Source organism: Alcaligenes sp. CHO6, assembly GCF_037120595.1.
GTDB lineage: Bacteria > Pseudomonadota > Gammaproteobacteria > Burkholderiales > Burkholderiaceae_B > Alcaligenes > Alcaligenes ammonioxydans.
On the sequence record NZ_JBANCI010000004.1, the window covers coordinates 229,893 to 287,563 of the forward strand.

Sequence of the window (57,671 nt, forward strand, 5' to 3'; positions counted from 1 at the left end):
GTCTATCATAGCGGTGGATAGCCTGTTCGGATGAGAAAGAGGCAATGCGCCCTCAGGCTCCTGGCGATTCAAGAAACGCCGATCAAGAAAGGCTCGGACTTAACGACTAAAGGACATCCGGCCAAGAGAGGCTCGGACTCATCGAGTCTTAATCCGTCTTTCGAACCGCAGCATTCAGTTCCTGCAATCGCGCCCAAAGCTCCTGAAAATCCAGATCCTGCGTGATCAATACCATGCGCCCTTGCTGATCCGGCCAAGGCCAGTGAGGCACGGTCTGCCAAGGGTAGGACTGATGCTGCACGGCATGAATTACCTGTGGCTGGTCCATGCCTTGTACGGGCAGAACCGCCTTCAGGCGGAGGAGACGAGGGCCCGCCCATTGGCACAGATTCGACAGCCAGGATTGCAGCGTGTCGGCAGGCAAAGGCTGGGGGAACAGAGCGCTTAACGAATAGATGGAGTCTCCATGGCGGGAGGTATCCGGCATACTGACCGCCGACGTTCCTGGACGCTCTCCCTGCGGGTGAGCAGACTCAGAACTGTTGCTGTTGCCAGCCAGGGTGCCCGTGCCGTGGCCATGGCTATGGCTATGGCTATGGCTATGGCTATGGCTATGGCTATGGCTATGCACATGATCGTGATCGTGATCGTGATCGTGATCGTGATCGTGATCGTGATCGTGATCGTGATCGCCAGTATCTTGCCCCAGCACCTCAAAAGCCTCCAGGCTCCAGGCCCGTCCTTGTCCGACTTGCTCACCCAAGCCCAACAGGCTGGGAGCAACAGGCTGCCCGGCCCTCAGGATCTGCTGTTGCGCCAAAGGATTCAAGCCACGTACATATTCACGCAGCGCCGTTTCAGTCCCTGCATCCACCCGGTCACGCTTGCTAAACAGCAGCAGGTCGGCCACGGCCACCTGTCGCTGTGCCTCGGCATGGCGCGCCAGCGTTTCCAGTCCATGCTCCAAATCCACCACCGTCGCCACACCCGCCAGGCTGTACTTGCCCGCCAATTGTGGATCACTTAACAAGGTGTGCAAGATGGGTGCGGGATTGGCCAGCCCGGTCGTCTCAATCAGCACCCGTCGAAACTGCCGCTGACCTGCCCGCGAAAAACGCCAGGTAATGTCGCGCAAGGTCTGCACCAGATCACGCCGTATGGTGCAGCACAGGCAACCGCTGCCCATGGCCTCGATCACGTTTTCCTGGCTGTGCGCCACCAGATGATGGTCCAGCGCCGTCTGCCCAAACTCATTGATGATGACCAGGGTGTCGGCCATCTGTGCTTCTTGCAAAGCACGATTGATCAGAGTCGTTTTCCCGCTGCCCAGAAAACCGGTCAACAGTGTGACGGGGATAGGGCCTTGTGCAGATTTGGGCATCGCATTCATCCGGCTAAGGGCCCGCCGTCGGGCCACCCGCCATTATACGAAGCCCAACACTGTTCCTTCTAGCGTAGAAACCGGGCCTCAATCTGACGCATATGGGCATCACCTTGCAAACCAATAATGGTTTTGACGGAAGGCAAGCCGGCATCCACATTCTGAATGCCACCATCCTGGCGAATCTGGGCAAATACAGCTTGCATGGCCCCTACGGCCGCACGAATCGCATGATTGCCGTAAATCACCACGCCCACCTTGCCCAGTCGCGCAATGTCCGCCTCGGTCAGTTGAGGGTAGGCCGTTGGCACCAGCACCAGCGGCACCTTGCCGGTCCAGGCCTGCACAAAGGACAGAATCTGGTCTGGCGTGGCTTGTTTGGAGTGAATCAAAATGGCATCTGCACCCGCCTGCTCGTAAGCCAGCCCCCGCTTCAGGGCCTCTTCCTGCCCCAGGCCAGCAATCAGGGCCTCGACCCGCGCAATGATCAGAAAGTCAGGGTCACGGCGAGCAGCGCACGCCGCTTCAATCTTGCCCTGAAACTCGTCAATGCGTGCTAGTTCCTGACGCCCATCCGCCCGCAGGCTGGTGTCTTTAGGAAAGGTTTTATCCTCCATCACAATGGCACTGGCTCCCGCCGCTTCGTACAGCGGGATGACGTAGCTGACATTTACCGCATTGCCAAAGCCGGTATCAATATCGGCAATCAAAGGGATGTCCACGGTCGAGGCGATCGCCCGCATCATCTCCAGGTGGGTGCCCATCGACAGGATATTGGCGTCGGGCACGGCATAACTGGCTGACAACTCAAAACCGCTACCCCAAATTGCCCCGAAACCGGCATCCTGAGCCAGGCGGGCAGACAGGGGATTATGTGCGGCCATTGCCGTCATCAAACGCCCTTGGGAGAACGCTTCTTTCAACACCTGGTTTTTTTTGCTATTCACACTATTTCTCCGTAAGGAATCAGCTCAGTCGCGCAATGGCCTGGGCAATGCGGCTCATCGCCTCCTCCAGCTCCTGATCGCTGGAGGCATAAGACACCCGAAAGTGACCCGGTAGTTCAAACGCCGAACCGGGCACCACGGCCACCCCTGCACTGCGCAGGAAATACATGCACAGGTCCTTGTCGGTACTGATCAACTGGCCCGACGGGTCCCGCAGGCCCAATACGCCTTGGCAGCTAGGGAAGACATAAAACGCCCCCATGGGCAGATCGCATTCAATGCCCGGCATGACATTGAGCGCGGCTACCACATTGTCACGGCGGCGGCGGAACGCTTCCACAAACTCGGGCAAAAATTCCATGGGGCCATCCAGTGCGGCCACGGCCGCTGCCTGGCTGATGGAGCTGGTATGGGACGTCGCTTGCGACTGCACCAGATTCATGGCCTTGATCAGAGGCAGCGGACCGGCGGCGAATCCTACCCGCCAGCCGGTCATTGCATAGGCCTTGGAGACGCCATTGATGGTCAAGGTGCGCGCCGCCATGTTCGGCGACAAGGCAGCAGGCGTCGCGAAGGGTTCGTCGCTATAGCGGATTTTTTCGTATACATCATCGGCCATCACCCAGACATGCGGGTGGCGCAACAGCACTTGCTCCAGCGCTTCCAGTTCCTGCCGTGAATACACGGCACCACTGGGATTGGAGGGAGAATTGAGCATCAGCCATTTGGTACGGGGGGTGATGGCACGTTCAAGCTGGTCGGCTTGCAGCTTGAAGCCGGCTTGTGCACTGCAACGCACAATGACTGGCTGGCCACCTGCCAACAAGACCATTTCAGGGTAAGACACCCAGGCAGGGGTAGGGATAATGACCTCATCCCCGTCCTGCACGGTGGCCTGCAAGGCGTTATACAAGGCTTGTTTGGCCCCGCAACCCACCTGGATCTGATCCGGGCTGAAATGCAGGCCATTGTCACACTCGAACTTGCGCACCACGGCCTCCCGCAAGGCCAGGGTGCCGGCTACTTCGGTATAGCGGGACTCATTGCGATCAATCGCTTCTTTGGCCGCCTGACGCACATGCTCGGGGGTTGCAAAGTCCGGCTCGCCCTGACTGAGGGTAATCACAGACTGCCCCTGTTGCCGCATTTGATTGGCCAGACGCGTCATCTCTTTGGTGGCCGATGCCTTGGCTCCCAACACGCGCTGGGCCAGCGCGATCTCTTCCTGACATTGCACAAAGCTCATTGTGTCCATCCTACTTTTACTTTGAAAACGAAACGGGTCAGCAGCAGCGGCAGAAATATCGCCATCAACAGCACCAGGCTATAGGCACTGGCCTGAGCCAAACGCCCACTGTCCACCAATTGAAAAACCTCGATAGGCAGGGTGCTCATCCCGCCAAAATACAGAACCACCGTGGCGGATAACTCCGACAAGGTCGTGATCCACATCAGCACCGTGGCCGCAATGACGGCAGGCCATACCACCGGCAGAACGACCTTTGCAAAGGTGGGCATCGGGGCCACGCCCAAACTGATAGAGGCCTCCTCGATAGAATTGCGCAAGTTATGCAAAGGCCCCATGGCCGCCCGCACACTGGTGGGCACCCGGCGTAAAAAGTAGGCCAGCGCCATAATCACCCAACTGCCCGTCAGCACCAGCCAGCCGCTGTTAAACACATTGATCAAAGCAATGCCCAGCACCGTGCCGGCAATCGTCAAGGGCAGCATGACCAGCACATCCAGGCCCGCACTCAAGCCGGACGGCCGTTTCACAATCAGATAGGCCGCCACGATGGAGAACACGGCACCAGCACTGGTTGCCGCAGCACCCAGCAGCAAGGAGTTGTACAAAGGTCCGGGAGCCTGCACCAGGGCTTGCTGCATATGGCTCAAGGTAAAGCCGCCATACTTCAGCACCGGCCCGATAGAGGGCGTAAATGCGGTGATAATCACCACCATCACGGGTAGCACTGACAGCACAATCAGGATCGATACCAAAGTGGCACACACAGCGGCCTGCCAGGCACGCAGGGGCACGCGCTCCGGAGCTCGTCCGGACTCCATCTGGTAGGTGCGTCGGGCCACCACCCACTTTTGAATCAGCAGCAAGGCCAGGCCCAAAAACACCAGCAAAGAAGCCATGGTGGTCTGCATTTGCGGATTACCACCCATCTCGCTGACAAACTCGTTATAAGTCTTGACCGCCAGCACGGGGGTGCGGGCTCCCAGAATGGCCGGAACACCAAAATCCCCGATGACATGCATGAAAACCAGCACCGCGGCACCACATAAAGCTGGCACCATCAAAGGAAAGGTCACCGTGCGCAAGGTGCGAACGGGGGAGCTGCCCAGACTCAGGCCCGCCTCTTCCAGGTTGCGATCCATGGACTTCAAACCTACCAGCACGGCAACATAGGCGTACACGTAGTTGTTCAAGGTCATCACAAAAACCAGACCCCACCAGGCATACAAGGACGGCAGTTCCAGACCCAAGGGCGCCAGCAAGCTATTGAGCACACCTTGTTTACCCAGCACCACGATCCAGGCCGCCGCCACCACCACATCTGGAATGACCAGGGTCAGCAGGGGCAAAACACCCAGACAGGCAGCCAAGGGGAAGGAAAAGCGAGCGGCGGCCAGGGCCAAACCAGCGCCCAGCACCAGACTGAGCAGGGTAACCGCGCCTCCTAGCCACAAGGTGTTGAACAGGCTCTCCCGGTAAGCGGGCTCAGAGAAGAACTGCACGTAGCCGTGCAAGCCAAACTGACCTTCCTTGTTGAACAGGGAACTGGTCAGCATGGACAAGACCGGCCACAGTAAAAAGTAGCCCAGCAAGGCCACCGCCCCCAGCGCCAGCATCAACCAGGCTGGATCACGTCGCAAAGAACCCAGCATCATGTCCGCTCCACCAAAAGAGCCGACTCGGGAACGCGCAATACCACCGCATCGCCCCGTTCCCAGCTCTGGCTGACGCCGGTATTCCAGACCACCGCCTTCAGAAAACCGAATTCGGTGCGCAACTGATATGCCGTACTGGGGCCCCGGTAATCCACGCTCTCAATTCGCGCGGCAATGTCCCCCTCGTCAAGCGGACGCAAGGCATCCACACTCAGGGTTTCAGGCCGCACAGCCAACATCGTCTGCTCAGAAAAACGCCCGGCAGACTGGATACGCACAATGCAGCCTGCCGTCCGGAAGCGGCGGCAGCCGTCTGCGGCTTGACCGAGCTCCTCCTGAAGCTCGATCAAATTGGCCCCTCCTACAAAATCAGCCACAAAGCTGTTGTCAGGGCAGCGATAAATCTGCTCGGGTGTCCCGACCTGACGGACGCAGCCCCGATCCATGACGGCAATGTAATCAGACACGCTCAGCGCTTCTTCCTGATCATGCGTCACAAACACGGTAGTAATGCCGGCTTCCTGCTGCAAGTCCCGCAGCATCTCGCGCAGATCGGTGCGCAGCTTGGCATCCAGGGCAGACAAGGGCTCATCCAGCAAGAGCAGATCGGGCTTGATCACCAAAGCGCGTGCCATGGCCACTCGCTGTCGCTGCCCACCGGACAAGGCAGACGGCAAGGCATCCGCCTTGTCCTTCAAGCCCACGCGCGCCAGCATTTCCAACGCGGGGACGCGAGCCTGGGAGCGAGACTGGCCACGCGCCAGCAAACCGTAGCTGACGTTATCCAGCACGCTGCGATCCGGAAACAGCGCGTAATCCTGAAACACCATGCCCACATTGCGTTTGTGCACAGGCACTCGCGTCATGTCTGTTTGGCCGAACAGCACCTTGCCATGATCAGGGCGCACAAACCCGGCCAGCATGCGCAGCAAGGTCGTCTTGCCACAACCCGATGGCCCCAGCAGGGTAAACAAGGAGCCACTGGGGATGTCCAGATCCAAACCGTGAAACAAAGTCTGTGAGCCGTAGCTTTGCTCAATACCTGATAGATGTATCTGCATACCAGTCCCGCCTAGCGCTGGGAAACCAGTGCACGCCAACGTGCCAGGAAGGCTTCACGATCCGCCCCCATACGATCATCATCCAGCGCATGCACACGGATCTGATCCATGGCAGGCAAGCTTGTCAGCGTATTGACGGCAATATCGCTGCGCAAAGGGCGGCGGAACGCGCTTTTGAACACCTCTTCCTGCGCAGGGCGGGAGGCAAGGAAGTCATACAGCTTGCGAGCGGATTCGGGGTTACGCCCGCCCTTGATCAAGGCCATGCCTTCCGGCGACAAGAAAGTGCCCTCTTTGGGGTAGACCAGGTCAATCGTATCCAGACCACCGGCCACATATTGATAGGCGGCATATTCCATCGTTACCGCAACCGCAAACTCGCCATTGGCAACGCCCTCGTAGGCGCCGGAGGTGGTCCCGACCACCACAGCATTGCGCACGACCTTCTCAAACACCTCCTGACCCATCAGATCTTGCAGGCCGTACAAGGCAACATAAGAAGAGCTGCTGCGCTCCGGATCTGGAATCACGATCTTGCCCTTCCAGGCCGGATCAGCCAGATCCGCCCAGCTGGCAGGCGCCTTGAGCTTGCCCAACTGACGCTCGTTGAGCATCAATACCGTGACATGGGTATTGGTACCCAGCCAGCGTTGCCCGGCTCCCTGATACTGTGCACCTACTGCACTGGCCTCGGGCGACGAATAGGGCGCCAGGTACTCGGCATACTGCGACAAGGTGGAAAACCCGCCGGACCAGAACAAATCGCCCAGGGGTTGCTCTGCTTCGGCCTTGATACGCTGCATCAGGGCACCGGAACCCGCCCGCACCACGGACACCGATATCTCGGGGTGGACCTGACGGAACTGCTCAATCACCGTGTTCACCACATCGATGTTATTGGAGGAGTACAACACCACTTCATCCGCCTTGGCAGCCCCCGTACCCAGGCAGGAAAGCATGAGCAAAGCGGATAGATAAGAGAAACGGTTTTGCATGATTATTTCCTGTAATTTCAATAAAATTGCATGAAAATCATGGTATTTATCTTAGATGACCGTTCTGTTACACCCTACACCTACCCCCTGTTAAGCGTGGCCCTATCATGAGTTTTAATCATGCTTGAAAATGTTCCTCTGGTCCCTCTGCGTGTATTTGTCGCGGTGGGCCGACAAGGTAATTTCACCCGTGCAGCCCAAAGCCTGGGGATCACCCAAAGCGCAGTCAGCCGGCATATCGCCACCCTGGAAAAAGTCAGCAAGCAGGCTCTGTTCATTCGACGCGGCCCCTATATTGAGCTGACGGCAGCCGGCCTGCAGTTGTATGACACGGTCAAAGATGCGATGGCCACTCTGGAGATGGCCATTCAACAAATCACCCATCAGCAGGATCAGCACGAACGGCTGAGAGTCCGCACCTCCATGCCCAGCTTTTCAATGACGGTGCTGGTGCCCATGCTTGGCCAGTTCACCGCTCAGCACAATTGGCAGATTGATCTGATCACCAATCTGTCGCCACCCCGTCCTAATGAAGCGTTTGACGTGCTGATCAGCCGTGACTTGAGCCTGCCCGACAGCGAAAGCTGGGAGCTCATACGCGAAGAACTGGTATGCGTGGCAGCGCCCGCCTTAATCCAGCAACATAGCAGGCAGGCCTGGGAGCACTGGCCTATGGTGACCGCACGCTCACGACCGGACATGTTGGGTTTATGGGCTTTGGATCAGGGTATTGAGCCTTCACGGCTGCTGTTGAGCGCCACCTACGATCACCTGTTTTTCGCAATTGCCGGGGCCATTGCCGGCTCCGGATTTCTAGTTGTGCCGCGTTTACTGGTGATGGATCATCTACGCGATGGCGTTCTGCGGGAAGTCGGCCCTGGCCAAGTCGCCACGGGCGCAACCTACATGGCCTATGTCAACGCACAATCACCCCAGCAAAGTGAGGCCCGCCAGTTTTGCCGATGGTTGAAAAGCAGCTTGCGACAACGCATTGCGCCTTGAGGCCGTTCACGTCATGTCGCTGATTCGGTCAGGCTCTGCGACGTCGCAACTGACTGATCCAGCTATAGGCGCTGACCAAGGTAATGCCCATCAACACCAGTAAAGCGCCCATCACAAAACGGGGTTCTATGGGCTCACCCAGCAAAAACGCCCCGAACAGAACACCGAACAAAGGGGTGGCGAAGGAAAAGACCCCCAGACGCGACGCCTGATAGTTACGCAGCAACCAGAACCAGACCAGAAAGCTCAAGAACGCCACCACGACGGACTGAAACACCAGGCTGGCGACCAGCAAGCCTGACCATTGAATCTCGGTTTGTCCGGTCACGGCAGCAGCTACCATCAGAATGACAAAAGCGCTGAACAGCTGATAGAGCAAGGCTTCCGAAGGCGGGACGGCAGACAGGCGCGTGCTACGGATCAGCACGGTGGTAAAGCCCCATAAGGCCCCCGCCGCCAAGGCCATCAAATCGCCTATCAGCATGTGCCCCACATCGGCGCCGTCGGGGCTGCCCGGCCCCAGAAAAGTAATCGCAATACCCGCCACCGCCAGCCCGATCCCCACCCATTGCAGGCGCGCCAGCCGCTCAGAGGGCAAAAGCAGGTGCAGGCCCAGGGCTGCAAACACCGGTGCCGTGTACAGAAACACCACCACATGCGCGGCCGAAGTAAAACGCAAGCTCTCGCCCAGCAGCAAATACTCCAGCGCAAACAACAGGCCGGCCATCAGTCCCGGTTTCCAGGCCCCTTCAGTAAAAGCCAATTTGTGCGTGCGCACCAGAACCAGCAGGGCCACCAGCACGCAGGCCACGCCCGAGCGCAGGCCAATCTGAAAGACAGGCGCCATGTCATTGGCCGTAGCCTTGAGCAGAATCTGCTGAAAACTCCAGATCAGACACAGGACCAGCATGGCACCACTGGCCAGGGCATCCAGGGGTTTACGTTCATTGCTCATCAGGCAGGGGGACTCGGACAGAAAAAATTGATTATCCGCGAAAAACGGCCGAATCAAAACGGGCCGCCCGCTTCTTTACCCTCGGATAAGCCTTAATTGATATATCAAAAAGCTCTACCTAGAATGATTTAAGCCTAAAAAACAGCACCAGGCGTGGGAGACAGCCATGACGCTCAGCAATACCGACCGGGTACGAATCGAACTGGAGCACCGCATTGCCAGCGGTGATCTGCCGCCGGGCAGCGCCATTGACGAGTCCTTGCTCTGCACCTTCTTTCGGGTGTCACGCACGCCGGTGCGTGAGGCCTTGCTGCAACTGGCCGCCACCGGTCAAGTGCGCATCGCCCCGCGTGCCGGTATTTTTGTCACCCAGCACACCATTGAGGAACTGGAAGAAATGCTGGAAACCCTGGCTTTGCTCGAAGGTGCCTGTACCCAACTGGCCGCCTACCGGATCAGCAATGCCCAGATTCGTGAGCTGGAGCGTTTGCAAAAGCGGGGCGCCAAGGCCTTGCAGGACAAAAGTCTGGGCGATTACGCCGCCTATAACGCCGAACTGCATGCCCTGGTTCACAGCATTGCCGGCAACTCCTTCATGGTGCAGCAGATTGAACATCTGCGCCGTTTGACCAATCCCTATCGTCATCGTCATCTGGATCAGGAAAATCGCATGGAACAGTCCTGGCATGAGCATCAGGCACTGACCCAGGCACTGGCCCTGCGCGATGGCCCCAGCGCCATGCAGGCCGCGGCCAGCCATGTGCTGTCAGGCGCTGAATCCCTGCGCCGTGTCGCCCAAGCCCATCCCGAAAAATGGGAGTTCGACAAGCGCGAGCGCTACAGCTGGCTCAATGCCCAGCTCAATCCCTTGGCCGGATTTTATATGCGGCACTAATTCATAACTAGCTAAAAACAACCACTCATACCGAGGAGACTTTCTCATGTTTGCAAGCCGTTTCACACGGCGGGCGCTGGCTGCGCTCGTCCTGACATTCAGCCCTGTGGCCGCCTTACACGCTGCCGAGCCCATTCGTCTGGTCGTGGGCTTTGCCCCGGGCGGCGGCGTCGATACCCTGGCGCGGGTAACCGCCCAGGCGCTGAGCAAAGAACTGGACCGCACCGTCATTGTGGAGAACAAATCCGGCGCAGGCGGCACAATTTCTGCCGACTATGTGTCCAAATCCCAAGCCGACGGCAATACGCTGCTGTTTGCAGACACCTCTTTGCTGGTCGCACCTTATATCTACCCGGCTTTGCGCTACGACCTGCAGCGCGACTTTGCCCCGATCGGCATGGTCGGTCAGTCCGATCTGGCTTTGGCCGTCCCCGGCGACAGCCCCGTCAAGAACGTGGCCGAACTGGTCGAAGCCATCCGCAAATCTCCCCCTCAAACCGAAACCTTTGCCTCGGTGGGCGTGGGCTCGGTACACCACCTGGGTGGCGAGCTGTTCGCCTTGAAAACCCAGACAGAACTGGTGCATGTCCCATATCGCGGTGGCGCCCCGGCCAGTCAAGCACTGGCTGCCGGCGAAGTCTCCATGTCCTTTGCCAGCCTGGCCTCTTCGATCGGCCTGGCCAAGTCTGGCCGTATCCGTCTGCTGGCCACCTTGTCCGAGCGCCGCTTTCCCGGCATGCCCGAGCTGCCCAGCGTCTCGGAAACCATCGCCGGCTATAGCGTGACGCCGTCGCTGTTCATGCTGGCACCCCAGAACGTGGACCCGGCCTTTATCGCCACGGTCAGCAAAGCCCTGGAAAACAGCATGCAGCAACAACAGGTGCAGGACGCGTTCCTGGCCCAAGGCTCCGTTGCCGGCTATCAAGATGCCCAAGCCACCGAACAATGGCTGGGTGAAGAAACACAACGCTGGGCCAAAGTCATCGAAAGTGCCCAGCTCGACTTTAAACAATGAACCAAGCAGCTACTGTTATGACGACTGACAACTCTGGCGCCCAGCGCCCCGTACTTGGCCTGATCGTGCCACCAGCCGCCGGTCTGGTGCCTCCGGAAGGCCCGGAAATGTACCCGGAAATTGACTTCATCGCCCAAGGCCTGGCGCTCAGTTCCGTGGACAAGGAAGGCTATGACCAGGTTATTGACCAGGTCGTCGACGCCGCTCAAAAGCTGGCCGCTCGGGGAGCCCAGGCCGTGTCCTTGATGGGGACCTCACTGAGCTTTTACCGCGGCTCGGACTTTAACGAGGAACTGGTGGCACGCCTGCGCGAATCCACCGGTCTGCCATGCTCGACCATGAGCCACGCCATTTTGCGCGGCCTGCGTGTCAGCGGCATCGAACGGGTTGCGGTCGCGTCTTCTTATATTGATGACGTGAACCAGCGTCTGGTCCGCTTTCTGGCCCAGAACCAGATTCAGGCCGTGTGCGCGTATGGTTTGGGCGTCAATGACGTCACCGCCATGTCGCAAATCAGCACGCAAGAGCTGGTCGATCTGTGCCTGAAAACATGGGACATCGCCCAAAAGCAGGCTCCCGGTCAGGCACAAGGTCTGCTGCTGTCTTGCGGTGGTCTGGTCTCGCTGGAAGCCGTGCGTCAGGTCGAGGACAAACTAGGCGTCACCGTCGTGTCCAGTTCCCCCGCTGGCTTCTGGGATCTGGTGGCGACAGCTGGCCTGGATTTATTCCCACAGGGGATGGGACGACTGGCACAAACGCGTCAAACCGCCTGATACCACGATATGGACAGCCCCTTGTCCGCACCCGCGGGAAGGGGCACATAAGACGCTATGGTTGGACACCACAACCACGTAGCGTGTGCCACCCCACAGTCGGACGTGACCGGTTCGGTGTCCACGCAACGCAAAGGGCGGTTCCGGCCTCCCAGCGTCGCGGTAACCCAGGCTAAGCCACATCCAGCTTGAATTGCTCATCGTGCATAGACACGAAAAGCCCCCACGCTACGCCTTCGGTGTGCTGCCCGCCGAGGAGGAGCTTGTTGTCTTGGGGCGGCCCGGCGACAAAAAACCCGCACGCGCCTGGACTCCCTCTACGCTGTCACGGCATACCAGCGCCTGATCGGCATCCATATAAATGCCCAAGCGATTCAACGCATTGGCGACCTGATTCACCGATTCCTTGGTCATGCGAATAATCGCCGCAGGCGACTCCGAAGCCCGCTTGGCTAAAGACTGCGCCACTGCCACGGCCTGACCGGGTTCGCAGACTTCATCCAGCAAGCCCCATTCCAGCGCCTGTTCAGCACCGAAACGTTCGGCCAGCAAGATGGCTCGTTTGGTACGGGCCGCTCCCAGCATGTTCACCATGCGCGGAATGGCACCCCAGCCCATATTCAGCCCCACCTTGGCCTCGGGCAAATACAGAAATGACGCTTGCGAGGCCACACGCCAGTCGCAAGCCAGCGCCAGGGCGACCGAGCCTCCCACCGCCGCGCCTTCAATGGCGGCAATAGTCAGCTGCGGCAGCTCTTCCCACAGGCGGCACAGACGCGCGCCCCGCTGGGCCACATCCCGACGCTCCAGCAAACCGGCCTGTTCATCATTCCACTTTTGCGGGTCCTTCAGATCGATTCCAGCCGAGAAAATATCCTTGGCCCCCGTCAGCACCACCGTGTGAATCTCCAGCGACAAGGCCAGATCCTGCGCCACCTGCGTCAAGGCCAGCAAGGTGTCCTGATCGATCGCGTTGCGGTTCACGCCGCGATCAAAGCGCACCAGCGCGTGGTCGCCCGTCACCTTGACCGTCACACTGCGGCCATATTTGCGTTTCATGAATGTCTCCCCAAAGGTACGGAAAAATCAGCTCTGCGAGCGGTGGCTTCCGTCACTGCGCGACAGGCGTGTGACGTAGCGGAATTCATAAGGCGGGTAAAAGCTGACCGCCACTTCCATGACCTTGCCCGCCTGATTGCGGAAGGTACGGATAATCAGCAAGGCGGGGTCCGCATCTTCATAACCCAGAAAGCGGGCGACATGCGGGGGAAAGCGCGAGGCGGAAATTTCCATCTCGATGGTTTCCACCACTTCGCCACAGTGCTCCTCCAGCAGCGGATAGACACCCCCGGGTTGGGTGGAAATCAGATCCGCCACCGCCTGGTATTCCTTGCGCAGATAGATATCTGTCCAGGAAATACCGCGCTTGCTGCCCGGCACGCTGCGATAGGTCTCCACCTTCACCCAATCGGACGGTTCACCGTCCAGCGCGGTCTCCGGCGGCTGCTTGTCCACACCCGCCGCCTTTTTATGCACGTGCAGATCGGTAAATTCCAGATAGCGTTGCAACTGATCCGTGGTATCTAGCGCCAGGCCGAACTGCGGCTTGGGATGCTGGCGTATCACGGTGGTACCGGCACGGCGACGCCGCTCGATCAAACCCAGATCGGTCAGCTTGCGTATGGCTTCACGCGCCGTGTGCCGACCGACCCCGTACATCTCGCACAGCTCCATCTCGGTAGGCAGCTTGGAGCCGACCGGGTAATGCCCCGAACGGATCAGCTCCAACAAGCGATCGCTCATGTTCTGATACAGGGTTGGCTTGGCACTGGACTGGGATTCGTTGTTTGCCATACGGTTTTCAGTTTAAAGAGACAGGCGGCGCATCGCAGCCAAGGTGTCGCGGGTGAACTGCTCCGGACATTCACTTTGGGGAAAATGCCCGATGCCCGGCCATTCTATATATTCCACCGGAACTTTGCCTTCTCGCAGCAAGCGTTCAACCTCTCGGGCGGACTCTGGTGGCACGGACCAGTCCTCGCTGCCTTCCACAATCACCACCGGGCAGCGAATATCGCTCAAAATCTGCTCCATCCGAAAGCCGCCAAACGCGCAGATATCCGCAAAGGCCACCGCCGGAATGCAACGTCGGGCATCCGTCACCACTTCGAGCGCACGCGTCGGGTCGGACAGGGTGCCCATCAGGGTTCGGAAGGTCACTTCAAACCAGTCGCCCGGGTTGATGCGCGCCATCTCCAGAATGCGCGGGTTATAGCCGGAGGACTTCACTACATTGACTGACGCGCCATCGACCAGCACCAGACCACGAATCCGCTCAGGCGCCATGGCAGCGGCCTGGGCGACAACGCCCCCGCCCATGGAATGGCCCATCAAGACCGGATTCCGGATACCCGCCGCCTCCAGGAACTGCAGCAGATACTGCGCGTTCTGGGGAGTCGCGGTATGCGGCCCGCCAGCCGGCATGCCGCTTTTGCCATGGCCGGGCAAATCCAGCGCATACACCGTGTAAAAGGGCGCAAAGTGCTCCAGCACATATTGCCAGGACAGACTGTCCTGGCTGGCGCCATGCACCATCACCAAGGCCGGACCGGAACCGGCCAGATCGTAATAGGCACGGATACCGTCCGCGGTTGTCACATAAGGCATGCTCAGACCTCCAGCTCGCCCGTCAGACGGGTCAAGGCATACAACAACATCCAGTTCTGCACGCAGGCACGCAAATCGCCTCCCACAACCAGTCGGTGCTGACGCACCAAGCGGTTAAATGGAAAGCCCTGGGCCAGATCCGCAAAGGCGGCACGATCACCTTCCAGCCAGAACGGCACCTCACGCGGCCCTGTGCCTGCCTGCACCCCCTGTTCTGACACGGCCAGCCAAATGTGCTCGCCGGTGTCAGTATTGCGCAGCGCCACACACACATCGGCCAAAACGCTGTGCTGCCGTACAAACTCATCGGCGCTGGCGCGTTGCGCCCAGGCAGCCAGCACCGCAGGATCAAACAGAGATAACGAAGTCAGCATCAGACATACCTTTGTCGAAGAAGGAACTTCTGCACTTTGCCCGACGAGGACTGAGGCAGGGAATCCACAATAAAGATGCGTTTGGGTACTTTAAAGCCCGATAGTTTTTCCCGGCAAAACGCACGCAAGGCTTCCACATCCGGTTCGCGCCCCTTGGCCGGCACAATGGCCGCGACCAGCTCCTCGCCCCAATATTCATGCGGCAGGCCAAACGCAGCAGCCTCGCGCACATCGGTGTGGCTGGCCAGACAGTTTTCCACTTCCAGCGCGGCCACATTTTCCCCGCCTGTCTTGATCATATCTTTGCTGCGGCCCATGAAATAGGCAAAGCCTTCATCATCCACACGAATCACATCGCCCGTGTGCAGCCATCCCTCGGCATCCAGCACCTGAGCGGTCAGCTCGGGCTGGCGCCAATAGCCTTTAAAAACCGTGGGGCCGCGTACCTGCATCTCGCCAGGGCCACGCTGATCGGGCAGCACCTTGCCGTCTGCATCGACCAGTCGATATTGCACATGCCGCCACAGGTAACCGATGGAACCGGGATGCTCCAGAATCTCCTGCGTGTAGCGATTCTTGATCGTGGTGACACAGCTTTCCGTCATGCCAAAGCCCCAACTGAACTCGGCATTGGGAAACACGGTGCGAATCAGGTCCTGACGCCACTGGCCCAAAGGCGCAGCCGCAGTCTGCACAAACCGGGCCGCGGGCAGGGACAGCTCCTTGAATTCCGGATGATCGGTAAGTCCCACCCACATGGCAGAGAGCAAGAACACATGCGTAGGCTGATACAAACGCAATGCATCCATCACCGCATCGGCGTCGAAGCGCGGCACCACATGCAAGCTGCCCCCCGCGTACAAGATCGGGCCATTGATGACCCCGAAGCCCCCGATATGAAACAGCGGTGTCGCCAGCAACGAGCGGCTCGTGGCATCAATGCCCAGCTCCATGATGTAGTTCACGGCATTGGCCGACAGATTGCCGTGCGTCAGCATCGCCCCCTTGGGGGCCGATGTCGTACCCGAGGTATACATGATGATGGCCACATCCTCATCATCCACACGACCAAAGCGATACTGCACCGGGTCGTCCCCGCGGGGATCAGGCAAAGACTCAGGCAGTTTTTCCAGCCACTGTACAGCACGGCTCAAACCACCCGCAGACTCGATCTGCTCACGCAAGGGCCGGTAGGCCGGGTCCACAATGCACACCGTGGGCTGGGCATCATCCAGCAGGTAGCGCAACTCGGCAACGCCATAACGGGTATTGACCGGCACCAGAGAAAAACCGCCTACCGCCGTGGCATGCAGCAAGGCCAGATAGTCGATGGAATTGGGTGTCATGATTGCCACCCGGTCCCCCGATTTCACCCCCAGCCCGTTCAGATAAGCCGACAAGGCGCGCGCACGGGCGCAGAACTGGGCAAAGGACAGTGCCTGGCGATCGTCCGAGACCGCAACCTTGTCGGGGTAGCGCTCGGCGTTAAACATGGCGACCTGGTAAATATTAGGCATGATGCGATGACTCTCCGGCGTGACCCAGATAGGCCGCCGCAATCTGTGGGTTGTTCATGATGTCCCTGCTGTGCCCGGACAGGCTCAAACGCCCGGTTTCCAGCACCACGGCATGTTGCGACAGCTTCAGAGCCAGACGGGCATTTTGCTCCACCAGCACAATCGTGGTGCCGTCCTGGCTGATCTGGCGGATGGCGCGCGCCACCTCCAGCGTGACGGCAGGCGCCAGGCCCAAGGAAGGCTCATCGAGCAACAGCAAACGCGGTCGGGACATCAACGCGCGACCAATCGCGCACATCTGTTGCTCACCTCCAGACAGGTGGCGCCCCTGGCTTTGCTCCCGTTCCAGCAGACGCGGGAAATAGGCGTAGATACGCTCCAGATCCACCGTGATGTCGGCCTGATCCTTACGCAGATAGGCTCCCATCAAGAGGTTCTCGCGTACCGTCAATTCAGGGAACAGCCGCCGACCTTCGGGGGACAAGGCAATGCCCAGAGTCACCCGGCGCTCCGCGCTTAAGTCCTGAATGGGCTGGCCTTCGAGCCGGATTTCTCCTTCGGCCACCGGCACCAGGCCGCTAATGGCTTTCATCAAGGTCGATTTGCCCGCACCATTGGCTCCGATCACGGCACACACACTGGCTTCTTCTACTGCAAAACTGACCTTGTCCAAGGCCCGTACCGCGCCATAGGACACACTCAAGTCCTTGATTTCCAGCATGGGCACAGGCTTGTTGACCTTGGTCGCTCCCTGACCAGCCGTAGAGACCGAAGCCGAGCGTCCCGTACCGTTCTGCGCAGCGCGGGCCTCCACTGCTGGCTCCAGCCCCGGCTCCTTGTCCAGATCCGCACCCAGATAGGCTTCAATCACCCGCGGGTCCTGACGCACTTGCGCGGTCGGGCCTTCGGCCAGCAAACGACCGTTAACCAGCACCACCAGCTTTTGGCACAGGCGCATCACCAGGCCCATATCGTGCTCGACCACCACCACATCAATGCCACTGGCATGGATGCGTTCGATCAGGTCGGCCATGGCCACGGTTTCCACCGGGTTCAGGCCAGCAGCGGGCTCATCCATTAAAAGAAGGCGCGGCATGGCGGTCAGGGCCATGCCCACACCCAAAATCTTCTGCAAACCGTAGGCCAGTGAATCGGCCTGCTCATTGGCGACAGACTCCAGGCCAATCAAGGCCAAGGCCTGTTCTGCCTGCCGCGCGGCCTCTTCGCGGCCACGACGCACACCCCAAGGGTTGAACAGCGACCAGGGGGAGGGAAACTGACGGAACAGGGCAGCGCGATACAGGTTTTCAAGTACCGTATGACCGGCAAAAACATGCGTCATCTGGAACGTGCGCACCACGCCCTGACGCGCCAAGGCTGCAGCCGGACGACCCGTAATGGCGGCACCATCCAGGGTGACCACACCCGCACTGGGTTTGGTCGTACCGGCGATCAGGTTGAACAGCGTGGTTTTGCCAGCTCCGTTAGGACCGATCACCCCGGTAATCTGACCGGGAGCAGTGCTAAAGGACACCTCATCGACCGCACGGATACCACCAAAATGTCGGCTCAGCCCCTGGACATTCAATTGCACGCTCATGCGGCCTCCTTGCGCGCGCCGCGCCACTTGTTCCACAGTCCGGCCAGTCCTTGCGGCATGAACAACAGCAGCAGAATCAAGGTCAGGCCGTAGATCAGGCGTTGATACTGCTGCAGGTCGCGCAGCAACTCCGGCAAGGGGATCAAGATGGCTGCGCCAATTACCGCACCGGCCAATGCCCCCACACCCCCGAGCACATTCATGATGACGGCGTTCACCGCTGTCCAGAAACCGAAGGAATCGGGCGAGATATAGCCTTGATAGTGGGCGTACAAGCTGCCCGTCCAGCCAGCAATCAGGGCGCTAAGAACAAACACACTGACCCGGAAACGCAGCACATTCAAGCCTCCGGAGCGCACCAGTTGTTCGTTCTGGTGCAAGGAGTCGGCCACCATGCCCCATTCGCGACGGTACAAGGCCCGCAGCACGAAATACACCAGCAGCGCAAAGCTGACCACAATCAGGTACACGCCATACCGCCCTTCGGGAATCGGCAGGCTGTCCTGCAAAGGCGGAATCTGCCCAAAGCCGTTATTGCCGCCAAACAGTTCGTGGAACTCGATAAAGCACAGCACCACGGCTTCGCCCAGGGCGAAGGTCAAGAGTGCGAAATGCACACCCTTGATACGCATAAAAATAGGGCCGGTGATCACAGCCAATGCTGCCGTCAGTACTCCGGCGCCCAAAAACGCGGCTGGAAAAGACCAGCCATAATCCCGGCTCAAAATGGCCGAGGCATACGCCCCCAGCCCGAACAGGGCACCATGCGCCAGCGAGAGCTGGCCGATGCGCAGCACCAGATTCATGCTCATGGCCAGGCAGGCGTACAAGGACACCATGATGGCCAGATGCAGGGCAAAGCGAGGCTGTCCGGCCCACACGGGCCAGCCCAGCAGCACCGTCACCACCACGGCATGCCAAACCCAGTTCAACACGCCATCGCGCGGATAAAAAGACACTGTTTTGATCGCGCTCATGACGATTTCCCCATCAAGCCGCTGGGCTTGACCAGCAACACAGCCATCACGATCAGGAAGGACAGCATGGTGGCCACGGTCGCGTTATAGAAGGTAGACGCCACCGCCTCGGTGACGCTCAGAATCAGGGCGGCCACCACGGCACCGGGCAAGCTGCCCAGGCCCCCCAGGACCACAATAATGAAAGCCTTCACCACTACGGCTTCGCCCATATAGGGATGCACGGTATAGACGGGTGCCATCAGAGCGCCAGACACACCCGCCAAGCCACAGCTCAGTGCAAAGGTGAAGGCCATGATCTTCCAGGAGCTGACGCCTTGCAGACGCGCCACTTCCCGGTCCTGCGCCACCGCACGTATGGTCATGCCGATACGGGTGCGCTCAATCAAGAAGTAAAAGGCCGCCAGCGCCAGCACACTCATGCCGACGATCAACAACTGGTCCTTGGCGAAAAACGCCTGACCGATCTGCCAGGCGCCTTCCACCGGACGGCGTACCGATTGCTCGTCCACCGAGAACAGCAGCGAAATCCCGGCTTGCAAGGTAATCGCCAACGCCAGGGACATGATCATGCCGCCCATCTCGTCGCCCACAAAGCGACGGAACAGGCCACGTTCAGCCAGTAAACCCAGGAATCCCACCAGCACGGCAGCGGCCGCGATAGAAGGCAGATAGGACCAGCCAAACTGTCCGTAAAACACATACATGGCATACGCGCCCAGCATGTAGAACTCGCCGTGGGCGAAGTTCACCACCCGCAAGATGCCAAACACCAATGTGAAGCCCAGGGCTACCAGGGCATACACAAAGGTGGACATCAGGGCGATGATGGCGATTTGCATTGCAATCTGCATCATTGCTAACCGTATCAAGGGGCACTGCACCCGCGTGGCGCAGTGCGAACTGAGACAAGCCCGATATTTAACGGGCGTCGAACTTGTTGATGACCTTGGCCTTGCCATCCTCGATCACGCCCAGATAGGCCGGGGTCGCGATCTGGTGGTTCACGCCGTAAACATCTTTGCCGCCCCAGACAATGGCGCCCTGAATGCCGTCATAGCTGGTATTGGCCTCAATGCGGGCACGCACGGCATCGGTATCCTCCACCGTGCCGGCTTCCTGGATGGCCTTGAACAGCAGACGGGTGGCATCGTAGAAGTAGAAAGCAAAGTCATCCATGCTGTTGCTGTGGATCTTGGCGTAGGCCTGGCTCAGCTTCTGATAAGGCTCGCTGGACGGATCAGCCGATAAATAGACCAACGTGCCTTGTGCGTTGTCAGCACCGGCAGACTTCACGGTTTCAGCCACATTATTGCCACCAAATTTGGTGAACTGGCCTTTGAATCCCATCTCTCGCGCCTGGCGAATCACGATACCGGCCGGGCCGGGGGGCACCGTATCCAGTTCGATAAAGTCCACATTTTTGGCCAGAATGCTGGTCAGCAAGGTACGAAAGTCATTTTGCGACCGCTCAAAGAACTTGGTCTCGGCTACGTCGTAACCGGCATCCTTATAAGCAGCCGTCTGAATTTTCTGGGTGCTCCAGCCGGTGGCGTCATTGGGCGAGAGAATCGCCAGACGTTTCAGCTCAGGACGTTCCTGTTTCAGCCAGCCAATCAACTGGCGGTTGTATTCATACTGCGTAGGCAGCACGCGGAACATATATTTTGTGTTTGCATCCAGCACTTCGGTCGAGTAGCTGTTGGACAGCATGATGACCTTGTTGCGCTCGGTAATGGGCTTCATGGCCATGACCGAGGCCGAGCCAATCGGGCCGATGATGTATTTCACTTCGTCCTGATCGATCAGACGGTTGGTGGCCGTGACCGCATCGGCAGCCTTGTAATGGTCGTCGTAGGTCAACACCTCAACCTTGTATTTCTTGTCGCCCACCTGCAGACCACCGGCCTGATTGACTTCATCCACGGCGATTTTCACGCCTCCATCAATCGCCAGTCCCCAGGGCGCGCCTGGTCCCGTCATGCCTCCCACCACACCCAGCTTGAGCGTTTGAGCCTGCGCGCCCAGCGCGGCCACCATCCCTGCGACCGCCAGTACACTCCGAATCCCGTTTTTCATGGACCTGCTCCTATTAATTGACCGGACATAATTATTGTTTGATACGAACAATATAATAAGGAGGCGATACTTGTCTACGAAAATATGGATTGATAATGACCTTATAACCAGCGCACACAGAGCAATTCGTCTGAAGTTAAGGGAAAACACCGACCCAGTCGGTCAGTTTATTTGTACGGACCTTAATTCATATGTTTATACAAAAAACGCATAACGAATGCAGTCACCTGCCTGCCAGACAGAGCACACCGCTAGCAGGCTGACAAAAAAGCCGCTTTCCATCATGGAAAGCGGCTTGCAGTCCAAACATGTCTCTACCCAGCATTTACAGATTCACAGACTGCATATATTGGTCAAAGCGTGCTTCCGCAAAGCGGAACCACAACAGCTCATCTTTTTGAAAGGCACGGTAGTCGGCATAGATTGTTCGCCATTGCGGATTGCTTTCACTCAGTTCGGCATACAACTGCTCGCTGGCCTTGAAAGAAGCGTCCAGCACCTCTTTGGAGAACGGCAGCACCTTGGCTCCCTGCCCAACCAGTTCTTTCAAGGCACCCGGGTTGCGAGCATCGTATTTGGCCTGCATATCCAGGTGTGCATAGGTGCTGGCCGCCGCGACGATGTCTTTGTAATGCTGGGACAAGCCCTCATAGGCTTTCTTGTTCACCAGCAGATCCAACCCTACTGAACCTTCCCACCAACCGGGGTAATAGTAATAGGGCGCGACCTTGTGAAAGCCCAGTCGCAAATCGTCATACGGCCCCACCCACTCAGCGGCATCAATGACACCCTTTTCCAGGGCCTGGTACACCTCGCCACCGGCGATGTTCTGCGGAATGCCACCCAGCTTTTCAATCACCTTGCCCGGCAGTCCCCCAATGCGGATCTTCAGCCCCCGGATGTCATCCGGCGTATTGATCTGCTTGCGAAACCAGCCCCCCATTTGCACCCCGCTATTGCCACAGGGGAAATTGACGATGTTGTAGTTGGCATAAAAATCCCGGGTCAGCTTCAAGCCATTGCCGTGATACATCCAGGCCGTCAACTGCCGGGAGTTCATGCCAAAGGGGATGGCACAGCTCAGGGCAAAGGCTTCGTTTTTACCAAAGAAGTAGTAGGGCGCCGTATGGGCCGCTTCCACCGAGTTTTGCTCAAGCGCATCCACCACCCCCATCGCCGGCATCAGCTCTCCGCCCGCATGCACCGAGATAGTAAATTTGCCATCGCTCAGTTCCCGCACCTTCTGGGCAAACACTTCGCCCCCGCCATAAATCGTATCCAGATTCTTGGGGAAGCTCGATGCCAGTCGCCAGCGCAGATTCTCTTGCGCCTTGACAAGGGCAGGGGCCATGCCACTGGCCACAATACCGGCCAGGCCGGTCAGTTTCAGCATTGCTCGTCGTTCCACGCTTGTGTCTCCTCGTTTTATTTATGCGAAATCAGCAGCTTGTCCCCCAACGGCCAAGCTGCCTGCGGGACGGATCAATCAAACATATCGGGCTGGGTGCGCAACAGGTTTTCCCAGATGGGCTGAAAGTGCAGCCAGCCAATGTATTCACTGCCTACGTGCTCACGGCTGTAGCGGGCGCGTTCGGGCGTCACCAGCGTCGGAGTCATGCCGGTTGCGGCAATCATCAATTGCTGCTGGCAGCAGCGTTCCAGCGCAATAAACCAGAAAGCAGCCGCTTCAATGCTGTGGCGGCTGGCCGTCAGCAAACCATGGTTCTGGTGGATGGCCGCCTTGACACCGGCAAAGGCATTGGCCACTTTGTGACCCGCTTTGGTTTCCACCGCAACCTGACCGGCTTCTTCGCGAATGACGACATGGTCTTCAAAAAAGGCGGCCGCATCCTGCGTAATGGGCAAAATCTCCTGCCCCAGCGAGGCGAAGGCCGTGCCATAGACGGTATGCGCATGGCACATCGCCACAATGTCAGGATGAGCCTCATGCACAGCGGCATGCAGCACAAAACCCGCGCGGTTCAGGGCGTAATCCCCTTCCACAACCTTGCCTTCATGGTCTGCCAGGATCAGGTTCGATACCTTCACGTCAGCAAAGTGCACGGCCATGGGATTGGTCCAGTACAAGCTGGGGTGCTCGGGATCGCGAATGGTCAGGTGGCCTGCGAAACCATAGTCCAGACCATGAAGCGCAAAAGCACGGCAGGCGGCCACCAGGCGCTGCTTCAAATGCGTGCGCGCTTCCTCAAAAGAATCGAATTGAGGCTCTTGCGGGTAGATCAGGCCTTGCTGTTCGGGCTGGTAAATCGACTTTCGGCCCGTCATGGCCAAAATTTCATTGATATCGGGTTTAGCGTTCATGGGAGGGTCTCCTTCGGGTTCGGCAAGATGTTGCGTTGCCCGCACGCCAGCCCATCGAGCGCAGCGTACGGGTAAAACGTAAAACCATGGTAGAGGTCGAAAACCATGAATGACAAACGAAGCTTTTTCAGCTATTGATTAAAAATATTCACCTGAACAAGGCGCCACTGATGCGAGCCATTCCAAATTTCGCCTGGTTACGGGCATTTGAATCCGCCGCCCGCTTAGAGAGTTTCCGCTTGGCAGGCGACGAGCTGCACCTGACCCCCTCGGCTATCAGCCATCAGGTCAAAAGCCTGGAAACACATCTGGGTCGCAATCTGTTTGTGCGCCATAACCGCCGTGTCAGCCTGAACAGTCACGGTCAGCAGTTCTATCGGGAGCTGAGCCCCTTGCTGGACCAGTTGGCCCGCTTGTGCGAGGACACCCAGGGCAAGACCGCAATTCACCCGGCGCTGACCGTGCATTGCGCCCCCAGCCTGGCGGTCAAATGGCTGGGACCACGTCTGCATGCTTTCATGCGCGATCATCCTGGCCTGCCCATCCATCTGCGTACCGACGCCACTCCCCCGGATCTGCATCAGTCCACCGACATTGACTGCGTCATCAGTTACGGACACGCACCAAGCCACGACCCCCGACTGGTGGTCGAGTCGCTGCATCCCGAACCGTTGTTGCCCTTGTGCTCACCCAAGCTCTACGCCAGTCTGGCCCTGCACCAACCCTGGTACCTGCACCTGCCCCTGATCGACTCCACCATCAGCCCGGTCAGTTGGGCGGACTGGTTCGGCAGCAATGGCATGGCCGTCTCTCCCGGCCCCAGGCTGTCCTTTGATCGCGGCGCCATGGCGGTAGCCGCTGCCGTGGACCAGTTGGGCGTCTGTCTGGAAACCCAACGTTTTGCCGAGCGCGAACTGGACAACCGGGAGCTGATCGTTCTGCCCGCTCCCAATGGTCGCAGCCTGCAGCGCGAGATGCATTTTCTCTACTACCGCAATCACCGCGACACGCTCAAACGCGTGGAACACCTGCGTGAATGGCTACTGCGCGAGGCCAGCCTCAGCCCCGTGCGCTGAGCAAACACACTGCCCTAGGGATTTCCCCCGACCTGACAATTTTTCCTTGACACCTCGAATATCGCCCCACAATACTGAACTCTGTATACAGAACACAGAATCCACCAAAAGGAGGCAGTATGAAGGTGTTTTATGACAAGGACGGCGATCTGGCCCTGGTGCAGCAACGCCGGGTTGCCATCATCGGCTACGGCTCTCAAGGCCATGCACATGCATTGAATCTGCGCGATTCTGGCGTGGAAGTGGTTGTGGGTTTGCGCCCCAACAGTACCTCGCGTCCAAAGGCCGCCATTGCCCGTCTGGCTGTGGCCGACATCGCGTCTGCCGTTCAACAAGCCGACATCGTGATGATGCTGCTGCCTGACGAGGACATTGCCCGCGTCTACGAGCAGGAAGTCGCTCCCCACATCCGCCCCGGCGCCACGCTGGGCTTTGCACACGGTTTCAACATCCATTACGGTCAGATCCAGCCCCGCGACGATCTGGACGTCATCATGGTCGCCCCCAAGGCGCCCGGCCACACGGTGCGCTCCACCTATGTGGAAGGCGGCGGGGTTCCCCACCTGATCGCCATTCATGCCGACCGTTCCGGTCAGGCTCGTGACCTGGCCCTGTCCTACGCCATCGCCAATGGCGGCGGGCGCTCCGGCATCATCGAAACCGATTTTCGTGAAGAAACCGAAACGGACTTGTTTGGCGAGCAGGCGGTGCTCTGTGGCGGCATGGTGGATCTGGTCAAGTGTGGCTTCGAAACCTTGGTCGAAGCCGGCTATGCCGAAGAAATGGCCTATTTCGAATGCCTGCATGAACTCAAGCTGATTGTGGATCTGCTATACGAGGGCGGCATCGCCAACCTGAACTACAGCATCTCCAACAATGCCGAATTTGGCGAATACCAGGCCGGTCCACGCATCGTGACCGAAGACACACGCCAGGCCATGAAAGCGCTGCTGCGCGACATTCAGGACGGCACCTATGCCAAGAATTTCATCCTGGAAAGCCGTGCCGGCCAACCTTCTTTGAATGCCCATCGACGTCTGAACCAGCGCCACCGCCTTGAAATCGTCGGCGAGCAGTTGCGCGCCATGATGCCCTGGATTCAGACCCAGGCCCTGGTCGACCGAAAAGTAGCCTGACCCTTCCACCATTGATCTGTACACGAGGACGACATGACCGAAAAAAAACTGATTCCCTACGGCGGCTATTACACCAACCGCATCCCCGAGCATGACCCTGAACTGACCGAAGTAGGCCCTGGCACGCCCATGGGGGAGTACATGCGTCGTTTCTGGCACCCCGTTTGTATGGCGGCAGAGCTGACAGACACGCCCCGCTTTCTGAAGATCCTGGGTGAGGAACTGGTCGCCTTTCGCGACAAAAGCGGCCAGATCGGCGTCTTGCACGCCCATTGTGCGCACCGTGGTGCCTCGCTGGAATACGGTGCCATTCAGGAAAAGGGCATCATGTGCTGTTACCACGGAATGGTGTTCGATGTGGACGGCACCTGTCTGCATGTGCCGTACCCCAAAGGCGAAGAGGCCGAAGGCGAAAAATATGCCTGCTCCATCCGTCAGGGTGCCTACAAGGCCTTCGAGCGCCATGGCCTGATTTTTGCCTATATGGGCCCACCCGATGCCGAACCTCCTTTCCCCGAATGGGAGGAAAACTTCACCGTCATGCCCGGCGATGAACTGGTGGCTTTCAGCAACTTCCAGCACTGCAACTGGCTGCAAGTACAGGACAATGCGGCCGACAACTTCCATCCCACGGCCTTGCACGCCGCCAAAAACGTGGTGGGCGGCAACTACCAGGGCACCACCTTCGATGAGGTGGGCGCGGCCTCCATGGAAGTGGCGCCCGACATGCAGTTCATCCCTGTCCACAACGGTCGCAGTCTGGCTTGCGCCGGCGCGCGTCGTGCCAGCAAGGATCATCTGTTTATCCGTGTTCAGCACCAGGTACTTCCCAACCTGAGCCTGCATGCCTACACCTCGGAAGATGGCTCGCAAGAAAAATTCTTCAGCCGCTTTCACATCGTGCGCTGGACGGTGCCGGTAGACGACCAGAACAGCAAAATGATCGGCTGGCGCGTCATGGGGCCAGGGATTGATACACGCGCAGTGGGCAACAAGGACATGGTGGGCTATGAGACCATCGACTTTCTGGAAGGGCAGGTCGCCATGCGACGCCCTGAACGCTTCGGCAAGTACAAGCTGGAAGACCTGCCGCCCATCCCGTCCGATCACCGTGCCCGCCACAACTACAAGGAATGCCAGCAGGCACCCGGCGATTACGAGGCCATCATCAGCCAGCGTCCGATTGCCGTCCATGCGCTGGAGAACCCGACCAAGTTTGACGCTGGCTTGTACATGTTCCGCAAGATGCTGCGCGATGCCTTGCGTGGCGCCAACCCGGCCGCCACCCCGGAAGGCTTTGCCCAATGGCTCAAAGACTGCGGTGGCGCGCCCAACAGCTACTGTTCGGGCAATGTGCTGTCCATCCCCGAGTCCGACGATGTGGCGCAGGAAGTCTCCCGCCGCCGCCATGCCACCCGCGAGATCGTGCGCATCCTGACCTCTGCCGATGGCATGAAAGGCGCCGAACGTGAAGCCTTCGTCAAGCAAAGCATGCAGGAATTGCAACAATCGCTCAGCGCTGTCGCTGCCCAGGCCTGATCGCCCGCCGCACCCGCCCCATCGGAGCGGGTGCCCCCTACGGAGAGCACCATGAACGCCATTGCAGAACCCGCCACTCCCGTCCAGGCGGTCACCCAACCAGACGGGCTGCTATCGCTGCAGATCCGGCAGATCCGCTACGAAGCGCAGGGTATCAATTCCTACGAGCTCTGCTGTCCTCACGGCGGGGAACTCCCCCCTTTCGAAGCCGGGGCCCACATTGATGTCCATATCCAGGCCGGACTGATCCGCCAATACTCGCTGTGCAACCCGCCGCATGAGCGTCACCGCTACGTCATTGCTGTCTTGCGCGATGCCAATGGACGAGGCGGTTCACGCACCTTGCACGACGCCTTGCAGGTCCAGCAGCAGGTAACCGTCAGCACACCCCGCAATCATTTCAGACTGGACCCGCACGCCCGCCGCTCCATCTTGCTGGCCGGGGGGATAGGCATTACCCCCATCAAGGCGATGGCCCACTTTCTGGAATCTCAGGGCCAGCCCTTTGAATTGCACTACTGCACCCGCAACACCAACACGGCAGCCTTCGGCCCTGAACTGCGCAGGTGGCAGGAACAAGGCCGCCTGCATCTGCATCTGGACAATGGCAATCCGGCACAAGGTCTGAACCTGCAGGACTTGCTGGCCAATACAGATGAAGGCACCCACGTGTATTACTGCGGCCCAGCCGGTTTCATGCAGGCCTGTGCCCAGGCCAGCTCACACTGGCCTGCCGGTTCCGTGCATTGCGAACACTTCAAGGCGCCCGAACCCGCCCCCAATGCCAATACCCTGCCTCCCGGTGCCTTCGTGGCGCAAATTGCCAGTACCGGCCAGTGCATTGAGGTTGCCCCCGATCAATCCCTGAGCGATGCCTTGACACAAGCAGGCGTGCCTATTGCCACCTCCTGCGTATCGGGCCTGTGTGGCACCTGTCGCATCACCTACCTGCAAGGGGATGTTGATCACCAGGACTACATCCTCAGTCCCGATGAGCAAAGCCATTGCCTGACCGCCTGCGTTTCACGCGCACGCTCGGGCGTACTGGTTCTGGACCTGTAAGGCCATCCCCTGGTCCTGGCTCCCGCCAGGGCACACCCCATTTACTTCGGGCACGATCGTGGCCCAAGGAGTCACCACAGCACCTGCTACCACACGGCTTGCACACGGCCGCCATCAAACACTCCCCGGCAGCACAACGACGAACACAACAATATTCGCGGAGACAAAAATGACTGCATTGAAAACCATGGTGGGGGGAATAGACCACCTGAACCGCTGTATCGGATTCATCATCAAATGGCTATTGCTGGCCACCACCATTCTGAGCGCCAGCAACGCCATTACTCGCAAGGCCTTTGACCTGAGTTCCAACGGCATGCTGGAAGCTCAGTGGTACCTGTATGCGGCTGTCTTTCTCTTGGGAGGGGGCTACGCATTTCTGCATAACAGCCATGTTCGCATCGACTTCATCTCCACCCGCCTGGGGGCGCGGGGACGCAACTGGGTCGATATCGCCGGGATTGTTGTCGTCCTGATTCCGTTCTGTCTTTTTGTCATTAACCTGAGCTGGGGCTTTTTCACCGCCGCCTGGCATTCAGGTGAAATGTCTGGCAATGCCGGTGGACTGGTGCGCTGGCCCGCCTATCTGCTGATTCCCGCCGGCTTTAGTCTGCTGTTGCTGCAAGGCTTGGCCGAGCTGGTCAAACGTATCCTGTTCCTGACAGGCAAAGGACCGGACTGCATTGCCGAAGATAACGCCCAGGACACGCCTATTCATGTGCCTGCCCAAGCGCTATCGACTGTCCAGGAGGGCGCGCGATGATTGTCTCCTTTATCACGGACAACTTCGTCCCCATCATGTTCCTGAGCCTGATTGTGCTCCTGCTGACCGGCTTTCCCGTCGCGTTTGGCCTGGCGGCCACCGGGCTGATTTTTGGCGTTCTGGGCATCGCCCTGGATCTGTTTCCCACCAACCTGTTCCAGGTTTTGCCGCTACGCATCTTTGGCATCATGCAAAACGAGACCATGCTGGCCATTCCTTTTTTCACCTTGATGGGCATCATTCTGGAACGCTCGGGCATGGCTGAAGACCTGCTCGAGACCATGGGGCAGTTGTTTGGCGCCGTTCGCGGCGGTCTGGCCGTCTCCGTGATTCTGGTTGGCGCCTTGCTGGCAGCCTCCACCGGCGTCACCTCGGCGGTCGTCATCTCCATGGGCCTGATCTCCCTGCCTGTCATGCTGCGTTACGGCTACAAGCCGGAAATCGCCAGCGGCGTCATCACGGCCTCGGGGGCACTGGTGCAAGCCTTGCCACCGTCTCTGGTTCTGATTGTGATGGCCGACCAGTTGGGCCGGTCCGTCGGTGATATGTATGCCGCTGCGCTGGGCCCCGGTTTGCTGCTGCTGGTGATCTACATCAGCTTTGTCATCATTCTGGCCTTGCTTCGCCCCAGCTGGATGCCCGCCTTGCCTGAGCAGGCCCGAAGCCAGGTCACCGCCGCGGGCGCCAGCGGACGCCGGTCACTGGGCATGCTGGTTCTGTTGTGCGCTTTCATCGGCTTTACCTGGGCAGGTCTGCACAACGAAGTCATGGCCCAGGTCTTTTCCCAGCCGGCTCAGGCCCCCACGGATCAAGTTGCCATCACCGCCCTGGTTGTCGCCTCCCTGAGTGCACTCCTGTTTGCGACCGTCAATCGGGTTACAGGCTGGGGGCTGCTCTCACAGCTGGCAGAACGCTTTGTCTTCGCCCTGATCCCTCCGGTCATCCTGATCTTTCTGGTACTGGGCACGATTTTCCTGGGTATTGCCACACCCACGGAAGGCGGTGCCATGGGTGCTATTGGTGCGCTAATCCTGGCCCTGATCCGCAAACGCCTTAACTGGACCTTGCTGAACCAGGCCCTGGAAAATACCGCCAAGCTGGCTATTTTCGTCATGTTCATCCTGATCGGCTCGACAGTCTTTAGCTTCACCTTCAGCGCCGCAGACGGCCACCTGTGGGTAGAGCATCTGTTTGATGCCATTCCCGGCGGCGAACTGGGGTTTGTCATTGCCGTCAGTGCCATCATCTTTGTGCTGGGCATGTTTTTGGACTTCTTTGAGATTGCCTTCATTGTGGTACCGCTGCTGGCACCCGTTGCCAACAGCCTGGGCATTGATCTGATCTGGTTCGGCATTGTCATCGCCCTGGTCCTGCAAACCTCCTTTCTGACACCGCCTTTTGGCTTTGCTCTGCTGTATTTGCGTAGCGTGGCACCCCGTTCAGATTATGTGGATTCAATTAGTCGCCAAACTATTCCTCGGGTTCGTACCCAGCAGATCTGGAAGGGCTCAGCCTACTTCGTCGTACTACAATTGCTGGTGGTCGGTATTGTGATTGCCTATCCGCAGTTGGTGACGGGTGGACTGCACAAGACGGTCAGCCTGAGCGAAGAAGAAATTCTGCTCCAGCTCAACCGACCTTCGCCCAGCCTGACACCCGGTGCGCGACAGTCCGATGACCCGCTTGGCAACCCCTTTGACGCACAGGCGAGCTCGGACTCGGACCCCATGGCCATGCTTTTGCAATCCATGCGTTCCACGCCTTGATGAAACCCGGGGCCGCAACGCCGTTGCGGCCTTCACCTGTTTTTTTGTTTGTATCGGAGTTCCAGACCTCATGCATGCCAAGCTTTCCGGTAAGTTGCAGGCCCGTCCCCACTACGTGGACGAGGTTTATCGCATCCTGCTCGATGCGATCAGTGACGGCTCCCTGGCCCCCGGCTCGCGCATCACGCAAGAAGACATCGCCGAGCAACTCAACGTGTCGCGCTCGCCGGTCCTGCAAGCGATCCAGTTACTGAAAAAAGATGGGCTGTTGCAAGATGCCGAAGGGCGGGGCGTGATGGTCGCGCCACTGGATCTGGAACATATCGGGCATTTGTATCAAGTACGTGGCGCTCTGGAAGTCCTGGCGACCCGGCTGGCGGCCCGCCAAAGTGCCGTGCTGGACCCGGACATGATCCGCATGGGACGCAAGGTGGCCCGGGGACACGATGTGCGCGCCATGATCGAAGCCGATGAGGCCTTTCACAAGGCCATTTACGACGCGTCCGGCAATCCCATGATCGCTGAAAGCGCCCAAGTCCACTGGGTGCACCTGCGCCGTGTCATGGGGGCAGTACTGCAGTCTTCAGAGCAGCGCCTGTCCATCTGGGACGAGCATGAAGAGCTGGCTGCGGCCATTGCATCGGGTGACGAAGCAGGTGCCATCGCCATCTGCGAACGGCATATGCACAACGCCAGCGACAAACTGCTGAGCCGTCTGCAGGAAATACTGGAACAACCGGTCTGAGGAAACGGCAAAAGAATGCCACTGCACAGCCTTAGGTCACGCGCCTGTTCAAACAAGCTGTGTGAAAAAGAGAGGTGTGCAGGGAGTCCGGAGCCGCCGCCGCAAACTCCCCGGGCGCCTGCCTGAATACCTGCCCGCCAAAGCGCGGCTGCTCGTCCATCACGGCTACGGTTAAACCCTGCGAGCTGGCGATATAGGCAAAGGGGCAAGTTCAGGAACGACACGGCAGGCGGTATGCACGCTACGTGGCAAAGAATCCAGGTTCAGGCTGGGTTTGCGTTCCAGATCCGCGATCCCATACGGTGATGCAGCTTAGAAGGCCAGCAGACGCCAAGCAGCACCGTGCCTTCGGCAGTTTTCTTCAAGAACAGGCTTCGTCCCACGTGCTGGAACAGGTAAACCGTTTAACCCTCTTCTGCAAACTGCTGCACCTCGGCAGGGGTCAAATAACGCGACTCTCCGGGCTCCAGACTGTCATCCAGGGAAAGGGAACCAATACGCTCACGATGCAAGGTCTGAACCAGATTCCCCAGGGACGCGAACATACGTTTCACCTGATGGTATTTCCCTTCCTGGATGGTCAGCCTTGCAGTGCGTTCATCAATACGTTCCAGCACAGCTGGCAGCGTTGGCTTGTCCTCGCCATTTAACAAGATACCGGCCTTGAACAGTTCTTCTGCATTGTCAGGCAAAGGCTCTGCCAATGTCGCCACGTAGACCTTATCGCACTGATGACGGGGCGAGATAATACGATGCGTCCACTGGCCGTCATCCGTAATCAAAATCAAGCCGGTAGTATCCACATCCAATCGACCGACGGTGTGCAAGCGTTCGCGCTTTTCTACATCGATCAGCATCATCACGGACGGGTAGGCGCTATTTTTAAGGCTGCACTCGTAACCAGCGGGCTTATTAAGCATGATGTAACGCAGGCCAATCAAGGCAAGCGGCTCATCGTCCCAGCACACCACATCGCCCTCTTGCACAACGTGGGTGCCTTTGGTCACCACCTCCCCGTTAACCGTGATCTCCCCGCTTTTAAGCACTTTACGTGCGTCTGAACGACTCAGATCCGTACTCTCACCAAGAAACTTGTCCAGTCGCATACCATTTCCAAACAAAGAGTTATTGAATAATTTATAGCGTCAGTGCTATCGATCAAGAGGCCTTGCAAGGCCGACGCCAAGTGCCACCTTCAGACCCACTCGCCCCTTCTTTTCGTTCGTTCTGAAGCAAGGTGAATCACTGCAAGTAGACCATATAAGCGTGATTGTGCGCCTTTACATTCCTAGAGCGCGTGACCTCATGACAACTAAGCTACCTGGCACTTGATCAGCCAGTGTTTGCTGTCAAAGATTAATTGAGCCTGCCCAAGGAGCCTGAATCTTCAGGGTTCAGAACTGGATCGCCATCATCAAAAAAATGAGCCCCAGCAAGAATGCCAGGGCCCATTTTGGGTACCCACATCAACACAAGGTTTTTCACGAATTCCTGAATGCAGAAATTGTGAACACCGTCATCAAATATCCAGGTTCCCCGCCTGCAAGGCATGAGTCTCGATAAAGGCACGGCGTGGCTCCACGTGATCGCCCATCAGGGTCGTGAAGATTTGATCCGCGTCGATGGCATCGGCAATCTGCACACGCAAGAGGCGACGGACGTTGGGGTCCATGGTGGTTTCCCACAGCTGGCTGGGGTTCATCTCACCCAGACCTTTGTAGCGCTGCTTGCTCATACCGCGCTCGGCTTCGGTCAACAACCATTGCATGACTTCACGGAAGTCATCGACCTCGGTTTCACGACGTTTGTCACCTTCACCGCGTGCGACCTTTGCCCCCTCACCAATCAGGCCGGCAAAGGTCTCGCCCGCACGGGCCAGGGTTTGATGGTCGGCGCCACGCATGAAGTTGCGGTCGAACACGGTCACGCGGATATTGCCGTGATGCAAACGCTGCACCACTACGCGCCAGGATTCGCTGGCCTCATCAAAGGCCGCAAACACTTTCACCACGTTAGGCATCGCCTCGTCATACAGCGCTTTTTCCAAATCCTGCGCGCTTTGCTCAGCCTGCTCCTGAGTATCCAGATTCAGCTTCACGCCTTCAGCCAGCGCAGACAAAGCATCACCGTCCATATGGCGCGACAGACGCTCTATCACGCCCTTGGCCTTCACATAGCGGTGAGCATAATCGGACAGGGCCTCGCCGGTGATGGGAGCCGCGCCTTCGGATGGGGTCAGCACAGCATCGCGCAGGGCCAACCTCAACATGAATTCGGCTTCCTCGGCGTCGTCCTTCAGATAAATCTCTTCACGACCCACCTTGACCCTGTAGAGCGGCGGCTGGGCAATGTAGACGTAGCCACGCTCGATCAGCTCAGGCATCTGGCGGTACAGCAGCGTCAGCAGCAGCGTACGAATGTGAGCACCGTCCACGTCCGCGTCAGTCATGATGATGATACGGTGGTAGCGCAGTTTGTCGATATCAAAGTCCGGGCCAATGCTGGTGCCCAGCGCGGTGATCAAGGTGGTGATCTGTTCACTGGAAATCAGACGATCAAAACGGGCTTTTTCAACGTTCAGCACCTTGCCGCGCAAAGGCAGAATGGCCTGGAATTTACGGTCCCGGCCTTGCTTGGCCGAGCCGCCTGCGGAGTCACCCTCCACAATGTACAGTTCGCACAGGGCGGGATCTTTTTCCTGACAGTCGGCCAGCTTGCCGGGCAGGCCAGCACCTTCCAGCACGCTTTTGCGACGTGTCATCTCGCGGGCTTTACGGGCCGCCTCACGAGCACGGGCCGCTTCCACGATCTTGCCACACAGCGCCTTGGCGTCGCCGGGGTTCTCCAGCAACCAGGTTTCTAGGGTCCGACCCACCGCTTCTTCAACGGCAGGGCGCACTTCGCTGGACACCAGCTTGTCTTTGGTCTGGCTGCTGAATTTGGGTTCGGGCACCTTGACCGACAAAACGCACACCAGGCCTTCGCGCATGTCATCGCCCGAGGTGTCGACCTTGGCTTTCTTGGCCAGCTCGTTATCGGCAATGTATTTGTTCAGCACGCGGGTCATGGCCGCACGCAGACCGGTCAGGTGGGAACCACCATCACGTTGGGGGATATTGTTGGTGAAGCACAGCACCGTCTCGGCATAACTGTCGTTCCACTGCATGGCCACTTCAACGGACACTGTCGTGCCGCCGGCGCTGGATTCGGTGGCAACACTAAAGACATTCGGGTGCAGCGGAGTCTTGTTGCGGTTGATAAAGTCAACAAAGCCTTTGACCCCACCCAGGAAGGCAAAGTCTTCTTCCTTGCCCTGAATCTCGTCAACCAGACGGATCTTGACGCCATTGTTCAGGAAAGACAGCTCGCGCAAGCGCTTGGCCAGAATTTCGTGGTGGTATTCGATATTGCTGAAAATCTCCACGTCGGCCAGGTAACGCACGCAGGTGCCCGTGCGGCCTTCTGCGGGGCCGGTCACCGACAAGGGCGCCGTGCGCTCACCACGGCGAAACTCCACCTGATGTTCGTTACCGTTGCGCCAGATCGTCAGCAACAGCCATTCGGACAGGGCATTCACACATGACACACCCACACCATGCAGGCCGCCAGACACCTTGTAGGAGTTCTGGTCAAATTTGCCGCCGGCATGCAGTTCGGTCATGACGATTTCAGCGGCGCTGCGCTGATGCTCGTCGTCCTTGTGGATATCGGTTGGAATACCGCGGCCGTTATCACACACCGAAATGCTGTTATCGGAATGGATGGTGACGACGATATCGTCGCAATGACCGGCCAAGGCCTCATCAATCGCGTTATCCACCACCTCGAAAACCATGTGGTGCAGGCCGGTGCCATCGGACGTATCCCCGATGTACATGCCTGGACGCTTGCGCACGGCCTCCAGGCCTTTGAGCATTTTGATGGAATCAGCACCGTAATCGGCTGGCTGGGTGGTCGTGGTTTGATCGGTCATAGCATAAAACCTTGTAATAGCCTGTCTGCTTCAAGCGGGCATGACCCGGCGGGCCATGCCTGTCGAACATGCCGCATTAAATGCGCATCGGCATGACCACGTACTTGAAGTGTTCTTGCTCGGGCAGCGTCATCAACACCGAGGCGTTGGCATCGGGCTGCACAGACCAGCGGACTGTTTCGTCCTTGATGCTGGCCAACACATCGAGCAGATAGCTGACGTTAAAGCCAACGTCCAGACTTTCGTGTTCATAATCGATATCCAGCTCTTCGACCGCTTCTTCCTGCTCGGCATTGGAAGCGGAAATCTTCAGCTGGTTTTGCGACAGTTGCAGTCGCACGCCACGCAGTTTGTCGGTGGTCAGGATGGCCGCACGTTGCAAGCTGCCTTGCAGCACGTCGCGGCTGACATCAAAGTGGCGGGTGTAGGTGGAAGGGATCACGCGCGCAAAGTCGGGGAATTTGCCTTCCACCAGTTTGGAGATCAACTCCACATCGCCAAAACGGAAACGGATCTGACGGCTGGACACATCAATATTGACCAGATCGTCGGTATCGCCCAGCAGACGCTGCATTTCCAGCACGGTCTTGCGAGGCACAATAATGTCGTGGCGCTCCTGCACACCGTCAATCGCAGTGGCATTATGGGCCAGGCGGTGCCCGTCCGTGGTCACCGTACGCACCATGCCGGGCTCGAACACCAGCAACATGCCGTTCAGGTAGTAGCGGATATCCTGCTGGGCCATGGCAAAGTGCACCGTGTTGAACAGGTGCTTGAGGGTGCGCTGGGGCATGCTCAGCGACACATCCCATTGCTCGGGCAGGGTAAGCACTGGAAAATCAGCCGCTTCCAGCGTCTGCAACTGAAAACGGCTCTTGCCAGACTGAATGGTCAGCTTGCCGCTGTCCAGACCCAGACGCACGTCACCAAAATCGGGCAGGGCTTTGAGAATGTCCAGCAGCTTGCGGGCTGCCACCGTGGTGGCCGCATTGTCCTCACCCACACCAAAGCCGGCATTGGTGGTGATCTGCACTTCCAGATCTGTGGCCAGGAAAGAGACGTCCGAGCCGTTTTTACGCAGCAGGATGTTGGCCAGAATCGGCAAAGTATGGCGGCGCTCCACAATGCCAACAACTGTGGATAAGGGCTTTAGCAATGCGTCGCGGGTAGCTTGAACGAGTTGCATGGTCATCCTTTGAGAGTTTGTTCCAGTACGTGTAATGCGTGATTCAATTCGGCTTGCTTGGTGCGTGCGTCCGAGATCTTGCGCACTGCGTGCAGCACCGTTGTGTGGTCCCTGCCACCGAAAAGATCGCCAATTTCCGGCAAACTCTTTTGGGTCAGTTCCTTGGCCAGATACATGGCCACCTGACGCGGCATGGCGATATTGGCGGGGCGGCGCTTGGAGTACATATCCGCGACCTTGATTTTATAAAAATCGGCTACGGTTTTCTGGATATTTTCCACGGTGATCTGCCCATTGGAGACGGACAGCAAATCCTTGAGCGCATCCTTGCACACTTCCACCGTCAGGACATCGCGACCATGAAAACGGGCATAAGCCGAGACCTTGCGCAAAGCTCCTTCCAGTTCACGCACGTTGCTGCGCAAATGCTTGGCGATAAAGAAGGCCACTTCTTCCGGCATGGCGATGCCTTCGGCCTGAGCTTTGCGCAGCAAAATTGCTACACGCATTTCCAGCTCGGGTGGCTCGATGGCCACGGTCAGACCGGAGTCAAAGCGCGAGATCAGGCGGCTATCAATATTGGCCAGCTCTTTGGGGTACGTATCCGAGGTGATGATGATCTGCTTGCGCTGGGCCACCATCGCTTCAAAGGCGTAGAAAAACTCTTCCTGCGTGCGGTTCTTGCCGGCAAAAAACTGAATATCGTCAATCAGCAGCAAATCCAGCGAATGGTAATAACGCTTGAACTCGTCAAACGCCTTGCGCTGGTAGGCCTTGACCACGTCTGACACGTACTGGTCGGCATGGACATACCGTACCCGCACACCATTGCCATTGGCGACCAGCGCATTGCCGATCGCGTGAATCAGGTGTGTCTTGCCCAAACCCACGCCACCATACAGAAAGAGCGGGTTATAGGAGACACCAGGATTCTCGGCCACCTGCAAGGCCGCAGCGCGTGCCAGCTGGTTGGCTTTACCCGTTACAAAATTGTCGAAGGTCAGTTCGGCATTCAGGCGCGAGCGATCCTGTACCGCATCCACCACCGCGGTCACGGCCGGATTGGCGCCGGGCGGGGCCAGGTTCTCACCGGCTGGACTGCCGGCAGGCGCGGGCGCGGCCCGGTCAGCCAGGGCGCGACGAGGCGCCGCGCTGGCCGAAGGTAGCTCGAACTGAACCGTTACGGGACATTCGTAGAAATCCGAGGCCAGTTCCTCGATGCGCGTAGCAAAATTCTTGCGGACCCAATCCAGCTTGAAACGGTTAGGAGCAGAAACGCGCAACACCCCGGCCTCACTATCGAAGTCCAGGGGAACCAGTGGACGAATCCACGCACTTATTTGTTGGGGGGGAAGCTCCTGCTCCAATTTCTGAACGCAGGACTGCCAGAATTCATTCATCGGTCATCACTTCTGTAAACCTCGATTCTACCCTGAGCTGTGCCAAGTTATCCACAGGCTAACAAATTTAGTTGCGTAATATCGGGCTAAATAATTGACACAACAGAAAGAATTTGCTGAAATGACGGGCTTAACACGATTTTCTGTTGCCAGATCCCAAGCCTTTGTGCTGTCGGGGTGGAGATTTTCTGCGATTTCTGGCGGCTCATTTTTTTGGATACACCATGAAACGCACCTACCAACCCTCTGTTACCCGTCGCAAGCGTACCCACGGTTTTCGCGTTCGCATGAAAACTCGCGGTGGTCGCGCTGTTTTGAACGCACGTCGCGCCAAAGGTCGCAAACGTCTGGCTGTATAAGCCATGTCGGGATGCGTGGCCCAGGGCAATAGATCTTTCTAAAGCCCGGCTCCCACGTTACGCATCATGCGTGCCTCCTTTCCAGCTACGGCTCGCTTACATAGCCCCACCGAATACGCTCTGTCACTTAAGGGACAACGCGTAGGTCGCGGGGCTTTGTTCGTGGTCACTCGCTCTCGCGGCGAAGATCCACAGCAAACCGAAGGCGCCCGTTTGGGACTGATCGTCCCCAAGCGCTTTGCCAATCGCGCCGTCACCCGCAATACCATCAAACGTATCTTGCGTGAAACCTTCCGCCACAAACGCGCAGGTTTGCCCAATGCCGCCTATGTCTTTCGGCTGCACAGCAAGGTACCCCAGGTGTCGCTAACCGCCTTAAAGCAACTGGTTCGCACCGAAGCCGACACCTTGTTTGCCAAGGTACGGCCATGATGCGCAAGTTGGCGTCAGCGCCGATCCGCTTTTACCAGTTTTTCCTGAGCCCCTGGATCGGACGAAACTGCCGCTTTACTCCCAGCTGCTCGAACTACGCCTTACAGGCCATTGACATTCATGGCCCGCTCAAAGGGCTCTGGCTCGGTGGTGTGCGTATCTGCCGCTGTAATCCCTGGTGCAAGGGAGGGCATGATCCCGTGCCCGCTCGCACGCCCGAAGACCGCAACACTTTCTAGAATCGTCCTGGTCTGCGCCTTGTTTTTCAAGGCAACCCCCTGTTTGCAGACCAGCTACGTTAAACTGCTAAGCTTTTGCTCAGCTTTATAAATGTGATACAGGCGCTATGGATATCCGACGCACCATCCTTTGGATGATCTTCTCCTTTGCACTGCTGCTGCTGTGGAACAACTGGCAGGAATATAACGGCAAGCCATCGCTGTTTGCCTCTACCCCGGCCACCACACAAGCGCCAGCAGCTTCCGACGAACCTGCCCAAAATGGGGGTGTTCCCGCTGCTCAAGAGCCCACTGCGTCTGCTGCCTTGCCATCGAGCAACAGCGCGGTGTCCGCGACAGCGCAAACCATCGACATTACAACGGATGTCTACAAGCTTGGCTTTAGCACCGAAGGTGCCCAGCTGGTCAAAGCGGAACTGTTGAAATACGGCTCGCCCGAGAATCCTGAACAACCCATGGTGTTGCTGGACAACTCGCCGGCCTCCATCTACCTGGCCCAATCCGGTATTGTGGGCGCCGCCGGGCAGACCCTGCCCAATCACCTGACCCCGTTCACCTTGGTCTCGACCCAGCACAACATGACCGGCGACACGCTGGATGTAGTGTTCGAAGCCACCTCGGACGATGTGAAGGTCACCAAAACCTACACCCTGCACAAGGGTCGCTACGACATTCAGGTTCGTCACGACATCCAGAACAATAGCGGCGCTGCCATTGACCCGCGCCTGTATCTGCAGTTGACCCGCGACGGCAATAACCCACCTGATTCGTCCCGCCTGTACAGCACCTTCACCGGTCCTGTGGTCTATTCCAGCGGCGACAAGTTTCAGAAAATCACCTTCTCGGACATCGACAAGAACAAGGCCAGCTACGCGCGCAACGTCGATAACGGCTGGATCGGGATGGTGCAGCATTACTTTGCAACCGCCTGGGTTCCGGTCCAGGACGTGCAGCGCACCAACGAGATCCTGAAGCTGGGCAACAACCTGTACGCCGTGCGCACGCTGGAATCGGTCGGTTCGATTGATGCCGGCCAAAGCAAGGCTGTGGACGCCTCCCTGTGGGTCGGCCCACAAGACCAGAAAGCCATGTCGCAACTGGCAACCGGCCTGGATCTGGTCGTCGACTACGGCTGGCTGACCATCATCTCCAAGCCTTTGTTCAAACTGCTGACCTGGCTGCACTCCTTGCTGGGTAACTGGGGCTGGGCCATTGTGGCGCTGACCGTGCTGATCAAGCTGGTTTTCTTCCCGCTGTCGGCCGCCAGCTACCGCTCCATGGCCAAGATGAAGCAATTTGCTCCTCGCATGCAAGCGCTGCGCGAGAAGTATGGCGACGACAAGGCCAAGCTGAATGCCGCCATGATGGAGATGTACCGCACCGAGAAGATCAACCCGCTGGGCGGCTGTTTGCCCATGCTGGTTCAGATCCCTGTGTTCATTGCGCTGTACTGGGTGCTGCTGGGCAGCGTCGAGATGCGCGGTGCGCCGTGGATTCTGTGGATTCACGACTTGGCCGCGCGCGACCCCTGGATGATTCTGCCCGCCATCATGATGGGTACCATGTTCTTGCAGATCAAGCTGAATCCAACACCGCCTGATCCAATGCAAGCCAAGGTCATGATGCTGATGCCTCTGGTCTTTGGTGGCATGATGTTCTTCTTCCCCGCCGGTCTGGTTCTGTACTGGTGCGTGAACAACATCTTGTCCATCGCCCAGCAGCGCTACATCATGGTGCAGATCGAAAAGAACAGCGCGAAAGCCGCCAATAGCTAATTCGTTCTGGCCCAGAAAACCCCGCTACCCTTAGCGGGGTTTTTTTTCGCCTGTTGCTTATACCTGATTGCACTAAACGCGACGGCCTGCCAATAATGCTTTGTCACACCGCACTAAAAACCCGTCTTTGGTCATTTATTAACGTTCCTTGTCTGGCCCGTTCGTAGAAATGTCATTTTCTGTGTTTCTACTTACCGCTATGATCGGGAGGAAAGCCCGTCAATATAGCGAAAAACTATGCGTTCACTAAAATCATTTGATTTAACTATTTCGACCAAGGCCAGTAGACTGATCTCAACTTCTTAAAACGACCCGCCCCCTCAGGTCGGGTCAGCTTCAACGGAGAATCACAATGAGTAAGAAAACCCTGACGACCGCCGCCGGCCGTCCTGTTGAGGAGAACCAGAACTCCATGACGGCAGGCCCCCGTGGTCCCGTCCTGATGCAGGATTATTGGCTGTTGGAGAAGCTGGCTCACTTTGACCGTGAACGCATCCCGGAACGCGTGGTGCACGCCAAAGGCTCGGGCGCGTTCGGCACCTTTACCGTGACGCACGACATCACTCAGTACAGCATGGCCAAGGTTTTCAAGCCAGGCAGCAGCACCCCCGTTTTCTTACGTTTTTCCACCGTAGCTGGTGAAGCAGGAGCCGCCGATGCAGAACGCGACGTTCGAGGATTTGCCATCAAGTTCTATACGGAAGACGGAAACTGGGACCTCGTGGGCAATAACACTCCTGTCTTCTTTATACGGGATCCATTGAAGTTCCCTGACTTCATCCATACACAGAAACGCGACCCGCGCAGCCACCTGCGCAATATGAGCGCTGCCTGGGATTTCTGGTCCTTGTCGCCTGAATCCTTGCATCAGGTCACTATTTTGATGAGCGATCGGGGCCTGCCCTGTAACCTTCGCCAACAACACGGTTTTGGTTCCCACACCTACAGCCTGATCAATGACAAGGGTGTGCGCCACTGGGTGAAGTTCCACTTCAAATCCCAGCAAGGCATTGCCAACTACACCAATGAAGAAGCGGCCAAGGTAGTGGGCCAGGATCGTGAAAGCTCGCAACGCGATCTGTACGAGAACATCGAAAAGGGCAACTTCCCACGCTGGGCGCTGCGTATTCAGGTCATGACCGAAGAGCAGGCGCGCAACTACCACATCAACCCTTTTGACGTGACCAAGGTCTGGCCACATGGCGACTTCCCGCTCATCGATGTGGGCATGCTGGAACTGAACGAGAACCCCACCAACTACTTCGCCCAGGTTGAACAAGCCGCCTTTACGCCGGCCAATCTGGTCCCCGGCATTGGGCACTCGCCTGACCGCATGCTGCAAGGCCGTATCTTTTCCTACGGCGACACCCAGCGCTACCGCTTGGGCGTAAACCACGGCCTGCTGCCGGTGAACGCCCCCCGTTGCCCGTTTCACAGCTACCACCGCGATGGCGCCATGCGTACTGGCGACAATAACGGCGGCACGATCAACTACGAGCCCAACAGCCAAGGTGAATGGCAACAGGCTCCCCGCAGCGAACCGCCCCTGGCGCTGGACGGCCAGCCTGCAGACCACTGGGATCACCGGGTAGACGACGATTACTACTCGCAGCCTGGCAATCTGTTTCGCCTGTTCAACGACGAGGAAAAGCAACGTCTGTTCAGCAATATTGCCGATGCCATGGCAGGCGTGCCGACAGAAATCATCGAGCGTCAGCTGGGCCACTTCACCAAGGCAGACCCCGCCTATGGCGCAGGTGTGCGAGCGGAACTGAGCAGACGCGGACAGCTTTAAACCCTGGCCGGGTCTGTAAAGCCCTAAAAAGATCGGCCCCCCGCTCTACAATCGGGGGGCCGATCTTATTTGCACTGGCCCTGCGTTTTCCTACCGAGTCCCACCATGAAATTTGGCTACACCATCATCTATGTTCCTGACGTCGGCCAGGCACTGGACTACTTTAATCGCGCCTTTGGCCTGTCCACCAAAATGTTGCATGAGACCGGGCTGTACGGCGAGCTGGAAACCGGCCAAACGACCTTGTCCTTTGCGGCGGAAATGCTGGCGTACATGAATTATCCAAAGGGTCATTTATCACCGCACGCGTCAGAAGTACCGCTGGGTATCGAAATCGCCCTGGTGTGTGACGACGTACCTGCCGCTCATGCCAAAGCGCTGGCAGAAGGGGGCACAGAACTGGCGCCACCACAGGAAAAGCCTTGGGGGCAGATGGTGTCTTACGTACAGACGCCCGAGCGCATCGTGGTGGAGTTGTGTACGCCGGTGAAATAAACCCGTTGCACGCAAAAACGCCCTACACAAAGGCAGGGCGTTTTTTGTTGTGCCTGGTCTGGCACCTTACTGCTGCAAATACCCCGACTCCTTGATGATCGGTCCCCAGGTATCCAGATCCGCCTGAACCGTACGGGCCAGTTCCTGCGCATCGCCCGACTCGGGTCGAAAGCCGATCGGCACAATCGCGCTTTCAATTTTAGGCAGCTTGGCCACTTCATTGAACGCATCCTGGAACTGCTTGACCATTTCCGGCTCCATACCCAGGGGCGCAAAGATTCCCATCCAGCCCGAAGCCTTCAGGTCTCCGTAGCCCATTTCTGCAAAGGTAGGCACATCCTTGAGAATAGGCAGACGTTGCTCGCCTGTAATTCCCAACACGCGAACTGAACCGGCGGCAACATGTTCAGTAATCATGCCCACGGCATCCACCCCAGCAGGGATATGATCGCCCAGCAGGTCATTAATCAAAGGGGCGCCGCCTTTATAAGGCACAGGAGACATCTGGATATCATTCTTTTTGGCGATACTGTAACCCATGAACTGGGGGGCACTGCCAGGGGCGGGAATACCGTAGTGGCCGTATTTTTCCGGCTCCTTGCGCACCAGCTCCACATACTCTGCCAAGGTATTGGCGGGCGTGGTTTTGCCCACCACAAAGATATGCTCGAATTTGGCGATCACGGCTACCGGCGCAAAATCCTTCATGGGATCGTAGCTGACTGTTTTCACGGTCAGGGGCAGGGTGGTCATCATGTGATTGTTCGCCACCAAAAGCACCGAACCATCCGTGGGCGAGCGCAAGAAGCCTTGAGCCGCAACCTGCCCACCCGCGCCTGCGCGGTTGTCCACCACCACATTGACACCCAGTTTTTCACGCAGTTGTTCGGCATATACACGAGCCACGGCATCTGCCGTTCCTCCGGCCGGGTAACCCACGACCAAACGTATGGTGTCGGGCAACTTGCTGGCCACCGACAGGCCTGACGCCAATGCCAACGCTGTTCCCAGCAAAACCTGCGCCCATTGCTTTTTCATCACTTGTCTCCCTACCTCTAGTTGACGCTATTAAAGTGCTACTACTCGTCCCTTGCCCTGGGCGGCATGGCGGCTTAGCAAAGCAGCTGCCGTCAGCACATCCTCAAATGCCAGTCCCAAAGACTTGAAAATCGTGATCTCTTCATCGTTCATGCGCCCGGCGGCTTCTCCCTGCAAGACAGCACCCAGCTCGTTCAACTCTGTATCCGCGGACAGATAACCCTGCTTGCAGGCATTCAAAAATTCACCCGATTCGTTACGGGTCGATTGGGCGCGGTCCACAAACAAGCGTCCTGCCGTCATGGTGGGGCCATCCAGCTCACTGCTGGCCGGCGTACTGGAGCCCATGGCGGTGACATGAGTGCCGGGGCGCAGCCATTCACGCTGCAAAACAGGTGTGGCCGAACTGGTGGCCGTCAGCACCAGATCAGACTGGGAGACGGCTTGCGCGGCCGACACCTCAGCAATCAAGGGACAGTCCAGATAAGCCTGGGCTTCTTCAATAAAATGCTGGGCCGACTGGGGCGAACGCGTAATCACAAAGACCTTGCTCAGACGGCGCACCTGCGCGACGGCACGCAACTGCCATAAAGCCTGATGGCCGCCGCCAAACAAAGTCAGCACGCTGGCATCGGGGCGCGCCAACAAATCGGTTGCCAGGCCGCTGACCGCTGCAGTCCGTAACGCCGTTACGCTGCTGGCATCGACAATGGCACGCGTCTCGCCGGTCAAACCGCTCATCAAAAGTACACAGCCTTGATGAGGGTCTTTGCCCAGGCGAACATTGTCAGGAAACAGCGTACCCATCTTTGCGCCGTACAAGGGCTCGGGATAGATCTCGGGCATATTGATGCAGGCGGGCATCATGCCCAGAAACCCACAGGACAAATCGCTGCGCACAATGGTGCGTAAAGGCTGATCAATACGCCCTTGCTGCAGGGCAATAAAGCCTTGGCGCATCAGGTCAATGGCAGCGCCCATCTCCAGCCCCTCATACACTTCCTGAGCTTTTGCGACATACACATTCAGCGTCATGATTAACCTTGAGCCACAGGCGTAGTGATGTGGCGGACAAAGGTGTCGGTATCCGTATTGGAGCCGCAAAACAGCACGCCCACCCGTTGCCCGGCCAGATGTTTGCGCAAGGGAAACATCAAGGCGGCGGTTGCCACGGCACAGGCCGGCTCGGTGGCCATTTTGAACTCATTGAACAGAAAGTGCATTCCAGCGCGGATCTGGTCGTCGTTGACGGTGACCAGCGTATCGATATTGTCCTGACACACGCGGAAGCTGAATTCGTCAGTATGCGGAGCCATCAGACTATCTGCGATGGAGTGCATCGCGCCAATTTTTTGCGGCTCGCCCGCCTGGCGACTAAGTGCCATAACGTTCGCACCCACAGGTTCAATGCCATAAACCACACAATCAGGCTGCCATAGCTTGACGGCGGCCGAGACACCCGCGGCCAACCCACCACCACCAATCGGCACCAGGACCGCATCCAGCTTGCCCGCTTGCTGCAACCACTCATAGCCCAGCGTGGCAGTTCCCAATACCGTCGGGTAGGTGCTGAACGGATGAATGAAGGTCTTTTGTTCGTCCCTTTCAATCTGGCGCACCAGCTCGAACGCCTGCTCGCCGTTATCGGCAAAGACAATCTCGGCCCCATATTCGCGGCACAGGGCTACGCGCGCCGGGCTGGCTGTCTTGATCATGACGGTCTTAGCTTTCACACCCATTTGATGGGCCGCATAGGCCACCGCCACCGCATGGTTGCCGGCCGACACGCAGGTCACTCCTTGCTGGCGTGCGTCTTCGGACAAGCTCAGCAAATTGTTGAACGCCCCCCGTGCTTTGAACGTGCCCGAGGCCTGCAAATGCTCAAATTTGAAATTGACGCCGCTCTCCAGACGCCCGGTCTGATAATCGAACACGGGCGTCTGGCGCACATAGGGGCGCAGACGCTCATGCGCCTGCACCACGTTTTCCTGGGTAACTTTGTCTGTTGTCATGGATTGTCGTTGAAACCGGTTTGTCTGTTTTTTTAAGAAGCGACGGCCTGGCTGCGGATCAAGGCGCGCAAAAACTGCTCGCACTGCTCCACTTGAGCCAGTTCCACGTACTCATCCGGGCGGTGAGCCTGCTCAATATTGCCGGGCCCACAAATAATCGAAGGAATACCGGCCTGTTGAAACAGGCCTGCCTCGGTGCCATAGGCTACTTTGCGCACGGTGTCATCACGTGTCAGTTCCCGTACCAGCTTGGTAATGGCCGCTTGCTCCTCAGGATTCAGCCCGGGGGCGCTGGCCAGCTTTTCCAGCTCTACCAAGGCATCCGGATGCTCGCGGCGCATGGCAGGCAAAACCTTCAGATCGATAAACTCACGGATTTCCTGCAGGATCGGCTCGGGGTCTACGCCAGGCAGGTTGCGATATTCAAATTCAAACTCACACAAATCGGGCACGGTGTTCAATGCAATACCGCCGCGAATCATGCTGGTTTGCAAGGTCGTGAAAGGCACATCGAAATCATGATCGTACGGACCCATACTTTTGTAATCATCGGCCAGATCGCGGATAGCGGTAATGATGCGCGCCGCATGCTCAATCGCGTTCACGCCCTTGGGAGTGAGCGAAGAATGCGCGGCGCGACCATGCACACGGCAGCGATAGGCATTAATGCCTTTATGCGCAACGATGGTACGCATGCTGGTTGGCTCCCCCACCACGCAACCTTCGGGATTGACTCCACGACGCACCAGATCGTCAATCATCACCGGGGCGCCTACGCAACCCACCTCCTCATCATAGGAGTACGCAAGGTGAATCGGCTTGGACAGCCTGGTCGCCAGCATCTCGGGAACCAGTTGCAGGGTGACGCCGACAAAACCCTTCATGTCGCAGGTGCCACGACCATACAGCCGCCCCTCACGCACTTCGGCCTTGAAAGGATCGCTGCTCCAGTTCTGCCCATCTACCGGCACCACATCCGTATGGCCGGACAAAACAATGCCGCCGGTGCGGGTGCCATCGGCGGCGGCAATGGTGGCAAACAGATTGGCCTTGCGACCACTGGCGTCATGCGTCAGCACCGTTTCCAAGCCTTGCTGCTGCAAATAAGCTTGCACGTCGTGAATCAGTTCCAGGTTAGATTCCCGGCTTGTCGTATCATAAGCAATCAGTTTTTTTATCCATTCCACCGAGGTAGAGGGATAAGCAGTAGGATCAAACATCGCAGTCATGCCTTCTTTCTCCAGCGTAAAGCGTGTAGTTCTATACAATAGGACAGAGTTTTCTTATAAGAAAATTAATAATATCTATAAGAAAGCCGTTTATTACTTCTTTAGGTTATGACAAAAGACTTAGCCAACCCCGCTCCCAATTTATTAAGCAAAACCGCCATGGGGGCTCGCATACGCGATGAACGCAAACGACAGGGTTTGACCCTGCTTATGTTGGCACGATTGTCCAATGTATCCCTATCCACCCTATCCAAGGCAGAACGTGGCCTGATTGGTCTGAGCTACGAGAAGTTTCTGGCCGTCAGCCGGGCCTTGAAAATGGATCTGTCGGATTTGTTCAAAACGCCGCGCGACCAGAACGAATCGGGGATGGATATTTTGGTAGGACGGGCTTCGCGCACGGTCACCTACCATGCACACCGCTATGAATACGGCATGCTGGCCTCAGAATGGATCAACAAGAAAATGACACCCATGCATGGGCGCGTGCTGGCAGGCAAACCTCGTGATGCCAGTGACTTCAGTCAGCACGAAGGCGAAGAGTTTATTTTTGTCATTGAAGGGCAGTTGACCATGCAGTTTCAGGACGGTCGCCGTCACGTACTGCAAGCGCGCGACAGTATCTACTTCAAGAGCAACCTGGGACACCTGTACTTGTGTGAACACGGAGAAAGCGTGGAAATTCTGGTGGTGTGTGTCAACAACCATTAAGGACCCAGGCGCAGACGACAGGCCACAGCCGCGGTGATGACACTGCCCATCGCTTTTTCAATGGCCTTGAGCTCTGCCAAGTGATCCCAATAGTGGCCTGATTGCCTGATTGCCTGATTGCCTGATTGCCTGATTGCCTGATTGCCTGATTGCCTGATTGCCTGATTGCCTGATTGCCTGATTCTCAAGAGCCTAGGCCACTCCCCCTAAACGCACGTATTTCAACCACCTGCACAGGCCTTAGCTCCAAGCCCGAACCGTCCGTCGCCTCCATTACAATACGGTTCTGTTCCGCCTCTTTGATCGATCTGACCATGTCCAGCTCTTCCCCTATTGTGGCTATTGCCACCGCCCCCGGCCGGGGTGGTATTGGTGTTATCCGTGTATCCGGCAAGGAGCTTGATACGCTGATTCAAACCTTGTTTGGTCGTACGCTGCAAGCGCGTCATGCGCACTTTTTGCCCTTCAAGGATGCACAAGGCCAGGCCATCGACGAGGGCATCGCGCTTTTTTTCAAAGGCCCGCACTCCTACACCGGTGAAGACGTCTTGGAACTGCAAGGACATGGCGGACCCGCTGTACTGCGCCGCTTGCTGGATCGCTGCCTGGAAGCCGGCAAGGAGATGGGCCTGCGACTGGCCGAACCCGGCGAGTTTACCCAGCGCGCTTTCCTGAACGACAGACTGGATCTGGCCCAGGCTGAAGCCGTGGCAGACCTGATTAACGCCTCTTCGGAAGCCGCTGCCCGCAGTGCGGTGGCCTCACTGTCCGGCGTGTTCTCCAACAAGGTCAACGCCCTGGCCGACCGGATTATCCATCTTCGCATGCTGGTGGAAGCCACCCTGGATTTTCCCGAGGAAGAAATCGACTTTCTGGAAAAATACCAGGCCGCCGCCACGCTGCAAGGCATTCAGGACGAGCTGGAAAGCATCCTGCAGCATTCGCGCCAGGGGGCGATTCTGCGCGAGGGCCTGCACGTCGTACTGGCAGGCCAGCCCAATGTGGGCAAATCCAGCCTGCTCAATGCGCTGGCAGGCGAAGACGTGGCCATCGTGACCGATATTGCGGGCACCACCCGCGACCGCGTCATGCAGTTGATCCACATTGATGGCATTCCCCTGCATATCGTGGATACCGCCGGTCTGCGTGAAACCGAGGATACGGTCGAGCGCATCGGCATTGCCCGAACCTGGGATGAAATCGCCAAGGCCAACGTGATCGTGCATCTGCTCGATGCACGCAACCCACAAGACGAACTGGATAGTGCCATTACCACTCGTCTGCCATCGCACGTACCCGTGCTGCGCGTCTATAACAAGATAGACCTGCTGAGCGCCGAGCAACAGGCTGCCTTGCCTGCCCAGGAAAGCGGCGCCACCGTGCTGCCCATTTCTGCCCGTAAAGATGTCGGTCTGGATACACTGCGCCGCACCTTGCTGGATATCGCAGGCTGGAACCCCGGCAGTGAATCCCCCTGGCTGGCACGTGAACGACATCTGCGGGCCCTGGAACGGGCGGAGTACCACCTGAGCCTGGCCGCAGAACATGCCACCCACAGCGATCAGGTGCTGGATCTGTTTGCAGAGGAACTGCGTCTGGCCCACCTGGACCTGTGCTCGATTACCGGCGAGTTCAGCAGCGACGATTTGCTAGGGGAGATTTTCTCCAGTTTCTGCATCGGGAAGTAATATTGGACCTGCCGCCGGTCGCTCCTGTCCCTATCTGGCATCAGCCTGCGAACTCAGCGCTGTACGAAGCATCTTGGTCCGCTTGGGCCACCAGCACGGCACAGGGGCGAAACACCTGCAACGGTCTTGTTCCATCCCTGTCGCTGAACGTCCCGTTTTTGCCTCAGTAAAAACCCGACTTTCCCGCTGAATTACTCGCTGTCAAAGCCTGTCCTTATCAATCAGGTCTATGCTGAACGTTCCATCGTCTCCTGCGGGAGGACATCATGTGCACAGTCAGCAAATGGGTTTTGATGGCCGCATTACTGCAGGGCGCCTGGACGGCACACGCCCAGCACCTGCACCCTCTGGAGCTGGAGGCCGAGCAGCGCTCCATCTCCCGCCTAAGCGTAGCCCAGTGTGTGGATACCGTCAGACAGACGGCTGCAGGGGAGGGGTACCATCAGCGCACTGATCCGAGCATCAGCGACGAATTGGGCGTGTATATTGGCGCTGCCCCTTTAGGAGGCGGCTCGCTGGTCGTGTATTGCATTGACCTGAAACCGTCGACCGCCTACATCATTCATACCCGGGCTCAGGTCAGCGCCGAACTCATGTCGCCTCACCAGCTCAATCACAAGATCGCACAGGCATTGACGGTAGCGGCCCAGCCCTGAACACGTGCTGGGCCGGGTCACCGATGATCGGCCCCCGTGAAGAATGCAGCAACGGGATCATGCTGTTCCACTGGCACTGCGGGTGGCGCTTCAAGCCGCCCCCCAGAGCCAGTGGATTGACCTTTATTTCATCAATAAATCCCCGACCTCCATACGAGCTTCGCCACCTAGCTCAATGTCGTCCATGACCTTGTTCAACATGGCATGCGCACTGGACAAGGCACCGTTCAGGCTGGTCAGCTCCGCTTGCACACGTTCCAATTCCTGTTTTTTCTGCGCTTCGCTCAATGTGTCATTGGCCTGAATTCGCTGCAGCTCCATCAACTTTTGTTGAATCTGCTCTTTCAAATCACGGATTCGTTTAAGAATCTCTTTAATGCCATCGGGCAGGGAGCTGTCATCAATATCTTTGTCGCGCTCTATCTTGCTGGCCTGCTGACTCGTCAGGGACAGCTCTTTTCCCAAAGGCGACAAGCTCACGGTAATACGCACCGATGAGTCTACAGCTGCATTTTCATTCTGCCCGGATACTGCCGGGGGCGTCATGGCGGTCGCGTGCAAAGGCTCGGTCACAGGCATAGTTTGTTGATGTACCAACCCCTGCCCACTGATTTCTATCGACATAGTTTCCTCTCTTTAACACTTTATCCCTTAGAGGTTACGGCTGACCGAGCGTAAATCTTTACCGTCAGGGTCCAATCAGATGTTGCGCCATTTACTCAATCGCCTCCGTCGTCAGCGAAATAAGTAGCAAAACAAGACACTTTTATTTACTTTTATACGGAAAGTGCCTTCTACCTTTCGTCCCCCTTTCCTTAGATCCAATGAACTTCAAAATCAAAGCACTACTGGGCCACACCCTGTTGGCCTTGAGCTGGGCCAGCAGCACGCATGCCTACGAAACAGAATTCATTTTGAACAAGCAAGGCCAGCAGGCCTTTGAGTTACGAATCTACGGGCCTGATGATGGGGGCTACGATACGACTGAACAAACAGACCCCCGTGTTTCCCCCCGCGATATTGACGAGAATGGCAGACTGAAAATCCGGGCTGCGCTGGAACGCTGGGCTGAGATCATCGATCTGCCGGCCAACTACACGCCAGCAGTCATCAATCTTGGCACCATGAACGGCAAGAACGCCAACGCATATGGCGCATCTCTGACCAGCCCCTCCAACCCTCATTTCACCTTATCGGCCTTGCAGGCACGCTTACAAGGCATCTTCCCGGGCTCTCCCGACAACCCCGACGCTGTTATCGGGGTTGGAGAACTGGATCTGGATACCGCCCCCGTCACCCCCAGCCAATTGCCCATCACGGGCAAAGTGGACTACAACGCCGTGATTTTCCACGAGTTGGCCCACGCTTTAGGGATCAGCAACACGGTGGCGGACAACTTGGCTGAAAACAGCAACGACCCGCCCGACCCCTATTTTCTGAACGATCTGAGCCCATGGGCCTTGGGTTTGCGCGACGATCAGGGCCGCGCACCCACCCCAGGGCAAAAAATCCTGTGCTCCGTGTGCAGCAATCCTTACGAGCCCAATGCCTTTGATCTGCGCCAGGACAACGGGTATTTCACCGGCAGCCATGTGCAAGAGGTGCTCAACGGCGCTATGCCGGGCATCCCCGTCAGCATCCTGAACTACCATGACAAACCGCAGTACGGGGTAGACCGCAACTACATGAGCCACACGGAGCTGCGCAACAGCCTGATGAGCCACCAGACTTATCGCAACTACGTGAATCTGATGGAAGCCGAAATCGCTGCCTTGCAGGATATTGGTTTGAATATTGATCGCCGCAATTTCTTTGGTTATTCGGTCTACGGCAACGACATCACCCTGACCAACACGCAGGGCTACTTTGCACGTAACCAAGCAGGCACTGCCTACCTGCCTGGCCAATACAACAGGGCCACGCAGGGTCTGGGCCTGCATATTTATGGCGAACGCAACACCATCACCCAGGCAGCGGACCTGCTCAGTGCGGGACCCGGGGGCGTAGGTGTACGTGTCGATGGCAGCGAAAACACCCTTATCATCCCGGACGCTACCCGAATTCATGCGCTGGGAGCGTATGGGCGTGGCCTGCAATTTAGCTATGGACGTCATCACCATATTGTCCAGAAAGGCGAAGTCCGGGCAGACGGTCAGGATGGCATCGGGACCTTGTTTGATTTTGGCCAGAATGCCATGGGAAGCGACGATGAGTATCACGGCTCCTGGCTCGTCGAGTCGGAAGGGCAAGGTCTTGCTGTACCAACGATTTTGCAAGGCGCGTTGATTAAGCGGTATGACCTGTCGGGCACCTTGTCGGGCCGGAAGGCGGCCATCCATATCGCGGACAATGCCTGGGTGCAAAACATCCATGTTCTGCAGGGCGCAACCATTACAGGCGACATTACTTCTGATTACAATCGCCGTGACGCCAATGGGGACCTGTTGCTGACCCGTATCAGCTTTGGACAGAAGGCCGATGAGAACGGCCGCGCTACCGCCAATGCCGACCCCGATTTCCAGATGCGCTATGACGGCAATATCAAAGGCCTGAACAATCTGGCGGTCGTCATCGCCGGGGGCGCCACATCCTTGAATGGAGAACATGAGCTGTATGGCCTGCGTGTCGATCAAGGTGCGACCTTGTACGGCCATAGCCAATTTATCCTCAATCCCGAATACAACTTCACGAATAACGGCACGCTCAGTCCAGGTAACTCTTACGGGACCATGACGATCAAGGGCAATTTTGTCCAAGGTGCCCAGGGCCGGATTCTGGCGGAAGCATCCACCACCCAGAACGACCGTATTAACGTACAGGGTGTGGCTCAGCTCGATGGTGAACTGCAGGTGGACTTGCAACCGGACTGGTATCAGAACGGCTGGACGCTGGATCAGAACAAGGTGTTCACCGCCAGTCAGACGCAAGGGCAGTTTGCCGTGTACAGCGCAACCCTGGCCTCTCCCTCCTTGCAGGTACAAAGCACCGACACGGGCTGGACCGTCAGCCGTCATCAAGATGCCTATTCGCAATATGCAGCCTCGCCCAATGCTGCCGCAGTGGGCCTCAGCCTGGCACAGGCCTCCTCAGACACGCAAGCTCTAGCAGCCGTGTATCAGGCCATGGACTTCTCGCGTGCAGATGGCAGCGATATTGGACTGGCATTGGATCAGTTAAGCGCAGGTGCCTACGCCGCTCAAACCGCTGCCTCCTTGCGCCGTGAACAGCTGGTGTCCGAACAACTGCGTCAAACCAGGGGCAACACCCACAGTGGCTGGCAAAGCTTCATCCACACGTACGGCGGTCGCTATCACTGGCAATTAGGCAGCAACGATGTGGACCACCGCAGCGAAACCTATGGCGTCATGCTGGGGGCTGAACATCGTGCTGAAGGCAGTGACTGGAGCCTGGGCATACACGGCAATGCCAACGAGCAACACGTGAATATCGACGCCCCCTTCCAAGCCAAGAGCAAGTTGACCGGCCTGGGTCTGGGCATCCATGCCCGCTACCGTGACGATACTCAGCCAGGCTGGAACGGCCTGGCTAACGTACGAGTGGGCATGGAGCAGGGCAAGATGAACCGCACTATCAGCGTTGCGGGCTATCAAGCGCGCCCCGCGGCGGATTGGACCGGTCATGCCCTCTCGGCAGGCATACAGACCGGATACAACTGGGCTCTGGGCGAGAGCGGCAGCATCGGCCCCGTTCTGGCCCTGGATTACATCCATTACCGTCGTCCCGGTCTGGAAGAAGAGGGGGATGCCGCCAGCCGTCTACGTCTGGATTCCAGCCGTCAGCAAGCCTTGCAGGCCTCAATCGGGCTGACCTTGCGTCAAAACTGGGACCTCAGACAGGATCGCCAACTGCACACGTCCGTCTCGCTGGCCTGGGAACAGGCCTTGCTGCACCGCCATCAAACCCAGCAGGCCGCTTTTGCCAGTGCTCCGGCCGTCGGCTTTGAGGGTCGCTATGCACGGGTGGATCGCCATGCCTTGTCACTGGGAGCCAGCGTCAGCCTGCAGCAAACCGAACGCTTGCGTGTAGGACTGTCGGCCCAGACCCGTTTATGGGGTGACAGCCGTGCCGATATAAACGGCAAACTGTTCCTGAACTGGATGTTCTAGGCTCGCCAAAATGTAAGAGGCCGACTATTAGTCGGCCTTATTCAACGCTATGGGAGCGGGTTGAACCCGTTTCATCCCAGACCATCGATCCACAAAGACATGTTGACCGGGAATCAGCACCCGCGTCTGGCGACGCCACCAGGTCCCGCTGGACACCTCGATCGATCCAGCCATGACCGTAAACTTCATCTGATTATTATCCAGCCAGGCAGAAAACTGCGCCTGATTACTACGTGCCTGCGCAAAACTGGTAAATACCGTTACACTTTTCTGGGCTTGATCCGCCAATTGCAAGGTGAGCTGACCACGCAGCAACTGCACATTCAAGCGGTCCTCATACTCTCGCAGCTCAAGTGCGGAGTCGGGCCCCAATAACAGCACCAGTCCATCCGCACGCTGCTCCAGCGCTTGCTCGCCCGACACCAGATGCGCTTGTCGCAGCACCCGCTCGGGCCAGGAAAAAAAGACCGTCAACACCAGCGCCAACAATACCAAAGCGCTCAGTAAGACCCGGTGATAGGGCTTGAGTACGATGATCTTATCCGCCGAGCTTGCCAATAAACGACGGATTTCATGCTCAGGGGCATCCAGACTGGCGTCACAAAAGTAACAAATATAGCGATAAGAACGTTCGTTTTCTGGATTGTCACGGCGCCAATCCTCAAACTCACGTAATTCGGCCGCCGTCGCTTCACCCGAGTTCAAGCGAGTAAACCAGTAAGCAGCTTGGGCGTGAGCCTGCGTATGCTCGAGCAGATCTCCCTGATATGTCGTCATAGCGGCATCTAACCTTGTCCAGTTAAGCCAGCAATAGGGTGGGCCGGGGTCGGCAGATTCGCTCCTGCTCAAAACACCACGACCGCCAAAGCGAAACAATCGTCACCACCTCTGTGACTGTTCATTTTGAAAACGATACGTTTTTATTTTATACAAACGCTTCAAAAGCTTACAGTAACTCAAATTTGAGGCAGGCAAAACGAATTCGCCTTATTTAATTGCACTGACAGCCGAAAAAATGACACTTAAAGCTAAAAAAAATCGAACTGCTGCCGTTACTTAATGAAATTCGTCCAAAATTTCTCCACCCGGCAACGCATGAATGCGCTCCTGTGTCGGGACTGAATCCCCTTGGGCGGGCACTACCGCCTTCAATAAAAGCGGCCATTGCGGAAAAAGCCGATAGTTGGGGCTGGAAAACTGCGTTCCCACCGGATAGGTGAAACCACCCCATTGTGTTTCCTGTGCCAATTGGGCATGCGACAAATAAAGCAGTTTTTGATGTTCATCGACTGCCAAGTAGGCACGCTCTAGGGGCAGACTCCAGGCGCTGAGTTGCAACCCTTCCGCCTCCACACGAAGCAACCAGCGATCCTGATCTCGCTCTCCATTGGTATACCGTGTCCCTTCAGGTCTGGCTTGCACCCGAGTCCCCTTGGGCAAAGCCAGAACCAAATCCGGCGCTGAACTCAGATTGAACGCGGCAGCGTAGGGACTCCAGGCAGTAATCCGGTTACCTTCGGCCAAGACACAGCTAGCAAGTCGAAACCCATCCTCAGCCAGTGGATCTTGTTGCATTTCAACGACTTGGCTACTGTCACAAAGCCACCCCTCCAACTCCACGTCCCGCGCCAGCTGCATATGCCAATGGGAATCAGCCAGATCCGGTCGGGGGCGCTCAAAAGACAGGACGGGAGCCTTGGCCACCCCCACCGCCTCCGGGAAACGGGCCCAGGCCACGCTATCCGGGTCTCCCCATACCGCCAGCTCCAACTGGGTACCAGCAGGCATCAGAAGACCAGCAAAGCGACCGGTCTCTTTTAAAACATGTTGACGGCTGGCCAGCTCACGTTCCTGCTCTTTTTTGTATTGATACACCGTCCATTGGAAAAAACCGTAGTAAGCGGCCAAGGCTATCAGGGCGATCCAGCACAAAAGGCGCGGCCAGGGATTACTTTTGAAATTAACCCGACGCCGGGGCTGGACTACGAGCAAAACACCCCAAACCAGTACGATCCCCCACGCAAGCGGCCCGAGCGTAATAATCACCAAAAGAAATAGAGAAATCGGTGCAACAGGAATCATAAGAGCTCAGAAATATAAAAACCGCCCCTCAAGGCGGTCTACGAAATAGGGGACCTTATGCTGATAAGCACAATACCAGCTCAACAGACATTCGACCGGCGCTCCAACAGGCCGGTCGAATAAGCTCATGCCACGAGACGGCCACTTACTTTCCTTCAGGCCACATTAATATGCCCTTCCAGATACATAACGGCCTGACCTTTCAAAAACACACGATCTCCATTCAAGGAGCAATCGAGTACCCCACCGCGTGCAGAAGCCTGGTAAGCCATCAACTGCGTTTTACCCAGGATAGGCGCCCAATAGGGCAACAGGGCGCAGTGAGCCGAACCCGTCACCGGGTCCTCATCAATGCCATGACCTGGGGCGAAAAAGCGGCTGACAATATCAAATCGCCCCGACCCTTTTGCGGTCACAATACAGCCGTCCAATCCGCAAGCGAGCAGAGCACCAGCATCCACCTGCAAATGGCGAACCTGCTCCTCGGACTCAAGAACAGCCAAATGGGTAAAGTCATTGCGCCATAACTCGATAACCCTGGCTCCCAATGCCCGCTCCAAATCAGGGCTATCTGGCACACGGGTGACCGGGCGTGCTGGCAAATCCATCACATAGCTGGACGCATCACGACGCACGGTCAACGCACCACTTTGAGTATGAAACACGACCTGGCTGTCATTTGGACGCAGACTGCGCAGCACAACCGCCGCACTGGCCAAAGTGGCGTGCCCACATAAAGGCACCTCTACCGTAGGAGTAAACCAGCGCAAACGGAAATCCTCGCCTTGTGGCGCCAAAAAAGCGGTTTCAGCCAGATTGTTTTCCTGCGCAATCGACTGCAGCAGGGCGTCGTCGGGAAACTCAGAGAGCAACACCACGGCAGCGGGGTTACCCGCAAACAATGTGTCGGTAAAAGCATCAAGCTG

51 protein-coding genes (1 of these 51 only partly in view) are annotated in these 57,671 nt (G+C 57.7%); 21 read left to right on the forward strand and 30 right to left on the reverse strand.

What is annotated here, in order from left to right; genetic code table 11:
• Positions 1–148: 148 nt before the first annotated feature.
• From V6936_RS14955 to V6936_RS14980, 6 genes are all read right to left on the reverse strand, one after another.
• Positions 149–1,381, reverse strand: a complete 1,233-nt coding sequence (locus V6936_RS14955; protein ID WP_336580047.1) for a CobW family GTP-binding protein — start codon at positions 1,379–1,381, stop codon at positions 149–151.
• A 68-nt stretch (positions 1,382–1,449) separates the two neighbouring features.
• Positions 1,450–2,328, reverse strand: a complete 879-nt coding sequence (locus V6936_RS14960; RefSeq protein ID WP_336580048.1) for a phosphonopyruvate hydrolase — start codon at positions 2,326–2,328, stop codon at positions 1,450–1,452.
• 19 nt (positions 2,329–2,347) lie between these two features.
• Entirely contained in the window at positions 2,348–3,574 is a 1,227-nt protein-coding gene (locus V6936_RS14965; RefSeq protein ID WP_240209151.1) for a pyridoxal phosphate-dependent aminotransferase, read from the reverse strand.
• Positions 3,571–5,229, reverse strand: coding sequence for an ABC transporter permease (locus V6936_RS14970; protein WP_336580049.1), 1,659 nt, complete (start codon positions 5,227–5,229; stop codon positions 3,571–3,573). The genes V6936_RS14965 and V6936_RS14970 overlap by 4 nt, the downstream gene beginning before the upstream one ends.
• On the reverse strand, positions 5,226–6,290 hold the full coding sequence (locus V6936_RS14975; RefSeq protein ID WP_045930489.1) for an ABC transporter ATP-binding protein: 1,065 nt from the start codon (positions 6,288–6,290) through the stop codon (positions 5,226–5,228). The genes V6936_RS14970 and V6936_RS14975 overlap by 4 nt, the downstream gene beginning before the upstream one ends.
• 11 nt (positions 6,291–6,301) lie before the next feature.
• Positions 6,302–7,285 (reverse strand): ABC transporter substrate-binding protein, encoded by a 984-nt coding sequence (locus V6936_RS14980; RefSeq protein WP_131071117.1) that lies wholly within the window; start codon positions 7,283–7,285, stop codon positions 6,302–6,304.
• A 120-nt stretch (positions 7,286–7,405) separates the two neighbouring features.
• Between V6936_RS14980 and V6936_RS14985 the strand changes: the two genes are divergently transcribed.
• Positions 7,406–8,287, forward strand: a complete 882-nt coding sequence (locus tag V6936_RS14985) for a LysR family transcriptional regulator (protein ID WP_059318420.1) — start codon at positions 7,406–7,408, stop codon at positions 8,285–8,287.
• Between the two features lie 28 nt (positions 8,288–8,315).
• Here V6936_RS14985 and V6936_RS14990 read toward each other — a convergent pair whose 3' ends face one another.
• Positions 8,316–9,242, reverse strand: a complete 927-nt coding sequence (locus V6936_RS14990; RefSeq protein ID WP_059318450.1) for a DMT family transporter — start codon at positions 9,240–9,242, stop codon at positions 8,316–8,318.
• Positions 9,243–9,408: 166 nt separating this feature from the next.
• On the opposite strand from V6936_RS14990, the gene V6936_RS14995 reads away from it, so the two are divergent.
• Genes V6936_RS14995 through V6936_RS15005 form a run of 3 tightly spaced genes read left to right on the forward strand, consistent with a single transcriptional unit; the run spans position 9,409 to position 11,925 of the window.
• Positions 9,409–10,137 carry a GntR family transcriptional regulator gene (locus V6936_RS14995; RefSeq protein WP_003800716.1) on the forward strand — a complete coding sequence of 243 codons (729 nt, stop codon included), beginning with the start codon at positions 9,409–9,411 and terminating at the stop codon, positions 10,135–10,137.
• 46 nt (positions 10,138–10,183) lie between these two features.
• On the forward strand, positions 10,184–11,152 hold the full coding sequence (locus V6936_RS15000; RefSeq protein ID WP_003800718.1) for a Bug family tripartite tricarboxylate transporter substrate binding protein: 969 nt from the start codon (positions 10,184–10,186) through the stop codon (positions 11,150–11,152).
• Positions 11,153–11,169: 17 nt separating this feature from the next.
• Positions 11,170–11,925 carry a hypothetical protein gene (locus V6936_RS15005; RefSeq protein ID WP_003800720.1) on the forward strand — a complete coding sequence of 252 codons (756 nt, stop codon included), beginning with the start codon at positions 11,170–11,172 and terminating at the stop codon, positions 11,923–11,925.
• A 228-nt stretch (positions 11,926–12,153) separates the two neighbouring features.
• Here V6936_RS15005 and V6936_RS15010 read toward each other — a convergent pair whose 3' ends face one another.
• The 11 genes from V6936_RS15010 to V6936_RS15060 form a co-directional block, all read right to left on the reverse strand.
• Positions 12,154–12,984: an enoyl-CoA hydratase/isomerase family protein gene (locus V6936_RS15010; RefSeq protein WP_003800723.1), complete on the reverse strand. Its 831-nt coding sequence runs from the start codon at positions 12,982–12,984 to the stop codon at positions 12,154–12,156.
• 27 nt (positions 12,985–13,011) lie between these two features.
• Positions 13,012–13,779 carry a GntR family transcriptional regulator gene (locus V6936_RS15015; protein ID WP_059318421.1) on the reverse strand — a complete coding sequence of 256 codons (768 nt, stop codon included), beginning with the start codon at positions 13,777–13,779 and terminating at the stop codon, positions 13,012–13,014.
• Positions 13,780–13,791: 12 nt separating this feature from the next.
• Positions 13,792–14,592 carry an alpha/beta fold hydrolase gene (locus V6936_RS15020; RefSeq protein WP_003800726.1) on the reverse strand — a complete coding sequence of 267 codons (801 nt, stop codon included), beginning with the start codon at positions 14,590–14,592 and terminating at the stop codon, positions 13,792–13,794.
• 2 nt (positions 14,593–14,594) lie between these two features.
• Positions 14,595–14,966 (reverse strand): hypothetical protein, encoded by a 372-nt coding sequence (locus tag V6936_RS15025; protein ID WP_003800728.1) that lies wholly within the window; start codon positions 14,964–14,966, stop codon positions 14,595–14,597.
• The gene (locus V6936_RS15030) at positions 14,966–16,483 is read right to left on the reverse strand and encodes a class I adenylate-forming enzyme family protein (protein ID WP_003800730.1); all 1,518 of its coding nucleotides are present in this window, start codon (positions 16,481–16,483) and stop codon (positions 14,966–14,968) included. The genes V6936_RS15025 and V6936_RS15030 overlap by 1 nt, the downstream gene beginning before the upstream one ends.
• Positions 16,476–18,083 (reverse strand): ATP-binding cassette domain-containing protein, encoded by a 1,608-nt coding sequence (locus V6936_RS15035; protein WP_003800733.1) that lies wholly within the window; start codon positions 18,081–18,083, stop codon positions 16,476–16,478. The genes V6936_RS15030 and V6936_RS15035 overlap by 8 nt, the downstream gene beginning before the upstream one ends.
• Complete coding sequence (locus V6936_RS15040) at positions 18,080–19,060, reverse strand: branched-chain amino acid ABC transporter permease (protein WP_336580051.1); 981 nt, start codon at positions 19,058–19,060, stop codon at positions 18,080–18,082. Before V6936_RS15040 ends, V6936_RS15035 begins: the two co-directional genes overlap by 4 nt.
• The gene (locus V6936_RS15045) at positions 19,057–19,917 is read right to left on the reverse strand and encodes a branched-chain amino acid ABC transporter permease (protein ID WP_003800738.1); all 861 of its coding nucleotides are present in this window, start codon (positions 19,915–19,917) and stop codon (positions 19,057–19,059) included. Before V6936_RS15045 ends, V6936_RS15040 begins: the two co-directional genes overlap by 4 nt.
• 64 nt (positions 19,918–19,981) lie before the next feature.
• The gene (locus V6936_RS15050) at positions 19,982–21,139 is read right to left on the reverse strand and encodes an ABC transporter substrate-binding protein (protein WP_003800741.1); all 1,158 of its coding nucleotides are present in this window, start codon (positions 21,137–21,139) and stop codon (positions 19,982–19,984) included.
• 325 nt (positions 21,140–21,464) lie between these two features.
• Positions 21,465–22,547 (reverse strand): TRAP transporter substrate-binding protein, encoded by a 1,083-nt coding sequence (locus V6936_RS15055; RefSeq protein ID WP_059318425.1) that lies wholly within the window; start codon positions 22,545–22,547, stop codon positions 21,465–21,467.
• A gap of 74 nt (positions 22,548–22,621) precedes the next feature.
• Positions 22,622–23,461, reverse strand: coding sequence for a class II aldolase/adducin family protein (locus V6936_RS15060; protein ID WP_336580052.1), 840 nt, complete (start codon positions 23,459–23,461; stop codon positions 22,622–22,624).
• A 170-nt stretch (positions 23,462–23,631) separates the two neighbouring features.
• Between V6936_RS15060 and V6936_RS15065 the strand changes: the two genes are divergently transcribed.
• The 7 genes from V6936_RS15065 to V6936_RS15095 all read left to right on the forward strand — a co-directional run bounded on the left by V6936_RS15065 (position 23,632) and on the right by V6936_RS15095 (position 31,548).
• Positions 23,632–24,537 carry a LysR substrate-binding domain-containing protein gene (locus tag V6936_RS15065; RefSeq protein WP_039943134.1) on the forward strand — a complete coding sequence of 302 codons (906 nt, stop codon included), beginning with the start codon at positions 23,632–23,634 and terminating at the stop codon, positions 24,535–24,537.
• Positions 24,538–24,656: 119 nt separating this feature from the next.
• Positions 24,657–25,673, forward strand: coding sequence for a ketol-acid reductoisomerase (ilvC, locus tag V6936_RS15070; RefSeq protein WP_059318426.1), 1,017 nt, complete (start codon positions 24,657–24,659; stop codon positions 25,671–25,673).
• 33 nt (positions 25,674–25,706) lie between these two features.
• On the forward strand, positions 25,707–27,212 hold the full coding sequence (locus tag V6936_RS15075; protein WP_003800752.1) for a Rieske 2Fe-2S domain-containing protein: 1,506 nt from the start codon (positions 25,707–25,709) through the stop codon (positions 27,210–27,212).
• Positions 27,213–27,263: 51 nt separating this feature from the next.
• Entirely contained in the window at positions 27,264–28,274 is a 1,011-nt protein-coding gene (locus tag V6936_RS15080; RefSeq protein ID WP_003800753.1) for a PDR/VanB family oxidoreductase, read from the forward strand.
• A gap of 169 nt (positions 28,275–28,443) precedes the next feature.
• On the forward strand, positions 28,444–29,037 hold the full coding sequence (locus tag V6936_RS15085; RefSeq protein WP_003800755.1) for a TRAP transporter small permease subunit: 594 nt from the start codon (positions 28,444–28,446) through the stop codon (positions 29,035–29,037).
• The gene (locus V6936_RS15090) at positions 29,034–30,803 is read left to right on the forward strand and encodes a TRAP transporter large permease (protein WP_003800757.1); all 1,770 of its coding nucleotides are present in this window, start codon (positions 29,034–29,036) and stop codon (positions 30,801–30,803) included. The genes V6936_RS15085 and V6936_RS15090 overlap by 4 nt, the downstream gene beginning before the upstream one ends.
• Positions 30,804–30,873: 70 nt before the next feature.
• Positions 30,874–31,548, forward strand: coding sequence for a GntR family transcriptional regulator (locus V6936_RS15095; protein WP_003800759.1), 675 nt, complete (start codon positions 30,874–30,876; stop codon positions 31,546–31,548).
• A 404-nt stretch (positions 31,549–31,952) separates the two neighbouring features.
• On the opposite strand, the gene V6936_RS15100 is transcribed toward V6936_RS15095, so the two are convergent.
• From V6936_RS15100 to dnaA, 4 genes are all read right to left on the reverse strand, one after another.
• Positions 31,953–32,654, reverse strand: a complete 702-nt coding sequence (locus V6936_RS15100) for a pseudouridine synthase (protein ID WP_003800762.1) — start codon at positions 32,652–32,654, stop codon at positions 31,953–31,955.
• A 413-nt stretch (positions 32,655–33,067) separates the two neighbouring features.
• Positions 33,068–35,521 (reverse strand): DNA topoisomerase (ATP-hydrolyzing) subunit B, encoded by a 2,454-nt coding sequence (gene gyrB, locus V6936_RS15105; RefSeq protein ID WP_003800764.1) that lies wholly within the window; start codon positions 35,519–35,521, stop codon positions 33,068–33,070.
• A 76-nt stretch (positions 35,522–35,597) separates the two neighbouring features.
• A complete protein-coding gene (dnaN, locus tag V6936_RS15110; protein WP_336580053.1) occupies positions 35,598–36,707 on the reverse strand; it encodes a DNA polymerase III subunit beta in 1,110 nt (369 codons plus the stop codon).
• A gap of 2 nt (positions 36,708–36,709) precedes the next feature.
• Positions 36,710–38,107: a chromosomal replication initiator protein DnaA gene (gene dnaA / locus V6936_RS15115; RefSeq protein WP_003800768.1), complete on the reverse strand. Its 1,398-nt coding sequence runs from the start codon at positions 38,105–38,107 to the stop codon at positions 36,710–36,712.
• A gap of 224 nt (positions 38,108–38,331) precedes the next feature.
• Here dnaA and rpmH point away from each other — a divergent pair, with 224 nt between their 5' ends.
• The 6 genes from rpmH to V6936_RS15145 all read left to right on the forward strand — a co-directional run bounded on the left by rpmH (position 38,332) and on the right by V6936_RS15145 (position 43,202).
• Positions 38,332–38,466, forward strand: a complete 135-nt coding sequence (gene rpmH / locus V6936_RS15120) for a 50S ribosomal protein L34 (RefSeq protein WP_003800771.1) — start codon at positions 38,332–38,334, stop codon at positions 38,464–38,466.
• Between the two features lie 66 nt (positions 38,467–38,532).
• Complete coding sequence (gene rnpA / locus V6936_RS15125; RefSeq protein ID WP_003800772.1) at positions 38,533–38,898, forward strand: ribonuclease P protein component; 366 nt, start codon at positions 38,533–38,535, stop codon at positions 38,896–38,898.
• Complete coding sequence (gene yidD, locus V6936_RS15130) at positions 38,895–39,137, forward strand: membrane protein insertion efficiency factor YidD (protein ID WP_035269485.1); 243 nt, start codon at positions 38,895–38,897, stop codon at positions 39,135–39,137. Before rnpA ends, yidD begins: the two co-directional genes overlap by 4 nt.
• A gap of 107 nt (positions 39,138–39,244) precedes the next feature.
• Complete coding sequence (gene yidC, locus V6936_RS15135; RefSeq protein WP_059318430.1) at positions 39,245–40,912, forward strand: membrane protein insertase YidC; 1,668 nt, start codon at positions 39,245–39,247, stop codon at positions 40,910–40,912.
• A 352-nt stretch (positions 40,913–41,264) separates the two neighbouring features.
• Positions 41,265–42,707: a catalase gene (locus V6936_RS15140; RefSeq protein ID WP_219235382.1), complete on the forward strand. Its 1,443-nt coding sequence runs from the start codon at positions 41,265–41,267 to the stop codon at positions 42,705–42,707.
• A 105-nt stretch (positions 42,708–42,812) separates the two neighbouring features.
• Positions 42,813–43,202 (forward strand): VOC family protein, encoded by a 390-nt coding sequence (locus V6936_RS15145; RefSeq protein ID WP_003800776.1) that lies wholly within the window; start codon positions 42,813–42,815, stop codon positions 43,200–43,202.
• 66 nt (positions 43,203–43,268) lie between these two features.
• On the opposite strand, the gene V6936_RS15150 is transcribed toward V6936_RS15145, so the two are convergent.
• Genes V6936_RS15150 through argE form a run of 4 tightly spaced genes read right to left on the reverse strand, consistent with a single transcriptional unit; the run spans position 43,269 to position 47,481 of the window.
• Entirely contained in the window at positions 43,269–44,240 is a 972-nt protein-coding gene (locus V6936_RS15150) for a tripartite tricarboxylate transporter substrate-binding protein (protein ID WP_059318432.1), read from the reverse strand.
• 30 nt (positions 44,241–44,270) lie between these two features.
• The gene (locus tag V6936_RS15155) at positions 44,271–45,275 is read right to left on the reverse strand and encodes an ornithine cyclodeaminase family protein (RefSeq protein ID WP_003800779.1); all 1,005 of its coding nucleotides are present in this window, start codon (positions 45,273–45,275) and stop codon (positions 44,271–44,273) included.
• A 2-nt stretch (positions 45,276–45,277) separates the two neighbouring features.
• Positions 45,278–46,252 (reverse strand): threonine ammonia-lyase, encoded by a 975-nt coding sequence (locus V6936_RS15160; RefSeq protein WP_003800781.1) that lies wholly within the window; start codon positions 46,250–46,252, stop codon positions 45,278–45,280.
• Positions 46,253–46,284: 32 nt separating this feature from the next.
• Entirely contained in the window at positions 46,285–47,481 is a 1,197-nt protein-coding gene (gene argE / locus V6936_RS15165) for an acetylornithine deacetylase (RefSeq protein ID WP_336580054.1), read from the reverse strand.
• Positions 47,482–47,589: 108 nt separating this feature from the next.
• Between argE and V6936_RS15170 the strand changes: the two genes are divergently transcribed.
• The 3 genes from V6936_RS15170 to V6936_RS15180 all read left to right on the forward strand — a co-directional run bounded on the left by V6936_RS15170 (position 47,590) and on the right by V6936_RS15180 (position 50,536).
• Positions 47,590–48,192 carry a helix-turn-helix domain-containing protein gene (locus V6936_RS15170; RefSeq protein WP_230406229.1) on the forward strand — a complete coding sequence of 201 codons (603 nt, stop codon included), beginning with the start codon at positions 47,590–47,592 and terminating at the stop codon, positions 48,190–48,192.
• A gap of 314 nt (positions 48,193–48,506) precedes the next feature.
• The gene (mnmE, locus tag V6936_RS15175; RefSeq protein ID WP_336580055.1) at positions 48,507–49,880 is read left to right on the forward strand and encodes a tRNA uridine-5-carboxymethylaminomethyl(34) synthesis GTPase MnmE; all 1,374 of its coding nucleotides are present in this window, start codon (positions 48,507–48,509) and stop codon (positions 49,878–49,880) included.
• A 266-nt stretch (positions 49,881–50,146) separates the two neighbouring features.
• Positions 50,147–50,536 carry a DUF6180 family protein gene (locus tag V6936_RS15180; RefSeq protein ID WP_003800789.1) on the forward strand — a complete coding sequence of 130 codons (390 nt, stop codon included), beginning with the start codon at positions 50,147–50,149 and terminating at the stop codon, positions 50,534–50,536.
• A gap of 123 nt (positions 50,537–50,659) precedes the next feature.
• Here V6936_RS15180 and V6936_RS15185 read toward each other — a convergent pair whose 3' ends face one another.
• Complete coding sequence (locus V6936_RS15185) at positions 50,660–51,160, reverse strand: hypothetical protein (RefSeq protein ID WP_230406228.1); 501 nt, start codon at positions 51,158–51,160, stop codon at positions 50,660–50,662.
• Between the two features lie 200 nt (positions 51,161–51,360).
• On the opposite strand from V6936_RS15185, the gene V6936_RS15190 reads away from it, so the two are divergent.
• Positions 51,361–54,663 (forward strand): autotransporter outer membrane beta-barrel domain-containing protein, encoded by a 3,303-nt coding sequence (locus V6936_RS15190; protein WP_219235375.1) that lies wholly within the window; start codon positions 51,361–51,363, stop codon positions 54,661–54,663.
• Positions 54,664–54,690: 27 nt separating this feature from the next.
• Here V6936_RS15190 and V6936_RS15195 read toward each other — a convergent pair whose 3' ends face one another.
• The 3 genes from V6936_RS15195 to V6936_RS15205 all read right to left on the reverse strand — a co-directional run.
• A complete protein-coding gene (locus tag V6936_RS15195; RefSeq protein WP_003800796.1) occupies positions 54,691–55,440 on the reverse strand; it encodes a DUF4880 domain-containing protein in 750 nt (249 codons plus the stop codon).
• Positions 55,441–55,719: 279 nt separating this feature from the next.
• Positions 55,720–56,595, reverse strand: a complete 876-nt coding sequence (locus V6936_RS15200) for a hypothetical protein (RefSeq protein ID WP_003800798.1) — start codon at positions 56,593–56,595, stop codon at positions 55,720–55,722.
• A 305-nt stretch (positions 56,596–56,900) separates the two neighbouring features.
• Positions 56,901–57,671 carry the 3' portion of a PhzF family phenazine biosynthesis protein gene (locus V6936_RS15205; protein WP_003800800.1) on the reverse strand. The gene runs 18 nt beyond the window's last position, so 771 of the gene's 789 nt are visible here — the last part of the coding sequence; its start codon lies beyond the right edge, outside the window — the gene reads right to left on this strand; it ends in the stop codon at positions 56,901–56,903.

Excerpts from the sequence above, each read along its gene's own strand:
- V6936_RS14955 (WP_336580047.1), bottom strand. The coding sequence starts at position 1,381 with ATGCCCAAATCTGCACAAGGCCCTATCCCCGTCACACTGTTGACCGGT.
- V6936_RS14965 (WP_240209151.1), bottom strand. The coding sequence starts at position 3,574 with ATGAGCTTTGTGCAATGTCAGGAAGAGATCGCGCTGGCCCAGCGCGTG.
- V6936_RS14970 (WP_336580049.1), bottom strand. The coding sequence starts at position 5,229 with ATGATGCTGGGTTCTTTGCGACGTGATCCAGCCTGGTTGATGCTGGCG.
- V6936_RS14975 (WP_045930489.1), bottom strand. The coding sequence starts at position 6,290 with ATGCAGATACATCTATCAGGTATTGAGCAAAGCTACGGCTCACAGACT.
- V6936_RS14980 (WP_131071117.1), bottom strand. The coding sequence starts at position 7,285 with ATGCAAAACCGTTTCTCTTATCTATCCGCTTTGCTCATGCTTTCCTGC.
- V6936_RS14985 (WP_059318420.1), top strand. The coding sequence starts at position 7,406 with ATGCTTGAAAATGTTCCTCTGGTCCCTCTGCGTGTATTTGTCGCGGTG.
- V6936_RS14990 (WP_059318450.1), bottom strand. The coding sequence starts at position 9,242 with ATGAGCAATGAACGTAAACCCCTGGATGCCCTGGCCAGTGGTGCCATG.
- V6936_RS14995 (WP_003800716.1), top strand. The coding sequence starts at position 9,409 with ATGACGCTCAGCAATACCGACCGGGTACGAATCGAACTGGAGCACCGC.
- V6936_RS15000 (WP_003800718.1), top strand. The coding sequence starts at position 10,184 with ATGTTTGCAAGCCGTTTCACACGGCGGGCGCTGGCTGCGCTCGTCCTG.
- V6936_RS15005 (WP_003800720.1), top strand. The coding sequence starts at position 11,170 with ATGACGACTGACAACTCTGGCGCCCAGCGCCCCGTACTTGGCCTGATC.
- V6936_RS15010 (WP_003800723.1), bottom strand. The coding sequence starts at position 12,984 with ATGAAACGCAAATATGGCCGCAGTGTGACGGTCAAGGTGACGGGCGAC.
- V6936_RS15015 (WP_059318421.1), bottom strand. The coding sequence starts at position 13,779 with ATGGCAAACAACGAATCCCAGTCCAGTGCCAAGCCAACCCTGTATCAG.
- V6936_RS15020 (WP_003800726.1), bottom strand. The coding sequence starts at position 14,592 with ATGCCTTATGTGACAACCGCGGACGGTATCCGTGCCTATTACGATCTG.
- V6936_RS15025 (WP_003800728.1), bottom strand. The coding sequence starts at position 14,966 with ATGCTGACTTCGTTATCTCTGTTTGATCCTGCGGTGCTGGCTGCCTGG.
- V6936_RS15030 (WP_003800730.1), bottom strand. The coding sequence starts at position 16,483 with ATGCCTAATATTTACCAGGTCGCCATGTTTAACGCCGAGCGCTACCCC.
- V6936_RS15035 (WP_003800733.1), bottom strand. The coding sequence starts at position 18,083 with ATGAGCGTGCAATTGAATGTCCAGGGGCTGAGCCGACATTTTGGTGGT.
- V6936_RS15040 (WP_336580051.1), bottom strand. The coding sequence starts at position 19,060 with ATGAGCGCGATCAAAACAGTGTCTTTTTATCCGCGCGATGGCGTGTTG.
- V6936_RS15045 (WP_003800738.1), bottom strand. The coding sequence starts at position 19,917 with ATGATGCAGATTGCAATGCAAATCGCCATCATCGCCCTGATGTCCACC.
- V6936_RS15050 (WP_003800741.1), bottom strand. The coding sequence starts at position 21,139 with ATGAAAAACGGGATTCGGAGTGTACTGGCGGTCGCAGGGATGGTGGCC.
- V6936_RS15060 (WP_336580052.1), bottom strand. The coding sequence starts at position 23,461 with ATGAACGCTAAACCCGATATCAATGAAATTTTGGCCATGACGGGCCGA.
- V6936_RS15065 (WP_039943134.1), top strand. The coding sequence starts at position 23,632 with ATGCGAGCCATTCCAAATTTCGCCTGGTTACGGGCATTTGAATCCGCC.
- ilvC (WP_059318426.1), top strand. The coding sequence starts at position 24,657 with ATGAAGGTGTTTTATGACAAGGACGGCGATCTGGCCCTGGTGCAGCAA.
- V6936_RS15075 (WP_003800752.1), top strand. The coding sequence starts at position 25,707 with ATGACCGAAAAAAAACTGATTCCCTACGGCGGCTATTACACCAACCGC.
- V6936_RS15080 (WP_003800753.1), top strand. The coding sequence starts at position 27,264 with ATGAACGCCATTGCAGAACCCGCCACTCCCGTCCAGGCGGTCACCCAA.
- V6936_RS15085 (WP_003800755.1), top strand. The coding sequence starts at position 28,444 with ATGACTGCATTGAAAACCATGGTGGGGGGAATAGACCACCTGAACCGC.
- V6936_RS15090 (WP_003800757.1), top strand. The coding sequence starts at position 29,034 with ATGATTGTCTCCTTTATCACGGACAACTTCGTCCCCATCATGTTCCTG.
- V6936_RS15095 (WP_003800759.1), top strand. The coding sequence starts at position 30,874 with ATGCATGCCAAGCTTTCCGGTAAGTTGCAGGCCCGTCCCCACTACGTG.
- V6936_RS15100 (WP_003800762.1), bottom strand. The coding sequence starts at position 32,654 with ATGCGACTGGACAAGTTTCTTGGTGAGAGTACGGATCTGAGTCGTTCA.
- gyrB (WP_003800764.1), bottom strand. The coding sequence starts at position 35,521 with ATGACCGATCAAACCACGACCACCCAGCCAGCCGATTACGGTGCTGAT.
- dnaN (WP_336580053.1), bottom strand. The coding sequence starts at position 36,707 with ATGCAACTCGTTCAAGCTACCCGCGACGCATTGCTAAAGCCCTTATCC.
- dnaA (WP_003800768.1), bottom strand. The coding sequence starts at position 38,107 with ATGAATGAATTCTGGCAGTCCTGCGTTCAGAAATTGGAGCAGGAGCTT.
- rpmH (WP_003800771.1), top strand. The coding sequence starts at position 38,332 with ATGAAACGCACCTACCAACCCTCTGTTACCCGTCGCAAGCGTACCCAC.
- rnpA (WP_003800772.1), top strand. The coding sequence starts at position 38,533 with ATGCGTGCCTCCTTTCCAGCTACGGCTCGCTTACATAGCCCCACCGAA.
- yidD (WP_035269485.1), top strand. The coding sequence starts at position 38,895 with ATGATGCGCAAGTTGGCGTCAGCGCCGATCCGCTTTTACCAGTTTTTC.
- yidC (WP_059318430.1), top strand. The coding sequence starts at position 39,245 with ATGGATATCCGACGCACCATCCTTTGGATGATCTTCTCCTTTGCACTG.
- V6936_RS15140 (WP_219235382.1), top strand. The coding sequence starts at position 41,265 with ATGAGTAAGAAAACCCTGACGACCGCCGCCGGCCGTCCTGTTGAGGAG.
- V6936_RS15145 (WP_003800776.1), top strand. The coding sequence starts at position 42,813 with ATGAAATTTGGCTACACCATCATCTATGTTCCTGACGTCGGCCAGGCA.
- V6936_RS15150 (WP_059318432.1), bottom strand. The coding sequence starts at position 44,240 with ATGAAAAAGCAATGGGCGCAGGTTTTGCTGGGAACAGCGTTGGCATTG.
- V6936_RS15155 (WP_003800779.1), bottom strand. The coding sequence starts at position 45,275 with ATGACGCTGAATGTGTATGTCGCAAAAGCTCAGGAAGTGTATGAGGGG.
- V6936_RS15160 (WP_003800781.1), bottom strand. The coding sequence starts at position 46,252 with ATGACAACAGACAAAGTTACCCAGGAAAACGTGGTGCAGGCGCATGAG.
- argE (WP_336580054.1), bottom strand. The coding sequence starts at position 47,481 with ATGACTGCGATGTTTGATCCTACTGCTTATCCCTCTACCTCGGTGGAA.
- V6936_RS15170 (WP_230406229.1), top strand. The coding sequence starts at position 47,590 with ATGACAAAAGACTTAGCCAACCCCGCTCCCAATTTATTAAGCAAAACC.
- mnmE (WP_336580055.1), top strand. The coding sequence starts at position 48,507 with ATGTCCAGCTCTTCCCCTATTGTGGCTATTGCCACCGCCCCCGGCCGG.
- V6936_RS15180 (WP_003800789.1), top strand. The coding sequence starts at position 50,147 with ATGTGCACAGTCAGCAAATGGGTTTTGATGGCCGCATTACTGCAGGGC.
- V6936_RS15185 (WP_230406228.1), bottom strand. The coding sequence starts at position 51,160 with ATGTCGATAGAAATCAGTGGGCAGGGGTTGGTACATCAACAAACTATG.
- V6936_RS15190 (WP_219235375.1), top strand. The coding sequence starts at position 51,361 with ATGAACTTCAAAATCAAAGCACTACTGGGCCACACCCTGTTGGCCTTG.
- V6936_RS15195 (WP_003800796.1), bottom strand. The coding sequence starts at position 55,440 with ATGACGACATATCAGGGAGATCTGCTCGAGCATACGCAGGCTCACGCC.